This is a genomic window from Pedobacter sp. GW460-11-11-14-TSB4 (assembly GCF_059423705.1).
Genome location: NZ_JBWKYI010000008.1, coordinates 57,672 through 115,342, shown reverse-complemented (window position 1 = coordinate 115,342; position 57,671 = coordinate 57,672). Strand labels below are relative to the sequence as shown.

Genomic DNA, 57,671 nt, shown 5'->3' with positions numbered 1-57,671 from the left:
AGTTACCACGCCAGTAGCCGTACAACTGGGAACGGCTACCATTACCAACTGGGTAGATGTACCTGGTGGCAGCACAAACCTGAATCCGGATGTGACCACCCCAACGCCTACCGAGAAGCAAATTTTTATGGAAACTTTTGGAACCAAAGATTTAAGCGGATTTCCAAGTTCCCGCCAGGCTGTTACAGCATATGACAATTATGACAATCCTACCTTTGCCTATGCAGGAAATACCACAATCATTGTGGCCGGTAACGGATTTACCACCAATAATGCCAGATTTGTCGGCACTGAAAATAATATTAAAATGAACAATATTAATACCGATGGCTTTACTAATCTGAAGTTGCAATTCAGGGCGACCTTAATCAATGCACCTGCAACTGGTACTACACTTGATTTTGCCAACATCATCACCGTAAGGTATAACGGAGTTGACTATACTGTGCCAGCCGCACCAAGCAATAATAGCACGACGCCGGTAAGTATCGAGGTCAACTTAAGTACCGCAGCAGCCAATGCGACCAGTACTTTGGAATTTATAGGTAATAAAGGAATAGTTGCCCCGGCGACAGGTTCTTTTTTCCGTATAGATGATGTAAAACTACTGGGCACAAAATAATATCAATAAAATATAAGGGGAGCAGTCTTAAAAGGGCTAGCTCCTCTTTCTTATTTTCGGTAACCATGGAACGCTTTTATATTCAACAAATAACATTCAAAAAGTTCATATTTTATATGGGCATCCTTGTGTTTTTATTCTCCTGTAAGCGGTCGGAAGAAGACATTTTTGTTATCAAAAAAGAAGAATTAAAAAAAGTAGTTATCGTGTACATGTCGGCCAATAACAGCCTTGCTTTCAGTGCTTATACCAATATCAATCAGATGGAAGAAGCATTTGACCAAACAAACGGCAAATTGATTGTATATGCTAAAATATTTGGACAACAGCCTACGATATATGAAATTTCAAAGGATAGCAGTCCACAAATTGTAAGCCGTAAAGTAAAAGTATATAACGACCACGATGCCTCGAACCCCGATATCATGAAAATGATATTCAGCGATATACAGGCTTTATACCCCGCCAAAACCTATGCTGCCATTCTTTGGTCGCATGCAACCAACTGGTTACCCAAAAGTGCGACGATTAGCCTGCGTTCTTTTAGTGATGACAATGGCAGTAAAATGGATGTGCAGGACCTGAAGTATGCCTTACCCAACAACCTTGAGTATCTTATTTTTGATGCCTGCTCTATGGCCTCTACAGAAGTATTATACGAGCTTAAAGACAAAACCCGCTACATCCTGGCTTCGCCAACCGAAGTGTTAAGCGTAGGCCTTCCATACAACCGCATTGAAAAAAATCTATTTGAAGACCCCGAGGTGGGATTACCTGCGATTTGTGACAACTATTATCGTTATTATATGACGCAAAGTGGCAATAACCAATCTGCCACATTCTCGCTCATCAAAACAGAAAAACTGGAACAACTGGCACAAACGACACGCAATTTCCTGTACCAGCATTCTTTTACTTATCCTGATTTTAGACGGGCTGAAGTACAACGCCTTGATTTTGATCCCGCTTCACCTATGTCAGGATTTGATTTTATGGATTTTTTTGAAAAAAACTTCCCAGGTATTTCCCTGCAGGGATTACAAGATGCAGTGAATGATGTAGTGTTATACCAAGTGCATACGCCGAATTTTTTGGGGAAACCGATCAATCGGTTTTCCGGTCTGTCCTGCTATATACCCCACCCGGATAATGAATGGGCACATCCTTTTTACCGGAGTTTAGGCTGGTATCGCGCAGCAGGATTTGATAAAATGTTGTAATGCAGTATTACACGTAAATAAGAAGGAGCAGCGATAAGCAGCATGATCGTTTTAGGCTTTCTTCATCAAAATTGATATTCTTTTGATCCATATCGAAAGTACCCGCAACATTATATCTATAATTTTAACAAATGAATAAAAGATCACCTGCCTTTCTAAATCAAAAAGCAATAGCTACTTTATTCGCATTATTGTTTTTTGCTTATTCGTGCCGAAAAGATAATACAGGTCCATTGTCAGGCCCCGTATCTGATAACAGTCTGCGGTTTACCTCCTCTGTGGAAGGTGAAACCGGAACCAAAGCCACGGGCAATACCTGGCAGGTAAATGATAGCATTGGCCTGTTTATGAAAAAAGCAGCTGATGCAGCAGTAATTGCTGCCAATAAAAAATACATCACCACTGGCGATGGCAATTTTTCAGCACAAGGAGACCATGGTTTGAATTATCCTGATGGTTCTGCTGTAAATTTTGTGGCTTATTATCCATATCAACCCGGCATCTCTGGCAATATTTATCCGGTCGATTTATCTTCACAAACCAGCCTTCCGGCCATTGACCTGATGTACGCCAACAATGCCACTGGCTTTAGCAATAAAAGCACCACTAGTCCAAATTTAAGCTTCACGCGCCAGTTGGTGCAGGTAGATCTTACCATTATGGCCGGCAGCAACATCGACCTGAATGGCATTACCGCCAGTTTTCAAAATATGAACACAAGAGCCAATTTTGACCTCAATACAGGTACGCTAACGGCGGGGTCTACGCTGGCTAATGTAAATGCGAATATTAAGTCTATTGCAGGTACCCCCTATTTAATGGCCTCCGTTATTTTATTGCCCCTGGCGGATGCAGCCGGGAAAAAAGTTATTTTCACCCTGGCCTCTGGCAGCACTTACACCTGGACCCTACCTTCAGGTGCTACATTTGAAAAAGGAAAAAAATACCGATACAACGTTACATTGGGTAACGGACAACCCTGGTTACAGCCTTTTACACGTCGCGTATTTCCGGAAAGGGATAGTGCCCAGTTTGCCAACATTGTAGATAAACAATGGGTGGTTATTGGCAATAACAATCCTTATGCTTTTCAAAAAGATTATGGTATTCTTTTTAATGGCGAACCTTCTTATCGTTTTGAGCTAAAAAGTGATGGAACGACAAGAGACAGGGTTGAACTACAATATGCATACGCCACTAACCAGGATTATGCAGGTATTTCTGCTGCTGATTATATTAAAGACCAAAAAACGTTCAGCACCTACCTCCGTGGTAAAGGTATTACACCACAGGCCAGCAAATGGCGATATCAATATGCGATCTATGTGCCTTCTACTACCGATCCAGCTTCATCGGCAATTTTTTCACAAATTCATGGCATGAACGATCGTACGCTGGTCGTATCACCAAATGGCGAACAAACCATGCTTACAAAAGACCAGTTTTTGGAACTGACACAGACCATGATATTTGATGATGGCCTAGGGTATTCCATCGTAAACGGGGCAAAGGGACCAGCCAACGGATGGAAAATGGATGCTGGTGGTTATCCGCCAATGGAAATGGGCTTTGGCAGAGGACAGTTTTATATTTCCGTAACCTCAGACAGCAAATGGGCAACCGATATTGAAGACCGCAATGGCGCCAATATTGATCGTGTCGGGGTATTACAACCAGTAACCTCAGCCGGGGGATATAAAATAGCGACCAATGTGTACCGCATGCCTTTTGCCAATTATCCCAAAGATACCTGGGTTACCTTTGTTATGGATATTGATTATTCCGCTTACAATGGACCAGGCAACCAAATGATCGCACCCGGCAAAATAGACGTCACCATGAGTTACCATCAAAACGGAACAGCTGTAAGCACAAAAATTGTAAATAATGCCACTGTGGCTATTGGCCGAAACGATGCACCAGGCTATTACTTTAAATTTGGCATCTACCAACCTGGAGATGTCCAATCTTTTGTTGTGAACTGTGCAGGATATTCACAAACACCACGTTAATTAAAATATGTTTAAAAACGACTGCCTAACCGCTATAAATATTTTTAACAAATGAATAAAAGATTAACAAGCTTTCTCTATCAAAAAACAATGGCTGTTGTTTTGTTTGCCTTACTGATTATTGTCTATTCCTGCCGAAAAGATGATAAGGGCTCCAACTCGTCTCCGGAGCCAACACCCGGCAGGCAGGTGCAGTTTACCTCATCCGTTGAAGGCGAAACCGGAACCAAGGCCACAGGCAATACCTGGGAGACTAACGACAATATTGGCGTGTTTATGAAAAAAGCCTCCGATGCTTCGGTGCTTGCGGTCAATAAAAAATATACCACCACTACCGGAAACGGGAATTTTACCGCACAGACCAGCGATGCCTTCAGTTATCCAGGTGATGGCTCTGCCATTAATTTTGTTGCTTATTATCCCTACAAATCAACAATAGCTGGCAATATCTACAAAGTAGATGTGTCTTCACAAAGCAACCTGCCTGCTATCGACCTGATGTATGCCAATAATGCCACCGGTTTTAGCCAGGGCAGCACTACGGTTCCCAATCTAAATTTTGCACATCAGTTAGCACGGGTAAACCTGATCGTACAGGCTGGCGGGGGTATTGCCAGTTTAAACGGCATTACGGTCAGCTTTCAAGACTTCTCCACGCAGGCCGATTTTGACCTGAATACGGGTACATTCGCTGCCGGCACTAATCCTGCCAATATCAGCGCCAACATCAGTGGCACTGCGGCTGCCGAACGGGTAGCATCTGCTGTTTTACTACCCATTACTGGCGCTACCAATAAAAAAGTGGTTATTACCTTGCCCTCGGGAGAATCTTTTACCTGGTTACTACCCAATGGCACTAATCTCGAAAGAGGTAAAAACTACACCTATACCGTGGTGCTGCAAAAGAGCATTCCTGTTTCTATCCTTAATGTAGATTATGAAAGCGGAACCCTCAATTCGGGCATTACGGGTATAAGCTCTTCTCATGCCACAGCAGCTGACGCCAATTATATGGTACAAGCAGGCGCTACAGGAAACTATGCCATTGCCCATAAAGTAGTATATGGCGATAATGCATATTATTCTGATGGCGCTTACCGGAGCGAATCGGATGCGATAGCCCTCACCGCCGCCCGCTACGCGCCGGGAGACGAACGTCGGTATGAGTTTAGTGTTCTGCTGAAAGACTGGACGCCCTGGCTTTCCGACCCTATTTATGAAACCAATATTTTTCAGCTAAAAGTATCTGGCAACTCCACTACCGATTCGGGCGTTCCTTTACAACTGCGTGCTTCGAGAAACGCACTGCGGCTGCGCTACAGGGATAATATTCGGGTAGTTAATTTCCTGTCTGATGTTAGGCCTTATGTAAACCAATGGATACATTTTAGAATAGATGCAAAATGGACTAAAGATGCAACGGGATATATCAGAACTTTTATGAAACTGCCCGGACAAAATGATTTTAAGCTGGTGGATGAAAAAACAAATTACGACACTTTTGCCGGCGATCCAGCTGTCGGAAATATTGGATATATCAAATGGGGCGTTTATGGGATCCAGGAAGGGCTTACCCGAATTACCTATCACGACGATATCAGGATTTATAAATTAAACTAATAATTCCGCTAAAAGCTAATACAAGACCTTGAATAAATATTACAGCATATGATGCGTTTAAAAATAATATTACTGGCCATTACCATAATTTCATCGGCATTCAGCTCCACAAAAGCACAAGAAACAGCGGTTAGCAAAAGCAGTTTCGATGTGGTTAACCTGGATGCCAAAGGATTGGAAAAGGTTAAACATCTGGTAGCTGCTGCAAAGTACGAAGAGGGGGCAAAAGAATTGCTTAAATATTACCGCAGCCGCACCAATGTGCGTCACCTTGATTTTGATACGGATGAGATTAAAAAATTAGCAGGCAAAAAGGTAAATGAAAATACACTTGAGCTGGCCAATAATATTTTGCAGCACAAATTTAAACCACATAAAGGTTATCCTACTTTCGATTATGGCAAAGAGATTAACTGGCAATACCGCCCGGTGCAAGATCAATTACTGACCACTTTTTTACACCGCACTGCTTTTTGGGAGCCTTTGGGCATCGTGTACCAAAGTACCGGCGATGAGCAATATGCAAAAGAATGGATATTTGAACTGCGCGATTGGGTTAAAAAAAACAAACAGGGTGCTTACGCCGATGATAAAGATTACGCCTGGAAGGCTTTCGTGGTATCGTTCAGGTTAAATCACTGGTCAGGTTATTTTAATCTTTTTCTTAACTCGCCAAATTTTACCCCTGCATTTTTAATGGAGTTTTTAAACTCGTACAGCGCACAGGCCGATTATGTAATGGCCAATTATACGGATATAGGCAACCATAGACTATACGAAGCGCTGCACATGATGTACGCCGGTAGCACATTCCCCGAAATGAAACAGGCGGCTAACTGGCGTAAAAGTGGCATAACCGTTTTAAATGAAGAAATTAAAAAACAGATACTGCCTGATGGCGTTCAGTTCGAGCTATCGCCCTCCTACCATATTGGCAGCATTAAAATATTTTTGGATGCGCTGCAAATTGCCCAGTTAAATGGAGCAGCAGCGGAATTTCCTGAAAGCTACCGGAACCTTGCCGAAAAAATGGTGCTTGCAGTAGGTAAATATTCATTCCCCGATTATACCTTTCCGCTTTATGGCAATGCATTTTTAACCACCAAAGCGGCTATGCTTAAAAGTTATGCCTTATGGACAAAGGTTTTCCCTAAAAACAAAGTAATTGAATATTATGCTACTGATGGTAAAACGGGCACAGCCCCAGATTATCGTTCCGGCAGTCTTCCTAATGCCGGCTTTTATGCTTTCAGGAGCGGATGGGACATGAAAGCCACCGTAATGCAGATAAAAGCAGGTCCACCTGCAGCGTTCCACTCCCACCCCGATAATGGCAATTTTGTGCTTTGGGTAAAAGGTCGCGATTTTACACCCGATGCCGGGAGTTTCGTGTATGCCAATGTGGGCGACCAGGCAAATACCAAAAGAGATTGGTACCGCTCTACCAAAGCACACCAAACCCTGACCATTGATGATAAAACCATAGAAAACGATGCGAAACTGCAAAAATGGGAAACAGGAAATAATTTAGATATCCTTAGCTATTCCAATCCCAGTTATAAAGATTTAAACCACCAGCGCACGTTTTTATTTATTGATAAAACATATTTCGTCATTATTGACAGGGCAATTGGCGCGGCAACTGGAAAATTAGCCATCCGTTATCATTTAAAAGAAGATAGCCAGGCCACCCTGAATGCCAGCAATAACCGTATTACCACTAATTATGCCGATGGCAATAACCTTTTGATACAGGTATTAAATAAAGATAAAGTAAGTGTAAAAGAAGAGCCAAGTTTTGTATCGTATGTATACCAAAAAGAAACACCAAGGCCAGCTTTTGCTTTCGAAAAAGCAAAGGCTGATGGTAAAACACAGGCTTTTATTTCGGTATTGTATCCTTATAATGGCAGCACCCCACCAGTGGTCAACTTTACTGAAAATCCTGGCCATGATTTTGCAAATGGCAAAATAGACATTACGCTCAATATTAATGGTAAAACGACAATTGTGAAGCAGGATTTAGGTACGAATTAAGATAATGAACTACAAAGACAAAAAAGACCAAAGAGTAGCTTTGGGCAAAATAAATTGAATGAATAATCATATAAATAACTGATCAGACCCGATAACAATGAATATCAGAAAAAAAATATCGCTTTGCTTCTTACTGACCGCTGGCCTATTTGCAAACGCACAAGATGCACCGCTTACCAAACAAAGTTTTGACAACATCAACCTCGCCTACCCCGGCTTAGAAAAAGTAAACAAACAATTTTTGTTGGGCCAATACGATAATGCAGGTAAAGAATTATTGAGCTATTACCGCAACAAGGCAAACAAGAGCGAAATCATTAAAAACAAAACACTAAACAGTGGCGATAAGGAAAGCGCAGACAATGCTTTAGTGCACAAATTTAAGCCACAGAAAGGTTATGGATTTTTCGATTATGGTAAAGATATTAACTGGCAGTTTTGGCCGGTAAAAGATAACGAGGTCCGCTGGCAGTTACACCGCGTAAAGTGGTGGCAATCGCTAGGTAAAGCCTTTAATAGCACTGGAGATGAAAAATACGCCAAAGAATTTATCTTCGAGTTTGGCGATTGGGCTAAAAAAAATCCGCTGGGTTTATCAAAAGACAATGACAGTTTTGCCTGGCGCCCTTTAGAGGTATCAGAAAGGGTAAACATATTTCCGGCTATTTTTGATCTGACGGTAAATGCACAAAGTTTTACACCCGCATTTTTATTGGAATTTCTAAACAGTTTCAGTTTCCAGGCAGATTATGTTCCTAAAAATTACAGCGAGCTGGGAAACCATTTATTATTCGAAGCCCAGCGTGTTGTGGGTGCAGGTTCGCAATTCCCTGAGCTAAAAAATGCACCGGCCTGGAGAAAAAGTGGCATTACCGTGCTAAATAAGGAAATTGAAAAACAAGTATTTAATGATGGTATGCAGTGGGAAATGTCGCCATCGTACCATATCGCTTCAATTGGTATTTTTTTAAATGCATATCGCGCTGCACAGGTAAGCGGACAAGAAAAGGAATTTCCGTCGAGTTATATTGCTAAAATAGAGAAAATGGTATTGGCTACGGCTAACTTTTCCTTCCCGGATTATACTGCCCCCATGTTTGGCGATAGCTGGCCGGGAGATAAAAATGGGATGATGAAAAACTATGCTGACTGGGGCAAAAACTTTCCTGATAACCAAAGTATTGCTTACTTCGCAACTGATGGCAAAAAAGGTACCGCGCCTGATTATTTGTCGAAAGGTTTGCCAAATGCAGGCTTTTATACATTTAGAAACGGATGGAAAAGCGATGCAACGGTAATGACTTTAAAAGCAGGTCCTCCGGGAGAATTTCATGCCCAGCCTGATAACGGAACCTTCGAACTTTGGGTAAAAGGCCGCAATTTTACGCCCGATGCCGGTTGTTACCTCTACAGCGGTGATGCCGAGATCATGAAAAAAAGAGACTGGTTCCGCCAAACCCGTGTACACAGCACACTTACACTGGACAATAAAAACATGGTGATTACCAAAGCCACCCAGAACAAATGGGAAGCCAGTAAACCAATGGATGTATTAACCTACACCAATCCAAGTTATACCGGTTTAAACCACCAGCGCAGTGTGCTATTCATCAACCAAAAATATTTCCTGATTATCGATCAGGCCATTGGCAAAGCAACAGGTACTTTAGGCACACATTTTCAATTAAAAGAAGATAGTAAACCTGTGTTTGATAAAGCAAAAAACAGCGTATACACCACTTATGCTGATGGCAATAACCTTTTAATTCAAAATTTAAATTCAGATCAGGTTTCGCTCAGCGAAGAAGAAGGAAAAGTTTCTTATGTATACATGAAAGAAATCAGCAGGCCTGCCTTTGTTTTCGAAAAAGCGAAAAGTGATGCCAAAACCCAAAACTTTGTGAGTATCCTTTATCCATTTGATGGCGATAAAGCGCCTGTAATTACGGTAAAAGAAAATGAGGGGAACGATTTTGAAAAAGGAAACCTAAACCTTACCCTAAGCATTGATGGTAAAAAAAGCGAAGTAAAAGTAGCGCTGATGAAGTAAAAAAGCCTACCAGGTTTGGAACTTTGCCAGCGTAAGAGATAGCAACGGAAAGCCCACAGCGATTGAAACGAAGCAAGGACTTAGCATGATGAAATGAGCCTGGCTGGTGAGGACACCAGCCAATAGAGAAAGGTTTGGCGCTTTGCCAGCGTGAGGGATAGCAGCGGAAAGCCCACAGCGGAGTAAAACGAAGCGAGGACTTGCAGCGAATAGCCCGACCCCTTGCGCAGCTTGGGGGCACGCCAAAATAAAAAGCCTGGCAAATAAACTTACAATTCTGAAAATGAATTGAGATGAACCTGGCTGATTAGGACACGAGCGAATAGAGAAAGGTTTGGCGCTTTGCCAGCGTGAGGGATAGCAGCGGAGTAAAACGAGGCGAGGACTTGCAGCGAATAGCCCGACCCCTTGCACAGCTTGGGGGCACGCCCAAATAAAAAGCCTGGCAAATAAACTTACAATTCTGAAAATGAATTGAAATGAACCTGGCTGATTAGGACACGAGCGAATAGAGAAAAGTTTGGCGCTTTGCCAGCGTGAGGGATAGTAGCGGAAAGCCCACAGCGGAGTAAAACGAAGCGAGGACTTGCAGCGAATAGCCCGACCCCTTGCGCAGCTTGGGGGCACGCCAAAAAATGAGAGCAGGACAGACTGATTGAATGCCAAAAACATGGAATGACCGGTTCCCAATAGAGATGATAGATTGAATTAATGACCTTAAAAAAAATACCATGATATAAGAAAAACAATTAACCATTTACTAACCAAAACCACATGAAAAAAAAATCATTTTACCCGCAAAAGTATATGGCTATGGCCATACTATTTTTAGCAAGTGCCTGCAGTAAAATTGAAAATGGCCTGACCAGCCAAACCGAGACAGCGAAATTCTCCATTTCAAAAATGGCTACCGGACCACAAGCCAACCTGAACTATGGCGATAGCATTTTAAACGTAACTTACGAAGATGGCACACTCAACTCTGGTATAACAGGCATAAACCCGACCAATGCCACTGCATCGGATGCTGCTTACATGGTATCGCCGGGTGCTACCACACTAAACCATGCAATTGCGCACAAAGTGGTATATGGTGATTCGGGATATAATTCTGATGGCAACTGGAGAAGTGAAAGCGATGCGCAACAGTTTATTCCTGCCCGTTATTTCCCCGGCGATGAACGGCGCTACGAGTTTAGTGTACTGCTTAAAGACTGGCCGGTATGGAATCAGGGCGATGCCACCAATGAAAGCAATCTTTTTCAGTTAAAAGTATCGGGTGGTGAAAATGTTCCGCTGATGATCCGTGCACAAAGAAATGCGATACGCATCAGGTATCAGGATGTATCGGTGAAAGATATCGTAAGCAACCTCCAACCCTATGTAAACCAATGGATCCAATTTAGGATAGATGTGCTTTGGGCGACGAGCACTACAGGTTATATGCGAACCTATATGAAATTACCCGGACAAAGCGATTTTGTTTTGGTTGACGAAAAAACAAACTATTCTACCTTTACAGGCAATGTTAGCGATGGAAACATAGGCTACATTAAATGGGGATTATACGTGGTGCCACCCAACAGCACCCGTACTGTTTATCACGACGATATCAGGATTATCAACCTTAACCAGGCACCTACTACAACAGGCCTCATCTGGGGCAATAGTATTCCTGACGCTAATCCGGCCTATCTGGATGGCCCGTATACAATCGTTTCAAATATTACAAGCCCTACCGCTTACAACAATACCAGCCACGTATATATTCACCCCAATATTAAATACCAGCCTGCACAAAACATTGTATATGTGAACAGTACCAGTCCTGCGCCAAACCCGGCTGATAATGTTGTGGGTACCCCACGGTCTGATTTTTCCCGTTCAACGCTGTCGGCAGCAGGTATATCAGGCGGCGCTCCTGGCCCAGGCGGACGATACCTGGTCAGTGGATGGGTAAATGCAGTATCATCAACTACACCATCAGCTTTTGATCCGACAGAATATTACGAGTTCAATTTGGAACCCCTAAGTGGCTACCATTTTAACTTTAGCGATGTTAAATTTACCGTGTTAAGGGGCGGCGCCACACACCCCAATACATTTGTGCTCCGCTCTAGTATTGATAATTTTGCCAGCAATATCTCTGCCCCTGTTACAATCAGTGGCACTACTACACCAACATCGATACAATTCAATGCCTCGGCACTTACCAATATTAGTACCGCCGTTACCTTTAGGTTATATGCTTATGGAGCTACCGCAACCAGTGGCAGTACTTCCGTTGGACTTAACGATTTCCAGGTGAATGGCCAGGTATTGCCAAATCCTTAGATCAATAAGCCTGAACAAAGCAGTGGTATAATTTGCTGCTGCTTTGTTCTGAAAACAATACAAGATTAGAAACCAATAATTTGGTGATTAACCTGTCCCCGTTATCAAAAGGCAAAATTCCTATGCACGTATTTAAAATAACCACCAATAGTTTTGATCAAAAAACACCTCTACTTTAAATTAAAAATTAATTCATCTATTTAAAACCTAACCAAAATTAACCTATGAAAACAAAAGAATTTAACCCAAAAACAGCAGGTAAACTGTTGGCAGCAATCGGTATACTGGGCCTATTGTTTGCCTGTACTAAAGAAAGCGTTGGCACATCGGATACTGCCCTAACAAAAGGCAAGGGTCCGATAGAAAAATCGAATAGCCTGAATACCCTAACCGCGGGCGATACGATTTTGAATGTAACTTATGAAAACGGCCAATACGACTCAGGAATTACTGGTGTACGCGGAACAGTAGCAACAGGAGCAGATGCCGTTGGTATAATTAGTCCCGGGCAAAGCAGTTTAAAAGGTATCCTTCACAAAGTTACATTGGGCAAAGAAGGACATTACTCTGCAGAGGCCTGGCGGAGTGAAGCCGATGCTTTAAATTATGAGCCGGCCTTGTTTTTTCCTGGAATGGAGCGCAGGTACGAAGTGAGCATTTATTTAAAAGATTGGGGACAATGGAACAGTGCTAATCCACCGTATGGTGACAATATTTTTCAGTTAAAGGTAAGTGGTGGCGACCCGGTTCCTTTAAGGCTGCTTACCAAGCGCAATAGCATCACAGCACGGTACGATGCGACCGGAAACGGCACGGTGATTTCGGATTTTAGGTCGCAGATAAATAAATGGATAGACTTTCGTATAGATGTGAAATGGACTACAGACAATACTGGTTATTTTAAAATTTACACCCGATATGAGGGCGAACAAGATTATACCTTACGCTTGCAGAATTTAAATGCAAAAACATTTACAGGTACCCAGTTAGCCAACGGGCAGAAGGGCTATATTAAATGGGGTGTATACCGCGAAGCTGGAAGAGATGCGAGTGGCAACGTCATTACCAACGACAATGTTTTAACCCGGATTGCTTATCATGACAATATCCGCATTATCGCATTGAACTAATATTAAATGAGGTTGACTCAAAACTAATTTACGCTAATTTAATCGTCCCATCATCTTTCTAAGGTCGTTGTTCCACCAGCTGGATATAACGACCTTTTTTTTACCATTTGTTAAAAGACTTATACAGGATATTTTAAAGATTTAGATCATATTATTTCAGAAAAAACTATCTTCGTTATCTATCATCCAGACATCTTTTAAGCCTCATTTAAAAAACGCTAAAATGATGGAATGGTTAAAACTTCAACCGAAGAAATTAAATATCCTGAAAGAAAGCTATGCTGTTTACCCATTTTAACGAAGCAGAAAAGAATGTACATTACCCTCCAGACAGGAGGATGTACCTGGGCCTAAAGCCTTATGTTTTCGTTATTATAGCACTGCTGCTGTTAGCCAGCGTTGGTGCAGCCTGGCTACAGTATTTAGTATATGGTTTACCTGACGATCCATCACGCCTGCTTCCTGCTGTGACGGCAGATACGGTTAAAGGATTTCCGGTCTGGGTAATTTTATGCCATTGGGTTAACTTTTTCTTTTTGGTAATTTTAATCAGAAGTGGCCTCTCCATATTGATGGATCATCCCCGGCTTTACTGGCAGAATGGCTGTACCCCGGGATCGGAATGGTTGAAGTTAACCCCTATCCAAATACCAAAAGACAAACTTTGGACCGCCAAGGATGATGCACGTTATATCAGTCCGTTATTGGCACTACCTGGTTATCGGCATACGGTCGGCATAGCAAGAGGATGGCACTTTATCCATGTTCCATTTTTTGTATTAAATGGGGTTATTTTTGTTGCGCTGTTATTTGCTGGCGATCAGTGGCAGCGGATTGTACCTACCTCATGGCAGATTTTTCCTGATGCATGGTCTGTTTTTGTGCATTATGCTACCTTTAATATGCCATTGGAGCCCAATGGTTTTTATTACTATAATGCTTTACAAAAACTATCTTATTTTGGTGCGGTATTCGTGCTCGCGCCATTATCCATGTTGAGCGGTTTATGTATGTCGCCAGCTATAGAAAATAGATTTCACTGGCTGCCAAAAATTTTTGGCAACAGACAAGGCGCAAGGTCAGTCCATTTTTTGGTCATGCTTGCTTACCTGGCGTTTATAATTATCCATGTGGCAATGGTTGTGGCTACGGGCCTTGTTAGGAATTTAAACCACATCACCCTGGGTACCGATCATCCGTCTGACCGGAGTGGCTTGTATATTGGCATCGCCATTCTTCTTTTCACCATTATATTTTGCTTTTATGCGCACTGGGTTTCGTGGAAAAGGCCACGCTGGGTGCAACAGGCAAGTGCTTTTATAAACGGTAATTTGTGGCTCCGCACCATTAATAAGTTAAAGCCAAAAGCTTATTTTAAGAAAGAAGATATTACGCCTTTTTTCTGGGCAAATGGCAAATTACCAGTCTCAGACAAATGGAATGATTTAGCCGCCAACGATTTTAAAAACTATAAACTCAAAATAGACGGATTGGTAGAAAACCCCATCGAGCTATCCATCGATGAAATGAAAGCTTTAGGCAAAGAACAAAACATTACCATGCACCATTGCATACAAGGCTGGTCGGGCATTGCAGAATGGGGCGGCTTACCCCTTAAAACCCTTGTCGATTTGGTTAAACCCAAAGCAAATGTAAAAACAGTTGTATTTTACTCATTTGGAGAAAGCTTATACGGTGGGCCTTATTACGATACCCATACCTTAGATAACTGCCTTAAACCTGGCGCCATACTGGCCTGGGAAATGAATTATGAACCGTTAAGCCATGTTTACGGTGCTCCGTTAAGACTCCGGGTAGAAAACCAGCTGGGTTATAAAATGGTGAAATGGATTGAACGCATTGAATTTATAGAAAATCACGAAAGTGTTGGTAAAGGCTATGGCGGCAAAAATGAAGATGATGAATACTTTGATCTGATAGCCAATACTTAAGTTGAAATCATTTTATTCTTGATGAACATGCGAATGAACTGATTGGATTAAAAAAGGGTAACTCAATCACCTTAATCTGGTTTTTAGTTACCCTTAAAATCTGTAAAAAAATGAGAGCCGTTAATACAGATCAGTGCCGGTTAATTTGATCTGGTAAGGCCATTCGCTGATCAAATCGGGTTTTCTTGGCAATTTAACATGTACTGTTGGCGCAGCACTAACCACAAGCCATAAATAGGCAGTTTTAGCTGGCACTTTAAAGCGGTAAGATCCTTCATTCGAACGATATACTTTTCCGTAAACCCTTTCACCATTTTCTTTAACAGCTAAAAAACAGTATCTCCAGCCGGCATTTTCGGGGATAATATTTTGGTAGCCAGTTGCACCGGCCATTCCTTTAAATTCAAGTTTAACGGAAGTAACCGTAGGTACTTTAAGCCTTATGCCATTATACCCATAACTTTGGAGACAGTCTTTTTTGCTGATTTGGTACCAGCCATCTGCTGATGGATTAAATACGGTTTTGTGTTTGTTGGCATATTTACTCGTTACCTCGCGCACACGGTCTAAATCCCAGGTAATAAACCTGCTTGATGCATCAAAAACCTCATCATTAAACTGTTCCTGATCTATTTTGGTAATGCGTTTGTAAGTCATTACAGGATCTTCTCCCGGGTTTACGCTATTTAATAGTTTTCCATAAAAATCCAGTCCATGTTTTTCCGACCAATATTCTAACAAGAAAGGCGAATGGTACTGATTCTCCGGATGAAGAAAAGCCAGGTTAGTTTGTTTTAAAAATGCAGCTAAATGGAAGTGTTCAAAATCTACCCAATCCGGATAGACCTGCCATAAGAGGTATTGGCTTCCCATTTCGTTTATCGCCCCGTTAAAAGCGCTTCCATGATCGCAGCTGGCCATAAATTGAAAAGAGTGCCCAAGTTCGTGCGCCAATACCCCATAAGGATAACGGTGTACGCGTACAGCAGGTGTCCATAAAATGGCTACACTATCTTTTCCCCATCCGTAGGCAGTAGCGTCATTGCCGCCATAGATAAAAACCAGTGCCTTATAGCGATCAGAAACCGATTTTCCCTTTTTTAATACTTTCAGCTGATCAATGTAATAATTGTAAAAACGCTCCGTTTCTAGCAGCGATTTTTTGACATCGAATGTTTTTGTCGTATCCTTATTCTGCATCGGATCATCTCCAAATTCCTTTGACCAAAAGATTACAACGTTATCTGACTCTACTTTTCTTTTATTGCTAAAAGTGCTGTTATCGTCATTAAAATCGTTGTTATCAGGTACCCTCGATACATTTTTCGGAATAAAAACCTTCTTAGCTGTTTTTAAGCCGGAAACGTTGTTTTGAGCACTTCCAATGAGTGGAAGCGCTACTATTGCCAATACAGTGTATACTCGTTTAAGTGGATTGATCATCTATTTCAACAATGAACTTTATTTAAATACATTTTTGGGTATTGTTCCTGTCCAGGATTCAGGCAGTTTGGTTACGCCAAAAATTTTAGCAAGTACTACCCCGGTATTTTTATTGCTGTTAAAAGAAGTAATTAAACCACCTTTTTTAATCTGTGGCCCAGTGATGCCCCAAGGCACCTGCATTTCGGCCATGGAGATGCCACCATGACCTTTATTTATACCGCCGTGATCGGTAATCAATAAAAAGTGTGTGTCTTTGTAAATTCCGTCAGCTTTTAATTTCTCAAGTAAAGCCCCTATTGCCACATCTGCCTGCTCTATAGCCGTAATATATTCAGGTGTCATCCAGCCAAAACCATGGCCCGCGTGATCGGTGTGTACGCTATATAAAAAGGTAAGTGTAGGGTTTTGTTTGTTTTTTACCATGAAATCGTAAGCTTTCTGGTAGTTGTCTTTATATTGATCTTTTTCTTCAAAAGATACCTCATCCAGGTATTTTTGATTGATTGGATTAATTAATTCTTTCCAGTTGTAGTAATAACTGGTTTTAACATTGGGTACAGCATCTTTCAGTACTTTAAATATCGATGGGTAGTAACCATCCTGATCAGTTTCTATTGACTGTAAGGTGTGTTTTTGCAAGGTCCAGTCGTTTGCGGTAATTCCGTGCTCTTCAGGACCTGAGCCGGTCATGTGGCTGGTCCAGTTTGGTAGTGTAACCGATGGCATTACTGGTCGGGTGGTTAAAGAAAGTACACCATCAGCAAACAGTTTATCCAGGTTGGGGTGTTTGGCTGTTTTAAATCCTTCAGCACTGAAACCGTCAAGGCCAATAATTAAAACGTGTGTAGCTTTACGCTGTGCCATAGCTGAAAGTGATAGTAAGGACAACACCATCACTGTTAAAAAAACTTTTCTCATAAATTAATCTCTTGGTATAAAATTGATATGGTAAATATAAATTATAGAAAATCAAAATGCGGTTTGCATGGAAACACAAAACCTGGCCAAAAGTAAGTATTGCTAAATAAGCTATTAATCAAGCCATTACTTAACAACATTTGATCTAAATGGATATAACGATGATATTCTACATTAAATTATAGCGCATAATTACTAAACAAATGTTTAATAATATTAAACATCAGGTAAAATAATTGTTATATCTTTCTAAAATATACGAATGAAGAGAAAATAGTAATTATGCTGATCAACAAACAGGCTTAAATTATCCTTAAAAACTTACAAATATCTTTTTCGCCAAACCTGCATCATGTATACATTTATTGCCCATTGATCGGCAACCGGAAGGTTGGTAAACGGAATGGTTGGCATATAACTGGGCGGTCCAAATTCAGTTAACATGGTCAGGATTTTGCCCTGTTGCTTTTTTATGGCGACTACTTTATCCCACCAGGCGAAATGGGCTTCAACGGCTTGCTTCCATTCCGGCGCTCGTGGATCGCTTACCTGCGGCCCTTCTGCATGGCCTACCCTGGAGTGAACATGATCGGTACGTGAAATGGCAAGTGCCACAGTTTCGGGTTGATCTTCGAGTAAACTCTCGCTCACATTACACCAGTGAGAAATATCGAGCGTTAGCCTTAAATCAGGATTTTCTGCAAATATGGCAAGGATGCCGGAGCCGAATAAAGCATACGGGAACGATGGGTTTCATGATAAATCGGAACACCCGTTTCTTTAGCATACTGAACGGTAAAATCAATGAATTTTTTGTTGTCCTGGTATTGAAAAAAATCCTTTCCGGAGTGAACATTGATATACAAGGGTTTTTGATATTGATGCTCAATCGCTTCTTTAAGTACTTTTTTAAAAGTTGCAAAGTGTGGTGCCGGAAGGGCTTCGTCGCCACGGCAAAGAAAACCAACTGCTAATTGATATTTTTTTAACGCTTTAAATAATTCTTCAGCAATTTCCGGCGACCAGAGGATTTCGATTCCATCATAACCAGAATCTTTTGCCTTTTTACAAAAATCAGTTACCGGGCCATTAAAGCCCCAATATGGCGCCATTATTTTTAGGGCGAAACCATTCGCCCATTTTTCAGATCCGGGAGAAGGTGAACTAAAAGTTTCCGTTGGCGTTAAAAATAAAGCAGATGTGAGTGCCATGCTACCACCAATAAAATCGCGTCGGTTATACTTCATTTGATATAGGTTTTACGGATTCAAGTTACACATTTTTAGTTTTTAAAGCATTTAGTTCATATCAAAAGGTGGTTAATGGCCGTGGAGATACACTTCTGAAGCCTGCTTTTTTTGCACATATTCTAAAACAAAAAAATATTTATCCCTTACTTCGACCTCGCCCAACACTAACTGGCTACCATTGACAGCATGCATAGAATGATCGTCATTGCGGGGAACGAAGCAATCTTAAAGCGCCCGCTAATAACTATTTTGTTTCTCCTTCCTTTAATGACATTGGTAAGAACACAAAAAAGCCTTTCAGAATGTACTGAAAGGCAAATTTTATAATTACAATAAGGATATTTTTACGGATTGATGAACTTACGCTTTAAAATAATTTAAACCCAACAGAGAGATTAAATAAACCACTTTTTTCCCCTAATCCCTTATTAATTTTGGTAAGGCCCCTGCTGTATCTGGCATCGATGCTGATGTTGCCTATATCTACCCCAGCATTAAGCACGCCGCCGAAATTGAGTTTTTTATAATCAAAGCCAACTGGACCTTTTGCTTCATTAAGGGTGTAATTAACATCAGGACCTGCAGAAACCCTAAAATTTAAAGCTTCGGTATCAATAAGCTTGTAACCCACCATAAGCGGCAAATTTAGTTGGTTAAATTTGGGCGTGTAAGTGTTAGCGGCATAAACATATGAACTCTTAAAGCTAACATAATTCAATTCGGGTTGAAAATATAACGATTTCCCAACCCGGGCGAATACCCCGAAATTATAACCTACCTTACCTTTTTTATCTGTTATGGCCTTTACACTTGTTGGCAATGTGGCATAGTTTACACCACCTTTTACACCAAATACCAGGTCAGAATCTTGTGCTTTTGCCGCTCCTGCTGTAATAACCATAACAGCAACTAATAAATAAAACTTGTTCATTTTCATACTTTTTGTTTTTAAATAATTGAATATTTATTGTGTTTTGAAAGTATGACAACGACATTTGGATTTACCCCTACGTCATGATAAAAAAATGAATAGCTTTATTAAAACAGTTAAGCCCTTTTTAGTTTAACTGAGCCTCCTGGTTTTACCCAAACCGCTTTTTTTACAATGATTTTTCCCTGATCATTTAAAAATTTAGGCAGCCAAAGAATTTTCTTTTGGCCGTTATTGGTTAACATGGTAGCCATATTCCCCTCATGTTTTACTGTGATTGAAGTCATTAATACAGGTAAATCTTTTAATTCGGAATTTGTTGTTTTATGACCACGGTATAAAGTGCTGATCTGATTAAGTCGTGCATCGGCCTCTATCCCCATTAATCCTTCTGTAAAACCTTTAATTACCCCGAAAGAAACTTCAGGATATTCCCTCCTGGCTGTTGCAAGATCGGTTAGGTGCAACAAATAGCCATAAGCCTTTTCGGCCTGTCCGTTCTGGTACATGATTAAAGGGAAATACGACAGGTTTTCTACATTCCAGTCTTTTGACAATAAATGTTGTATGGTTTTTTCTTTACGCTCACCCGCTTTTAAGGCATCGAACCAAAGTAAAAAGGTTTCTCCTTCATCCATACCGAACTTATTGTCGTTCGAATAAAAAGTATGGTACCGAGAAACACGATCATTCCACCACAAAGCATCGATACTTTTCTGATAAGCTGCAGCCTTTTCTTTAAACTGTTTGGCTTGATCATGTTGCCCTTTTAAATCAAGCATGGCTGCATACGACATTAAACCCCTGTAGATGGCACCAACAAGATCGACTCCCATTTTAATATTGGGTACACCTTCGGAATAGGAAGGTAAACCACGGCACCGATGAAAAGCATCCTGATCATTGAAAGGTACCGGGGCATTTGGATGTGTAGGCCTTTTCAGCAATGAATCTGCCTGCAATACCCAGCGGTTAATATATTCGGTTACCGATTTTTCATGAAAGTTTTTAAACCCCGCACCATTGATGTATTCAAGGTCGCCTGTCCATAAATATAACTTCCAGCTGGCATTTAAAATATCAAAATTCGCATTCAGGTTATACCAGAACGCTGTATCATTGCGGTAATCCTCTACGGCTGGCTTTCCTAAATGGTTAATTTCCCAATAAGAACACCAATCTTTAGATTCGGATATATTATTGACAAATAGCCTGAACATATTTTTATTTTCCTTAGCCAGGCCCAGTATCTCCCCTCCAATGCTCTGATGAGCGACATCGCGCATACAGAATGCCGATCTTGGCGGCAATGCAGATTCGTACCAGGGGCCAACCGGATCGGTGGCTTTACCTTTGTAACTCAATGCCATTTCTTTCGCCCGAATAAATGCGGTTTGTAAAGCGGCATCAGTTGATTTAAAAGTTACTCCGCCCTGAGCATAAACGCCACAGCATAGGCAAAGAAAAAAGTGTACAAAAAGAAGTCTTTTCATGTGTTTAATATAAGTTAATTTCTACAGCCTGTTTTCCGTCCCAGTTGATTTCCTGTTTTTTGCCCGTTTCCTGCTCCACCAAAATCCTGATTTTTCCTCCAATTTTGGAAACCGTAATGCCAAAATCGCTGTTAAATGCCCTGATGTGTTTAAGCGACATTTGCTTCCAGTCTGAAGGAAGATAAGGGCACAACCGGAATGATTTAAAGCCCGTAGGTTGTATACCAAACAATCCTTCGGTTATGGCCCGGCAATATAATCCACTCTCTGCCGAAAGATGGCGCTGATCTCCCTCTGGCCAGGCTTCAACAGCATAAGGCACATGTTCGCCCAGCAAACGTTTGGCGGTATAGTATTTCAGGTATTTCATGGTTGTATCGGTTATTCCGGCGTTAAACAAACCGCGTACCGCATATAAAAGCGAACGGTCCCAGAATACTTTTGATCCCGATTCGCTTAACATCCCGTCTTTCGTCCACAGATAATCAGACAATAGTGCCTTGGCGGTCTGTGCTTTTCGGTCGTAAATTCCCATCACCAGGGGCATTCCTATCCATGACCGAAGCTTATCGTTTCCTTCATAATAGCGGTAGGTATCGAATCCCTGCACTTTGGCACCAAAATATTTCTCTATGGCTGTTTTTAATGCAGAAGCTTCTTTACGCAATTTTGCTGAAGTGGTTTTATCGCCAAGACTTGCTGACAGATCAGCTGCACTGATCAATGCGCCATAAGCCAGTGTATTGGTTGACAGGTTAATTTTACCAGCCGGGAACCTGCCTTCCAGCTCATCCGAATCGGAAGCAATTACCCCGTCTGCACTTTTTTTCCTTCTTGAAAATTCCAGGCACCATTCTATCAGCGGCCACAACTGTCGCGCTTCAGCGGTATCCGCGTAAGCCAGTGCAAACCTCGATGCCCCATAAGCAATCATAGCCATATCACCGCGATCGCCAGCACCGTTCCATTGATCTGTTCCTTCGGCAATGATCGAACTTGGAATTGGCTTGTACTCGGGATTCATGTATTTGGCAAACAGGCGGAAACTGTTTTTAGCACTTTCATTCCCCGCAGCATTACCTAAAAAAGGAAAAAACGGATCCATATATTCTGCCTGATCATTTGCCCAGATTGCAGCGTAATAAGATCCACCACCGGGACCATGCATTAAACCATTTTTTGTATCAAAAATACTTTCAGACGCCCTGATTTTAGCAAAAGCAAACATCTGGTTCAAGGTATCATTTGGCGTTTTCAGCACCAGTTGTTGCGTCATTTCGCTTACAAAATTCCTTCGCTTTAACAATTCGTATGCTGATGAAAAAGTATAAGGTTGATCGGCTGTTTTCCTTGCAGAATAAACAATGGCATAACTTTGTTCTTCTCCCGCTTTTAAAATAAACCTGCCAGCACCAAATATTTTTGTATGGAGCAGATAGGTGCCATAAACACCTTTATTTCGTGCGGTGCTATCTGTTTGGTCAAACTCAGGAACAACAATTTCGACTGGTTTCAATCCCTTATTTTTAAATACCGTGTGTTCAATAAATGCCGGTTTATCAGTTGATGGAAAGAGCTCACGTAATACACTTACATTTCCGATCTCAGATTTAACCTTTACCGAACCATTGATTGAGAAAGCCAAAGGTTGCTCGCTTAAAGGTGTTCCGTCGATCAAAACAGGAGGTGTTACCTGATCGAAATCCCTGATTAGGCTCCCACGGGTATCGTTCGGGATCGTCCGCAGCATCGGGAACACGAGTTTTCTTTTTAAGATCAGATTATTTTTATCGTTTACACCATAGGTAATTATTGCGGAAATTTGTTTCCCGCTCATTTCTATCTGATCGGTATGTTTGGCATTTTTTTTAACGGTCCATTCAATGCCCCCGTTCTTTTGCAGGTGCCAGCGTAAATCCTGGGCGTTTACATCAAAACCATACAGCAAAAACAGGATGAACGGTACAAATTTTATCAGGAAAGATTTCATATCAAAAAGGGAAAAATGGAGGTCTGTTCATCAATACAATTTTTCTTCAAATCTGTCACGTTGAGCCTGTCGAAACGCCTTAAATCTTTTAATAATGCCTTCGACAGGCTCAGGATGACAAATTCTATTATTTATGAGACAACCTTCATTAAAAATAGCATTTAATTAATAATTTGGATTTTGCACAATGGCAGGGTTCTTTTGTATTTCACTTCTGGGTATAGGATAGAAATAAAAACTTGGCACCCAGGTACGCTCCTGAACAGTCATTAATGCATAGGTAAAAGTACCATTTGCTTGTTTGGTAATCGTTACCCCTTTAGCATCTTCCGAACCTGTTTCTGCTATCCCCCATCTTCTGATATCAAAATAACGGTGTCCTTCAAAACAAAGTTCTATCCTGCGCTCATGTCTAATCTTATCCATTAATACCGCTCCCGATCCACTTACGGCTGGCATACCCGCCTTTTCGGTTCTTATTTTATTGAGGTAGTTTAAAGCCTCGCCATCTTCACCAATTGCAGCACAGGCTTCAGCATAATTCAAATAGATTTCTGATAACCTGAAAACCACCCACTGGCTGGCATCGTAATCCTGAACATTCCAGTCGAAGGCCTCGTTTACCATTTTTTTCACGCAATACCTGGTTTTAGATGCATTCCATGGTGAATAAGGACTTTGGGGAGAATCATCACCACCTTCGTAAAAGCTGGTTAAACGCCCTTTAAACTGCTGGTTATTGGCCAAAATCGTTGCATAAAATCTGGGCTCTCTGTTCAGATATGGCTCTTTTGCCTGTGCCGGATTGCTCCAGCTAAATTTGGTACCATCGGCCATTTCAAAATCATCAACCATTTGTTGCACCACATTGTAAGCGCTGTAACCATTATAACCATTTGGACTCAGATCCCGGCTCACGGTATTGTAGCGATCGGCTCTCACCAGGCCGCTGTATACCCTCGAAAAGATAATTTCTGAATTGAAAAAATCGAGATAAGTTTTGTTATAGGTACCATTGGCCGCATTGCCGTATAAAGCATATTTAGGTGTAGCGAAATCAATTACGGCTTTGGCGGCTAATTTTGCATCTTCCCACAACTTCTTATCGTTCGTTTTGTTAAAATACGGGCTCGCAGCATACAGTAAAAGTCTCGATTTTAAGGCCAGAGCTGCTCCTGCGGTGGCGCGACCTTTATCATTGCTATTTGCATAAACGGTTGGCAGGGTTTTTAGTGCCTCCGTTATGTCGGCAAGGATGAAATCCTTTGTTTCGTTCCAGGTGGCTCTTTTTTCGTTAAAGCTTTTATCGTTCACATCGTAAACCTTAACAATAAGTGGTACACCACCAAATCTTTTTAGCAGTTCGAAATAGGCCAAAGCACGTAAAAAATATACTTCGCCCTTCATGGTTTTAACCGCATCGCCCCCTCCTGTTACCTGATTAATATTTGCAAAGAATATATTGCTGTAACGGATAGAAGCATACATTTTGTTCCAGTGGTTCAGCGATCCTGAGCTTTGGTTATCTGGCGTGGCTTCCCCACGAACATACAGGTTTTCATTGGTCCAGTTAAAGTTTCCGTAAAGCTCATCGGTTTGCGCGCCCCAGCCTAGTCCGCTATCCTGGTAAGCCAGCACGGTTTGATCGTAAATACTGTTTACAAAAACCTGAACCAATTTTGGATCGGTCCACACATCCTTTTCTGAGTAAGCATTTAAAGGCTGCAGCTCAAGCGCCTTTTTACATCCTCCGGTTAACAGCAGGGTACAAATGAGTAAAACCGCGCTGTTGATTTTATAATTATTGATGTTCAATTTCATGATATAATTTTTTAAAAGGTAATGTTTGCGCCAATATTGATCACACGCTGTTGTGGATAATACTGTCCTGAATTACTTGGGGTTTCGGGATCAAACGATGGCCCGAAGCGATCGATAGAAAAAAGGTTGGTTCCGCTGATGTAAAGTCTTATATTTTGCATTTTTATCTTTTCAATCCATGTTTTTGAGAAGGTATAACCCAGCTCAATATTCTTTAGCCTTACAAAAGCCGCATTTCTTAACCACAAATCCGATTCAAGGGTATTTACGCCGAATGTCCTGCCTGTTGGGCCGCTAAAGTTTCTTGGATATTGATTATCGCCGGGGTTTTGCCATCTTTCTTCAAAAAATTCCTGAACCATATTTAAACCCGCCGGTGCCAGGTAAGATTTGGCCCTTGCCTGCCCCTGAAAGAAAACCGTAAAATCTATGTTTTTCCAGCTGGCACCAACCGAAGTACCAAACATAATTTCTGGTGTGCGGGTAAGTGGTGTTCTCACTTTATCCAGGTCGTTAATTGCACCATCATTGTTGATATCCTTATACCTGATATCGCCTACACCAGTACCTGCCGGATGCGGTGTACTGTTAATTTCCTGTTGATTTTGATAAATACCATCACTCTGGTACAAAAACCACGAATCAATCGGAATATTGGTTTTGCGCTGATAATCGGGAATATTCGCAGCTTCATCCATAAAAATCACCTTGTTCCGGGCGAAAGTGATATTGCCCCTCACGTTGTATTTAAAAGAATCGCCAATGTTGTTGTGGTATAAAACCTCCATCTCTATCCCCCGGTTTAATACTTTCCCCAGGTTTTCACTTGGTAATGTCAAGCCTGTATAACCTGGAACAGATTCACTTCTGGTGATTAGAATGTTAGAACGCAGCGATCTAAATACATCGATATTAACCCCTAACTTTCCCTTAAAAAACTGTGTTTCCAAACCGATATCGGTGGTATTGGCCAGCTCCCAGGTAATGTTCGGATTTGGGGTTGGTCCTAAAATAAGTGAAGAAACCTGCGAAGCGCCAGCGCCCAAAGAATAACCGTAACCACTGCCTAGCAGGTAGGTTTGCAGGTAATTGAATGCAGAAACCGCATCATTACCGGTCTTGCCCCACGAAGCCCTCAATTTCAGTTCATTAATCACTTCAGACTTGAAAAAATCTTCTTGTGAAATACGCCACCCTGCCGATACGCCCGGGAAAAAACCATAACGTTTTCCTTGCGGGAAATTCTGAGAACCATCATAACGCATGGTATAATCTAACAGGTATTTACCTTTATAATTGTAAGAGAAACGGCTAATGTAATTCACACGTGCAGCCTTTGCAGCACTCGAATTGTTCTGCTGACCGATAAGGCTACCTGCAAAAAGCTGATCTAAACTATTGCTCAGGAAATTAGACCGGTTAGCGTTAATGATGTCGGTATTTCCTTTAAAGCTTTCGAAGGCAACAAAGGCATCAAAAGTATGATCGCTGATCGTTTTTGAATAACCTAACTTTAAGTTTAATAAACCCTGGTTAATATCGCCCCGCTGTTCAAATAAAGATGGCGTAATCGAAGAAATCACCTGGGTATAACCTTTCGTAGCCGAATTATAGCGGTATGCAGGTGGCGGTGTTTTGGTAAACGATTTGGTTTTCGATATCGTTTTATCAAACGCATAGTACCCATCCACAAAAAGTCCTTTGGTTACTTTATCCAGCTTCCAGCTAAAAGATGCTTTGGTTTGCAGGTAATCAGTAGTGAATTTTTGATATCCGGCCTCTCCCGAAGTAATGTAAACCATACTGTTATCCGGACCGCCGCCAATACCCACACCAACAAGCTCATTGTCGTATATTGGGGTAAGGTAAGGATAAGCTAACCATAACTCCCTGAAAATTCCCCCTGCATCATAACCACGTTTAGCTGCATTGCGGAATTCGTTACGGTAACTCACATCCACGCCCATTTTAAAATTATCGGTCACATTCACATCTATATTTGCCCTCGCCTGGTCTTGTGTGTAATAAGCGGCATCGCGTTTATAAATACCGTCCTGTTTCTGGTGCTGACCGGAAAAGAAATAACTCACCTTATCTGTTCCGCCACTAAGCGAAAGAATGTGATTTTGCTGTAAGGCACGTTTTTTCATTACGGCATCCCACCAATTGCTGTTGGGATAAGCCAGCGGATCAGATCCGTTTCGGAATTTTTCAATATCTTCTGCTTTCCATGTTAATTGCTGACCAACCAGCGCATCATATTCATTGGTCGCCTGTGCATATTGGTAAGCATTCAGCATTTCCGGCACACGTGTAGGTTCTGTTGTAGCCCAATTGGTTCCAAGTGAAAACACTGGCCGACCCGATTTACCTCTTTTTGTGGTGATGAGGATTACCCCATTTGCCGAGCGGGCACCATAAATAGCCGCACTTGCATCTTTGATCACCGTAAAAGATTCGATATCAGCCGGGTTCAGCCTGGCAAAACCGCCCGATCGGTCGGGAATTCCGTCAATTACCACCAATGCACCTGTACTGCCTAAAGTACTTTTTCCACGGACAAATACATCAGCATTATCGTTACCCGGCTCACCGCTTCTGGTATTTACAATAAGGCCCGGAACCTGACCGGCAATAGAATTGGTCAGGTTGGTTGAAGGCGATTTTGCCAGTTCAGCTCCACTAATAGTGGCCACCGCACCCGTTAAATTTGCCCGCTTCTTGGTACCATAACCCACCACTACCACATCATTAAGGCCAGCGCCCGAGGTTTCGACCAACTGCACCTCTATGTTGGTTTTATCACCTACCGTAATTTCCTGATCGGTGTAACCCACATAACTGAATATTAAAATGGCATTAGCTGGAACGCTTAATTTGAATCTTCCATCGGTATCCGTTTTTGTGCCCTGCTGGCTTCCCTTTACCCTAACCGAAGCCCCTGGTAAGCCCAGGCCATTATCTGTTACCCTGCCCGAAACCTGTTGCTGGGCAAACGAGGGGAGACAAATAGCAAAAAAGAGCAGTAATAAAATAAGCTTTTTCCAGAGCAAATCGGGATAGCCTAACTTTTGAAAAGTAAGTTTTAAGTTCATATTTGGTTTATTTTGGTTGGAATAAAAAGATAGTCTAGTTAATCTAGTCTATTCTGTTCTATTATTATGTAAATATAAACGATCTTTTATTAGAATTGCAAAACTTATTTTTCGTCTTTTGAAAAAAAACCGGATTCAGCAGAAGGCTGCCTTAACAAAACCAGGCCATTTTGTGCCTTTATTGTTACATAATCTATCTTTACAGATCAATATGCTGAAAATGAGATGTGGAATATTTTTTTTCGATTGTTGATTAACTGAATTTTATTACCTTGTAAATTAAAAGGCGAACAAGAATTACAAACCTATAGACTAGTGTAGCCCAATCTACTTTATGATCACTATTTTTGAAAAAATACAGGAGCTCGAAGAAATCCCCTCTTATTCAAAACATGAACAGTTTGTTCAGGGTTTTATTAATGCCATTGATGAAAGGATTATTTCTAAAGGAGAAGCGCTGCCTTCTATCAATGTGCTGATTAAAGAACTTGGTTTTGCCCGCGAGACAGTCATGAAAGGTTATCGCGAATTGATTAGCCGGGGTATAGTGGAATCGAAAAAGCGTTTAGGTTATTTTGTAGCTAACGACGATACCGAACAAACCTTAAAGGTAGCCCTGCTCATGTACCTGATCGACTCTTTCCAGGAGCAGTTTTACCGTAATTTCAGAAACGAACTGGGGCCAAATGTGCACATCGATGTTTTTTTTCACCATGGAAATATTACCATGTTCGAAACGATGCTGGATATGATCAAAGGAAAATATGGTGTTTATGTAATTTCGCCAATTCCACATCCTAAAACCAAACATTTGTTAGATAGCCTGCCGAGCAATAAACTCATTATGTTCGACCGTTACGAAGCTTTAAAAGGTGAATTTAATTATGTTACGCAGGAATTTGAGCATTCTACTTACCAGGTTTTAGCCGAACTTGCTGATACCATCAAAAAGTTCGACGAAATGATTTTCTTCCATGTGCCCGGTTCATTGGATCCTGTCGAAATTATCAGGGCCTTTAAAAAGTTCACCAAAGATTTTGCCGTAAATACACGGATAATAAATGAATATGAGCCTGGAAGTGTAGAAAAAGGCAAGGTTTATTTTACACTGAACAACTCAGAAATCTGGAAAATCCTGAAAGATTGCGAAGCAAAACAGCTTCAGGTGGGCAAAGATATCGGTATTCTTTCGCACAATGATGAGGTTGTAAAAGAGCTTATCGGTGGGGGCATTACCACTTATTCGGCCGATTTTTCGTTAATGGGCAAAAAAGTTGCACAGGCAGTGCTCAAAAAAGAAAAAATCCAGGAAGTCATTCCAACGGTACTCATCAGAAGAAATTCTTTATAAGCCAGAGCAGATGAACACTACAGCCTTTGTTACTTTTATTGTGGTCACCTTTCTGGTTGCCTTAATTTCCTGGATCAAAACCCGAAAGCATAAAATCACCACTTCTGCAGGGCTTTTTCTGGCCAACCGTACCTTAAGTTTTACGGCCGTAGGGAGTGCTTTATTTTTCACCAACATCAGCGCGGCCGAATTTGTAGGCAGCAGCGAATCGGTATACATCAACAACATGACGGTAATGGCCTGGGGGGTAAGTTCTGTATTTGCCATGTTACTGGTTTCAGAATTTGTAATTCCGGTTTATTTAAAAGGCGCCATGTCTACAACCCCCGATTTTCTGGAAAGCCGCTACGATCCGCAAACGAAGAAACTCGTATCCTTACTTTTTCTGATCGGATATCTCATTAACCTGTTGCCTATTGTACTCTACAGCGGTGCCATAGCACTAAATGGCCTGTTTCATTTTTCCGATATCTGGAACATCAGTTATGGCAGCAGCATCTGGATTTTGGTTTGGTGCATCGGACTTGTGGGCAGTTTATATTCTATACTGGGTGGTTTAAAGGCCATCGTTATTTCTGATCTGGTATTAGGTGCCTGTATGTTTACCGGTGCTTTATTGCTGGCCTATTTTGGGGTGCAACATGTTGGAAACGGAGACCTGCAACAGGGCATACACACCATTCTCACCTCAAAAACCGAACATTTTAATTCCATAGGAAAAGCGGGCGATGCCATTCCTTTCTCGACCATTTTTACCGGTATGATTTTGATGAACCTCTTTTACTGGGGTACCGAACAGGTAATTGTGCAGCAGGCCCTGGCTTCTTCAGATCTTAAAACCAGCCAGAAAGGAATTGCACTGGCCTGTGCGGGTAAACTCCTTGGCCCTCTATTATTTATGCTGCCAGGAATTATTGCTGTTCATATGTACAGCAATATGCAGAATACCACTGAAGTTTTTTCGAGGGTGGTAAGCGATGTATCGCCTCCTGTGCTCAGTGGTTTTATTGCTGCCGTTATTTTTGGCGCAGCTATTACCTCATTTTCTCCCGGATTGAACAGCGCAAGCACATTGTTTATCCTTAATATTTATAAACCTGCCAAAGAAAAGAAAGGCATAGTGGTTACTGAAGCGAATATGTTAAAAAGTTCGAAAAGATTTGAAATGTTTGCCTCCTTACTGGCCATGTTCATTGCACCATTATTCATCTTTTCTAATGACAGCTTTTATACCTTTATGCAGAAGATAAACGCAGCGTTTAGTATCCCCATCTTTACCATTATGTTTGTAGGATTTGCAACCAAAAAAGTTCCGCCAATTGCTGCAAAAATAGGTTTGGGATTTTGCTTCGTCGCCTATATTCTTACACAAATGGTTTTTGATACCGGTATTCACTTCCTCCATGTACTGGCCATTCTATTTGTGGTTACCACAGCCATTATGCTCATCATAGGAAGACTATACCCCTTGAAGACTCCCTATGTAGCCCAGAACAAACAGGTTGTTGATTTAAAGCCATGGAAAAACCGTTATTGGGTAAACGGACTCTTACTGCTTATTATGGTTTTAATGTTTTTATTGTTCTCGCCTGCATATCTCGCTGATTGAGGATTTAAGTCCTTGCATATTTTCGTTTATATTCTATCGGCGATAAACCTGTAATGCGTTTAAAGATTTTCCTGAATGCTTTTAAATCGTTGTAGCCGGTATCTTCCATAATAAATGGCAGATCTTTATGGTTCATTTCGATGGCTTTTTTGGCTGATTCTATCCTTACCCTTTGCAGGTATTCGAAAGGCGTATTATTGGTGGCAGCTTTAAACCGGCGGATAAAATTACGTTTTCCCATATTCACCAGGCTGGATACCTCCTCCATGGCGATATCGTTCGGGTAATTTTCTTCAATGTACTGCTGGGCTTTTAAAATATCTTTATCATCATGCTGATGCTGCCCTGTAAATACCTTAAAGTGTGCCTGGCTGGTTCTGTCCATTTCAATGGCAAACATCTTGCTAATCCATAAAGCAGCTTCGCGGCCACAAAATTTCTCGATCAGGTAGAGGATCAGTTTAAGTGAAGAGAATGCCCCGCCGCTGGTATAAACCCCATCCTGGTCGGTAGTTACCAAATCGCTTTTCATGCTGATTTTGGGGTAACGTTTCTGCATATCGGCTGCTACCGCCCAGTGCGAGGTTACTTCTTTGCCGTCAAGCAAACCCGCTTCAGCCAAAAAGTAACTGCCTACGCATAAACTGGCCACTTCGGTTTTGCTGGCGTACATTTCTTTAATCCATTTCACAGCAGCCTGATTTCTGCCTAATACACCATCATTACCTACACTGAAGGAGGGGATAATAATCAGGTCAGCTTGTTGTACATCTTCATCATTCAACTGCCGGATATTGACGTTGTTAAAATGAAAAGGGATTTCGTGGCCTTTCTCTGCAACCAAACTTAGTGCAAATACAGGCTTTTTACCCGCACGTTCCATATAACGGTTGGCACCACTCAATAAATCCACCACACCTGTAACCGAGGAAGGTACAGCTTCATCGAAAATATAAAGGCAAACATTTAACATGCTTAAATAGTTATTTTTATGATTACTAAATTAGGCATTTTACTTGTCACTTTTACGCCCTCAAGTTGTCATTTATGCCACCTAAATGATATCAATAATCTACAGAGATTTGTAAACAGATCAAGAAACATCAACTATGGGCAAATTAAATGTATTCAATTTTATCAGTCTGGATGGCTATTATAAAGATGCCAGCAATGGGATCGACTGGCACCAGCATGGGCAGGAAGAGGGCGAATTCAGCGCAAAAAACCTGGAACACGATAGCATGCTGCTCTTTGGCAGGATAACCTACGAAATGATGGCATCGTGGTGGCCATCACAAAATGCCATTGATGCGATGCCTGAGGTAGCCAGGGGCATGAACCAGGCCGAAAAGGTTGTGTGTAGCAATACCCTGCAACACGCCGACTGGCAAAATACGCGGATCATAAGTGGAGATATATTAACTCAAATAGTAGCCTTGAAGAAAACATCGCCAAAAGACATTACCATTTTAGGCAGTGGTAACCTGAGCGCACAACTGGCGGAAGCAGGATTGATTGATACCTATCAAATCATGATTGATCCTGTAGCCATTGGTCAGGGTACGCCTATTTTCAGTGGGATGCAACAGCAATTGAATTTAAAACTAACTGATACCCGCAGCTTTAAAAGCGGCACCGTATTATTAAGTTATGAAGCGCTATAATTAAGAATCTATACCTAAATATATAATTATGAAAGCAAAAATCTGGGCCAATTTAGGCGTTAAAAATGTAGAGAAAAGCAGGACTTTTTACACCAAACTCGGTTTTGAAAAAAATGCAGGTCCCGAGAGTGATGAGTTAGCCAGCTTTTTATTTGGAGAAGATAATTTTGTGATCCACTTTTTTAAGGAAGATAGTTTAAAAAAGGGCATGAAAGGCGAACTCGCCGATTTGAGCAAGGGAAACGAGGTCATGTTTACCATTTCGGCAGAAACCAAGGAAGAAGTAGATGAATGGGCGGTAAAAGTAAAAGATGCCGGCGGTGCAGTATTCTCACCTCCAGAGGAATTTCAGGGCATGTATGGCTGCGCTTTTGCGGATCCAGACGGCCATAAGTTTAATATATTAAAATGGAAATAAGTATATACCAGCGGCCTGTAATGCAGGCCGCTTGCTTCACATCAATTTTTCATTCTATTTCTCAACGTATCTTCCTTTACTTTATTCCAGTAGGCACAATCCAGTTGCAAAAACACAGAAGTATAAGGAATTACTTCATTTGTTTTGATTACGAGTACTTTGAACAATTTCGATTCAGTATCTAATTTCTTAAAAACAGAATCATGCAGCATCGTTTGTACAGGCAGGTTACCCAGCGTAGTTTCGATGCTGGTTTTAAATTGAGTTAACCCTTTGGCCTGCTGCTCAGTAATAAAACCGAGCTCCTTATCGCGGTAAACAATCGGTTTTACATGGCCCGAGAGATTGATCTGCGCAAGCACCTGTTTCAAAACCGCATTGAGGTCTTCATTTGCATAAATATATTCCATTCCTGCAGCATTTTGTTCCGGGAAAGCCTTATCTACAATTAAAATCCAATTTCGGTGCCCCAGCATAGGCAATTTTGCATTAAATGCCTGTTCCCAGCTCTTAGAAGCACCATTTAAGGGTTCTTTTTCCTTTGTCGGTGCAGTACAAGCTGATAGAAATAGTCCACCTGCAATCAATGAGCGGGCAGCGGACTTCGTTATCAAACGGAATGGGTTCATATATTTCATTTAAGCAATGTTGACAGTTAAAATCTGATTCTTTTGAATGTTTAAGGTTTCTTTTATCAGGATTTCCACCACATTATTTTCCTGTTTAAAAGTTAAAGGGATTTGTTTTCCGCCCAATTCAACCGAAACTGCAGTTAGTTTTCCTCCGCCAAGTTTTTCCAGAGCGATTTTATTCAAAGCCAGTGTACCATATTTCAGTTCGAAATGGTGGATTTGTTTAAGTCCGGCTTTTTGCTGGCTATAAGTTCCCCAGCCCATTGCGGTAGTAAAAGGTGCTTTAAAGTTCTCTTTGTTCCATTTCGGGGCAAAAGCCATATATCCTTTTGGACCATGGTACTCAAAACCACAGGCGGTAATAAAAGTCCCGTAACTTGCCATTGCCCTTGCATAATGGTCGCTACATTCTATTTCATTGAACGGGTTTCGCTTTGCCGCGTGGTGCCTGTCATGAATAACACGGGTTAAGATCAGACTTTCCTGTACCATGCCTTCAGCCATAAAATGTGCGGCTACCTGATGTTCAAAGCCGCTCATGCACTCATGAAAATAACCCAGCTGCCAGCCTACATTTTCTCCAAATGGTTTAGGTTCGTTATGGGGATTGGTATTCATCACCATTCCCCCCTCACCTGGAAGTGCATACGGGCGGCCACCGGTATGGGTCTTGATATAAGGCCCCACATCCATGGTAAAATTATATTTCCATAAGGCTTTTAGTGCAGACAATGCTTTTTCCTTATCCAATACGCGCGGCAAACCCACCTGAAAAGCCCAGCTTTGTCCGTAAACCTGATCAATATGGCAGGTATTATAAGAACCCAGTTTTTCACGGCCCTGAACGGCATCCGGACGGTGGATAAAATACTCTCCATTAAACAGTTCTTTTTCCATATTCCTGCGTCCGTTGTTTACATAATTTTCGCAGATTTTGGCGAATGAAGTATCCTTTACTTCTTCTGCCATGGCCTGTGCTGCTCTTGCCGCAGCAATACAAAGTCCTACTATCCAGGCAATTTCTCCTTCCCATACTGCATCCAGGGTATTCTCCATTGGCGTATCGGTCATGCCATCTCCGTTCTTGTCCTGATCGAGCATAAATTGCACAGCTTTTTTGATCTTTGGCCAGTTGGCCTGTAGGAAAGCATTATCCTTGCTCATTTGATGTTCGCGATAGAACCTGAGCACCGTACCGGCCTGACCATCAATAGCCGGCCTGCTTTCATTTTCTGCCCGGAAAATAATGGCGCCGGTATCTGCTTTAAATCCAACGCCCAGGTCAACATGCTCACGCAGGCCTTTCTCTAGTTCTGGAAAAATCCTGGCTACAGCCTGTGCGTATTGCCAAACGTGGGTACAGGTACCTGCGCAGGCCCCCACACCTTCCCAGCCCCAGAACCTGCCATCGGCAAAGCGGTAGGTATTGGCAGTAGCCAAGGTACCTATGTTTACAAAAGTCCTTTCTAAAAACCAATGCGGCAAGGTCGAATTGTTCCAGGTGCTGCTCCACAGCTCAGTGGTCGCAGATAGTTCCTCGAAATTGGCATCTATAAATGCCGAAACTGCGCCGGCATCTTTAAACTTCGTTCCGTAATGATAGCCATCTTCGGCATCTTTAACCAGTTTTTTAAGCTTTGGATTAGGGTTATTAAAATGCCAGCTTATCGAATAATCTGCTTTCAGTGATTTTCCCGGCAATAATTCACCAGAAAGGCCAATACTACCCACGAGTTTTTCTGGCGCCGCTATGGTTGCGGTAGCTGTTCGTGCCTGATCAAAATCCTTGCTTCCTATAGGCCATGGACTAAATGATGCCTGGGCTTTGCCTCCCGGGCTATGCAACATAAAACTTATGGTTCCACCATCACCAGCGGCCTTTACTTCTTCGTTTGTAGATTCAAAAGATGAAAATATACCCGTAGATTTTTCAAGTGTAATGACCTGGTTTTTTCGCTGTCCGGTATTTAGTTTCCCCGTGAGCTTATTTACCCCATTTTCCATCCAGCCCAAAACAGAAACTTTTAAAGGGTTTTTACCTTTGTTTACGACTGCCAGGCGCAAAATGGTGGCTGGTAAAGCCGATCGTTCCGCATCAAGCGGAATAAAAGGCGAATAAACCTTTAGGTTTACTTCAAGCGGAAATGCTTTGCTGCTGTATTTAATATTGGCTACAGGATAAGATGCGGTAAAACTAACCTCATCCCAATCACTTTCATTGAGTTCTTTTATCACATTTTTTCCATCGATCACCGTTTTAACAGCGAAACCCTGATCGAGTACGCGTTTGTTATCGGCAATGGCAGGTTCTACATATGCCGCACCGTCTCTCACACGTATTTTACGTACCGTAGTCCCATCGTTCCAGTTCACCACTTTCGGGTCTATCCCTTCCTGTGGTCCTTCAAAGGTTTCGTTATAAATCTGCCAGAGCCAAAGCCGTCCATCTCCACCTACATAAACAGTTCCGGCATGCAAGCCTCCTGCAGGCATACCAATATATTTTAATTCATTTTTACTTTTCAGGTAAGTGCTTGCCTCTCCCCTGTTAAAAAGCGAACGTGCCCAAAACGGATCGATTCCTTTATCTTCCGGAATATTGTGTAAGGGATAATCTTGCGCAAAAATGCTCCGGGCCCAAACCGGAAACCATAATGTAGCCAGGCCTGCTGTTAACAAACCTGTCTTTTTAAGAAAATCTCTTCGACCAACTGTATGATTATGCATAAGAATTCTGTGTAGTGATTAATGTGTGTTTAATTGAGCTGATGTTATCCGTTCCTCCACGCTTTTTTATAAGTTCAGCTGAAGATAATGATCGCGAAAGCGGCGTATCTTTAATAAAAATGGAAATAGCTGCGCTATCGATAGCCATCCATTTGCGCCCGGAAAAATCAGATAGTTGGATCATTATTGGTTAGGGATAATACCAATTTAAATATATGTTTATTCAGCCGATATCGCCCCGCTTCTACAAAAAGACTTAATCATTTGGCAAAATCGCTTAATATCAGCTATAAACACAAAAAACCCCCTGAAAGATAATCTTACAGGGGTTTTCAAGCCATGGGTTGGCCAGTGATTAGGTATTAATTCCTTTAATTAATTAAGCATCCGGTATTTCAGGTTCCACCAGTTTGGCTAACTTTTCGAGCGATTCCTGCCAACCGAGGTAACACATCTCTACAGGTATAACAGCGGGAATCCCTTCTTGTGTAATTTTAATTTCAGTACCCACTAGAGTCTTTTTGAACGAAACGGAAGTGATCATCTCACCAGGCAGATTTGGATCATCAAACTGATCGGTATACTTAAGAAATTCGTTTGGTGTAACTTCAAGATATTTCCCCCCGAAGGAATGACTATTTGAGGTGGAAAAATTTTGAAACGACATTTTAAAAGAACCGCCTAGTGTGACTGTCATTTCGTGAACAGTACAAAGAAAACCATAAGGAGGTAACCATGAAGCAATGGCCAGAGGTTCGGTGAATGCACGGTATATTTTTTCTGGCGACGCTTTTAAAACCCTGTGCAATGAAACGCTGTTGTTCGACATAAAATCATTTTTTAATTTCCTACTCTTTAGGCTTTTCGGTTTCGCCCGTTTTTTGGGGTGGTCGCTGCTCCACCAGCTTATCGGTTTTTCATATTAATCCCGACTATACAAAGATGGCATGTAAATCCGGGTTTGCCGGTGGCAATATGCGACAATGTTAGAGGGGCTTTACGGCCAGGCTAATACCCGGGCTTTAGCGTTTATTTTTTTTCATCCAAAAGATACAGTCCAAATTCGGCAAGTGTAGGGTTCAATCTTGACGATAAAATCTTAAATCTTACTTTCTTCGCCGTAACCGCATCAAATTTTAATAAACGTTTATAACCTACAGTGGTTCCCGATGCAAAATCTTTCCATTCAGCACCATCAAAGTATGCTGCTGCAAACTTTTCTATGCGCTGCCCTACTGCAATATTTTCCTGTAATGAAAGTACATTGAAGGTCACTTTTTCAGGCCAGTTTAACTCGAAGGTTACCGTTGTATCTTTATCATTGGGGGTAAAATAAGTATTCAGTTTACCATCGAACATCGCTTTTACTGCTTTTGATGAAATCGAATTGATGGCAGCCGATTTAGCGATATTGTTTGAAAATGTCTTTTTCATTTCCTGACCAAAGGCCTCAAGGTTTTGAACATCGCGATCAGCGATCAATCCTTTAGTATTAGGCGGGATATTTAAAAGCAAAACACCATTTCTTCCAACCGATGTAAAGTAAACCTCCATCAAACGTTTAGGTGTTTTTACTTTTGCATCTTCGTTGCTGTGGTAAAACCATCCCGGACGGATACTGACATCAGTTTCTGCCGGGTACCAAACCAAGCCTGTCGCATTGGCTAGTTTAGCCCTGCTCCCACGGTCCTGATCTTTGTAAGAACCCGATAAAGTTGGGATTACATTTACTTCCTTCTGCGATAAAGCCGCAATCTTTTCCTGGCTTTGTTCGGCCATTGGCAAAACACTCCATTCTGTTTCGCGGCCAACACCAGTTTCGGTACCTACCCAGCGTACATCCGGTCCCTGAACAGCGATAACCGCCTGGGGTTGCAGCTTTCTAATCAGGCTGTACCAGGCATCAAAATCGTAAACCTGCTTTTTGCCGTTCGGTCCTTCACCATTTGCGCCATCAAACCACACCTCATCTACCTTACCATATTGGGTCAATAATTCGGTAAGCTGATTTACAAAATAGGTATTGTAAGCATCCGATCCGTAGGAAGGATTGTTGCGGTCCCATGGCGATAAATACACGCCAAAACCAATATTATATTTTCTGCAGGCATCTGCAACTTCTTTTACGATATCGCCTTTGCCGTTTTTGTAAGGTGTATTTTTGATGCTGTGCTCTGTAAACTTACTTGGCCATAAACAAAAACCATCGTGGTGTTTAGCGGTAATGATGGCCTGTTTAAAACCTGCTGCCTTTATGGCTTTAACCCATTGCTCTGCATCGAGCAATTCGGGATTGAATTTAGAGATGTCTTCTTTCCCATCGCCCCACTCGCGGTCGGTAAAGGTATTGATGCCAAAATGAAAAAAGGCGGTTAACTCCAAACCTTGCCAGCGCAACTGCCTGGCAGAAGGTACAACATTGGCTGCTTTAGTTATTATGGTGCTTTGATTATCTGTTTTAGAGATGCTTACATAACTTTTTTGCTGTCCATAAGCCTTGGCCGTTAATAATAAGGACAGTACAATGAGGGTATTCTTCATTTGATTATTTATCGTTTGTGTGTTTAATAATGTTCTAAAATATATAAAAAGCAGCAACCAACAAGGGCTACTGCTTTCGAGCGCTTATTATGTATGCTTAAAGAAATGTTAAAAACAAGCCATATCCATTACCAGCCTGGATTTTGAACAAGCTTTCTGCTCTTTTGGATTTCGGCTAATGGAATTGGCCATAAGTAGTAAGCCCTTGTAAATACCCTTGTTTCATATTGGGTACGCTTTAGGAAATCAGCATCGGTAGCGCCGCCTACATTCATTCCATAAAAAGGTCCGCCCTGAGCCCCCTGACCAGAAGGTTTCTCTGCAATCATCCATCTGCGCACATCAAAATAACGTTGCCCTTCAAAACAAAGTTCTACCCTACTTTCGGCCCTGATGGCATCGCGTTGTAAGGACTGATTGCCCAGAATAGCCGGATGACTAACGCTCCATTTAGGGATCCCGGCTCTTTCGCGTACCAAATCTACATATTGTGCAATTTTAGGATCAGCAGCATTTACTTCATTTAGCGCTTCGGCATATAACAAATAAAACTCAGCCAAACGGAATATAAATGAAGGGTGATAAAATGATTTGGGTGCGGTGGTAACCGATTGGCTTACTGTCCTGTTTAATCGTTTGTACATATTATATCCGGTAATCGAATAATTAGAAGCAATATCATTTCCATTGCCAACCGTAAACTTAATCAGGGCATTGGTTACCGGCCATTTTTTACCATGATAAACAATAGATGCATAAAAACGAGGTTCTCGGTTCACATACATATTAAAAGTTCCGGCTTCCGATCTGCCCGCCGGCACTTCCGTAACCGTTGAAAAACCAGTTTCACTATAACCGGACCCAGGATCGTTAATAGACTTACCATTTTTCATAAAAAAAGCATCAACCAACTCCTGCGTTGGACCTACATTTCCATATCCGCCCTGGCTTCTAGGAGTAGCCCTACGTACCGTACCATCGCCCGATGAAATACTGCCATAAGCCTCGTTACCACTCGCCCAGATTACTTCTGAGTTCATGGCCTGAAACAACTGGTAAATAGATTTATCGGGATCCAGCACCCCGGCAGTATATTCTCTATACAAATCGTATTTCCCTACCGAGAAACTGATAAAATCCTGTAATGCGTTAACTGCTTTCTGCCATTTCGAATCATCTTTTGCAGGAAACAATCGCTTACCATCTTTATTGGTTAAGGCTAAACCTTCGGTAAAACCGCCGTTATACAATGGGCTTGCTGCCAGTACAAGTGTTTTGGCCTTTACAGCCAATGCAACCCCTTTTGTAGGTAATCCCAGGTTATTAATATCTGTTAATGTTATATACTCATCCAAATCTGGCGCAACGGCATCCATTTCTCTGGTGATATAGTTTACTACTTCATCTACACTATTGCGTTCGAAATCCAAATCTGCATCATCAGGATTAACCGTTTTATCCATAATGGGTACCGGCCCGTAAAGTTCAAACAACAAGTAATGATAATAGGCCCTTAAAAAACGTGCCTGTGCCATTAATTTTTTAAACTCAGGTTCCTCAATGGCATCAGCTACTGTTCCGCCTGAAGATGTTCCGCCTACCCTTGGGATAATTTTGGCATTGGCCATAAATACATTGGCCTGGCGGATATACAGATATAGATCCCAGCGGCTAAAGGGTGCGTTTGAAGCATTAAAACCTGCCGGAGGTTCTACCCTAAATGCGCCCTGTTGATTTCTATTTTCATCAGTAAAAGCCGGCCAAGGATTATCTACCCCCCTAACGGCAACGGTAGACAAACCAAAAACCATTGCCGAAGAAGTACCAATACCGGCAAAAATATTTCGGTGAAAAGAACGCGCATTGGCCGGACTGGAAAAAATCTGATCCAGCGTTAACTGGCCCGCAAGTTCGTCGGATACATTTAAATAATTTTTACTGCATGATCCCAGGCTCAGGATAAAACAGCAAAGCAATATGATTTTATATAATTTTGATTTCATGATTCTCACTTTATAACACTATAAATTAAACTCAAGCCCAATGGTATACGAACGTGGTATTGGATAATTTAACCCTTCGTTGGCATTTCCAAGTTCAGGATCCCACATCTTAATGCTGTCCCAAACGGCAATATTATTCCCCATAACATAGATTCTTCCGGTTTCAAACCCAATTTTCTGAAGCATTTTTTTAGGGAAACGATAGCCCAGTTCTATGTTTTTTAAACGGATAAAACTGGCATCACGCAACCACCAGGTACTGGCCACCTGATTGTTGGCAAAACTGATGGAATGTAACCTTGGGAACATCACATCCTGACTTGGATTGGATTCGCTCCACCTGTTAGACGCTTCGGTTCTTAAATTTGATTCTTCGACACCAAATGCAAAAGGAAAAAAGTTACCTGCTGCATTTTGGCCAAATACAGTTGACGTTTTTGCCACCCCCTGGAAAAATATACTGCCGTAAAAACCTTTGAACTCGGCATTAAGTCCGAAACCATATACTACTCCAGGATTAGCCGGATCCCCGCCCGCATAATAACTTCTGTCGAAGTTATCGATCTTGCCATCGCCATTTAAATCCTTGTACTTAATATCTCCTGGTCTTACGGCTCCACCTAAGGTGCTTACAGGAAGACCATTTTTTAAAGTGTAAGTTCTTTTACCAGCGGCATCGGTAGTGAGTGTAAAATCATTATCGGCGTATAATCCATCGGCTGTATACAAATTCCATTGGCCAATGCTGGTACCGGTTTGGTTCATCCAGGGATAAGGTTGAGCGAGCTCATCAATTTCCAGTATTTTATTTTTAGCAATGGTTAAATTACCTCGGGCCGTTAATTTTACCTGACCAATGTTCTGTCTGATATTGATCGACCCGTCCATTCCTTTGTTTGATACCGAACCAAAGTTTTGCCATGGCGACTGCCTGAAACCAGTTACTCCCGAAACCGTTCTGCGCTGTAATAAAATACTCGAACGGATGTTATTGAAATAATCAACAGATATATCAACCGCTCCCCTGAACAATTCCATATCAACGCCATAATTCTTTTTATTTTCAATTTCCCAGGTTAAATCTGGTGCCTCAAAACGACCTTCAATAATACTTGTCAGGGAATTTAAAGAACCTGTACCGCCAATACCGATGGGATAACCGGTGGTCCCAGTTGTATAGGTTCCTCTATAAAGAAATCTTGCGCCACCTGTATTGTCATTACCTGTTTTACCTACAGAGGCCCTAAACTTTAAGGAGGATACGATATTTTTTAAAGCTTCAGGATAAAAAGGCTCATTACTGGCAAACCATGCCCCACCTACTGCCGGAAAAAAACCAAAGCGGTTTTCCGGTGAAAAAGCTTCACTTCCGGTAATACCAAAATTCCCTTCTATGGAATAACGGTTGGCATAATTATAGGTTATCCTCCCCACATAGGCCTGCTTTTTAAAAGCTAAAGCTTCGCCTTGTTGCTGTGCTTCTTTCTGATAAGTTAACAGCATGGCCCCAACGGTATGGTCGTTGGCAAAAACCCTGTTATAATTTAATGAACTCTCTAAATAGATGTTTTTTTGGCCATTGCTTGATTCTACAGGCTCACCCAGGGCGGTTTCCGCATTCCCAACCTGAGCAAATATCAGTTTACCATTGGCATCTCTGGAGGATGCATAAAACTGTTTAGGCGATTTTAGCCTGTTCATGAGGTAATTCATGGTAGCATCAAAACTAACCACGCCTCTAAAACTCAATCCTTTGGTGATAAAATCTAACTTTTGGTCTAATGATAATTTTGATTGTAAGGTGGTTCTCCATTCTTTTGCATAACCCGATTCCATTAATAAGTTATATGGATTCACCCTGTTCGAACTTGGAATACCTGGATGGCCAGCTATTGTTCCATCAGAATATATGGTTGGAAAAAGGTATCCCGGTACGCCCATCATTCTGGAAAAAATAGTCGCAGTACCGGTACCGGGGTAATTGGTTAAAAGATACTGACCGCTTAAATCTACGCCCAGGATGGTGGTTTTGGTTACATTTAGATCGATATTGCTGCGTAAATTATAACGTTTTAAACCCAGGTTATTATCGTAGATATTATTGGGATTGGATTTAAAAATGCCATTTTCCTGGTAATAAGCACCAGAAACGAAGAATTTCGCCACATCGCCTCCGCCTCTAAAATTTAGCGTATGCCTGGTGTTGTAACTGGTATTGCGGAGCATTTCATCTAAAAACTTAGTATTGGGATATAAATCCCGATCGGATCCGTTTTTATATAAGGCTAACTGTGCATCCGTTTTAAAAACCGGACTATCTTCATTACGCAAGGCTTCATTGTAGGCAAAAAGATAATCGTAAGAGTCCATAAATTCTGGCAGCTTCGTGGGTTCATTTTGACTATACTCTCCGCGGTAGGTAATTTTAGTTTTTTGCACAATTCCCCTTTTCGAGGTAATTAAAATTACGCCATTCGCTCCTTCTGCACCATAAACCGCAGTTGCAGCGGCATCTTTAAGCACGTTGAAAGTTTCAATTTCATCTGGCTCAATATCGCTCATGGCCCTTGGTATACCATCGACTAAAATTAACGGGTTGGTACCGCCGGCAAAGGAGCTGACACCACGGATCCAGAATTCGGCATTATCATAGCCGGGTTCGCCCGATCGCTGAATAGCAATGATACCCGGAACCTGACCTGCAATGGCATTGGTTAAACTCCTGGTCGGGAAACGTAAAGCTTCGCCCTTCACAGAAGAAACCGAACTCACTATGCTTGATTTTTTCTGTTTACCAAAGCCAACCACCACAACATCGTTAAGGTTCGAATTATCCTGCTTTAAAATAACATTTACGATAGTTTTCCCATTCAAAGGAACTTCTTTGGTAACAAATCCCACCAAACGAAATTCCAGTATCGATCCTTCAGGAACATTTTTTATTTTAAATTCTCCATCCAGATCGGTCGCAGCGCCTAAATTGGGTTTGCCTTTAACCTGTACCGTTACACCGGGAAGAGGCATTCCCAATGAATCTTTTACCGTACCTCTTACTTCTACCGTTACTTCGGTAGCTTTGGTTCTCAACTCGATAATGGTAATGGTTTCTCCATGGATATTAAAACCTAATCCCGAATTTTTCAGGGCCCTGGTAAGCGCAACATTTATGTCGGCATTACTGATATTAAAGGTAACAGGAGCTACTTTTTGAATACTTTCTTCTTTATACAAAAAGCGGTATTTGGTTTGTTTGTTCAATTCAGTAAAAACTTCTTTGAGTGGGAGATTTTTTACAGAAATATTAACCTGTTGCGCTTTACTATTGGCGAATACCCCCAATTGGAGCACAAAGGTTAAAAGGATCACAAGTTTCATAATTTTGAAAACTATTGGTATACTCGGAATTGCTTCCCGATTGGCAATATTTTGTCCGTGACAAAAGAAATTCATACTTTCGTTTGATTTAGGTGATAGAAATAAGTTCGGTTTTTATACTGTTTTTTTGAGCCTGAATTACTTACCGGGAGTGGTGGTACACTTCCGGTATTCATTTTTCGGCCAATTTTCACTGGTCTGTTTAAATCATATTTGCTTGGTTAGTTGATGGATATTTGGTTAATTAATTGATTATTAAATTTCTATTTTCGATACTAAACGACAGATCACTTACCTCCTTAAGCATATTGACCACTTCGCTAAGTTTTGCTTTCCTGCTGATGTGTCCGCTGATGTGGATGTTTGGCAATGTTTTTTTATAAACAAGTTTTAAATCATACCACCGGCTGATTTCGGTTAAAGCAGGACCAATTTCATCATTGCTGAAATAAAAATCATCCTTACACCAGGCTACTGCTTTTTCTGTATTGCCTTTGGAAACGGTTAGGCTTGTTAAATCAGCCAATGCTTGTTTTCCCGGAACCAGAATGCCTGAGCTTTTACCGTTACTAACTTTAACTGAACCTTCTAAAAGGGTAGTTTTTGCCGCCTGATCATATGATGAAATGTTAAAATGGGTACCTAAAACCTCCACTTCTGATTCGTCGAGTTTCACTTTAAAAGGGTGTGCTGCATCTTTTGCTACTTCAAAATAAGCTTCACCCTTTAACTCGACCTTTCTTTCTTTTTCTGTAAAACTTACTGGGAATTTAAGCTGCGACATGGCATTTAGCATAACTTTTGAACCATCTGGTAAGGTTACGGTATACGTTCCTGCTTTCGGTACCACTAAGGTATTATACCGGCTTGTTAAAGATGCTGTTGTTGCCAAGGGTTCATAACTGATTTCACCATTTTTGCTGATAATAGTGAGTCCGTTTTCATCCGTAATCGACTGTTTCTCTTTATCCAGGGCTATTTCTGTTCCGTCTGAAAGAATAAGTTTAGCAGTTTGTGTGCCTGGTAAAACATCATTTTTATAGGTTTTGGTCAGATCAGGCACAATACGGGGATCTGATTGATTGATGTTAAAATACAAAAGGAAAGCACCCACAATAGCCAGGAAAATGGCTGCATATTTGAAAAAGGAATATCGGTTTTGATGTGGTACTTTATTCGAATGAAAACGCTTATCTAATTTGAGCCAGGCCTGATCAACATCAAGGTTATTCATGTTGGCTAACCTTGGTTCTATTGGGCCAGCCGTTCTGAAGGCTTCCAAAAGTTTATACCTTTCTTTATCTTCTTCCAAAAGAAACATTAACCTTTGCTCCTGTTCTTTGGTTAAAGTACAAAGCAGATATCCAGAAATTAATTCTGCTAATTCGAAAGCCTCTTCATTCATAGTTTTATACTGGTTATATCACTAAGAAACCTGAAGCTTAAAAAAGGATGGAAAATATTTTAAAAAAAATTAATTATTTAGATACATCACCGTGAAAAGTGCCATAGCTGCTTTTCCAAGATGCATTTTCAGTAAAACAAGGGCTCTCTTTTTTTGACTTTTAACCGTGTTGATGCTAATATTCATCCGGTCAGCAATTTCACTGTTGCTCAATCCTTCCAAATAGCCATACCTGATTACCATGGCACATCCCGGAGGCAGGGCATTAATTTTATCATAAATTTCTGCAATTACTTCCGCATGGATGATGCCTTCCAGTATTTCAGGATCAGTGTAAATATTAAGCGGATTTTTCTTGTTGTAAAGATCAACCACATTGTTGTGCCGGATCTTATTTAAGCAGGCATTTTTTATTGCTGTATATAAAAATGATTTTACCGCATTGAAATTTGTAGAAACGTTTTCCCGCTGCTCCAGATAAACCATAAAAGCATCCTGAACCATATCTTCTGCCAGTTCCTTATCTTTCAAAAGATAACAGGCAAAATCACAGAGTCGGGGATAAAGCTTTTTAAATAGCTGTTCCGGCGGCAACATCTCCATAACACCCTCACTCTTTCTACTGAACATGCTTTGTATTTTAATATCCGGAAGTTACGATAATTTGTAATTTTCTCTTGGTAGAGCTATGCAAATTAAATGGGATTTCCGGGAAGTTTAGGCCTTAATTGTTTATTTGGTAAGCACAAATTTATAAGAATTGCATTAAGATCAAAATTAATTTCAGCCACTCACCAAACGTTTATCTTGTTATTATAAAATTTCGACTCACTGAACAGCAGTTTATTAACATTAAAATCAGCTACGATCGTTAACTTTGCTTATAGGCCAAATACCAATGACAAAATGGATCACCCGTGAACACCCGAAAATTGACCGGATTGCCTGCCCATGGCTGATCAGGCGTTTTATCGATCCTGATGCAGAAATTATTTATGTACCTTCAGATCAGGTGATGATGAAGGCTGAAGCCTTAGGAGCCACACCATTCGACATGCCAGATGTTGAATATACGCATTACGACGATCAGTGCACTTTCGATTATTTCATCAAAAAACACCAGCTAAAAGATACAGCGCTTAATCGCATAGCGGCCATCGTGCGTGGGGCAGATACCGATCGCCATGACTTTGCTCCACAGGCAGCCGGCCTCGAAGCTGTATTTTCGGGATTAGCCTACCACAGTTCAAACGACCAGGAATTATTGGCACTGGGTATACAGATTTATGATGGCCTGTACAGCTGGGCAAAACACCTTTACCACAAAAAGCATACACAGGCGGGACCAGTTGAACAAATGTTACTGGAGATTTATACCAGATACCTTCGGGAAAATAAAGGAAAGAAAGCGCCGGCCTGGGCAAATGAATTACGGGAAATGATACAGGACCAGATGGATACCAATATGTCATTGAGCCTTCAGCAAGCTTCGGATGAACTGGAGATTAACCCGGCCTATTTATCAAGGGAATTTTCCAAATATTTTGATAACTTGTCTTTTGGAGATTATATACGGAAGATGCGGATTGAAAAGGCCATGCTCTTAATAGAAAGCACCTCTTACTCCTTAACCGAAATTGCCTACCTCACAGGTTTTTCAGACCAGAGCCACTTTAACCGGATTTTTAAAAAGCAGACCGGGGAAAATCCATCATTTTACAGGAAAAAACACCAAAAAGGTAAAACGGATACAAATAGTTAAATCTGTACAATTATAAGGTTTTGCGAATCAGCAATATTGTAATGAAATACAATTTGCCTGATGAAAGAACAAACAGATAAAGTCAAACCACTATACTCACTAGCCGAAATCACAAAATATTTCCTGAAACTGGGCACCTGGGGATTTGGTGGTCCGGTTGCGCTGGTTGGTTATATGCAGCGCGATCTGGTGGTGCAGAAAGGCTGGCTCACAGAGGAAGAATACAAAGAGGGACTGGCACTTGCCCAGCTGGCACCGGGACCGCTGGCCGCGCAACTAGGCATTTATATTGGCTTTGTACACTATGGTTTAATTGGCGCTACGCTAACCGGATTAGCCTTTGTATTGCCATCCTTCATCATGGTGGTTTTGCTTGGTATGGCTTACCAGCTTTATGGCGGACTGGCCTGGATGCAAGCGGTATTTTATGGTGTAGGTGCTGCCGTAATCGGCATCATCACCATCAGTGCTTATAAACTAACCATCAAATCAATCAGCAAATTCGAACCAGCTGCCATTAAATCCAAATGGCTTTTATGGCTGTTCTATATCATCGGAATCGTGATCACCGTGATTACCGAAAAAGAGGAAGTTTTACTTTTTCTAGGCTGTGGCATCCTGTACATGCTGATTAAAGCCCCACCACAATGGATTAAAAAACCTTCCCATCTCCCTGTCGGAATCTTATTTAGTACTGGTTTCTGGAACTATGACAGCAAAACCTTACAAGAGATCGGCTGGTTTTTCGCGAAGGCGGGCGCCTTTGTATTTGGCAGCGGACTGGCCATTGTACCTTTCCTGCATGGTGGTGTAGTAAAGGAATTTGGCTGGCTCACCGAGGCACAGTTTGTAGATTCGGTTGCAGTTGCCATGATCACCCCCGGACCGGTAGTGATTACGGTCGGCTTTATCGGTTATCTTGTGGCAGGTTTTCCGGGGGGCTGCGTTGCAGCACTTGCTACTTTTCTACCCTGTTACATCTTTACAGTAGCTTTAGCCCCTTCTTTCAAAAAGATTGCAAAAAACAACAGCGTGAAAACATTCGTAGAAGGAATTACCGCCGCTGTAATTGGCGCCCTGGTGGGTTCGGTCATGGTGATCGGCATGCGCTCAATAAAAGATATTCCAACCGCATTGATCGCCGTAGCCACTATACTGGCACTCCTCTACATCAAAAAATTACAGGAGCCTTATATCATTGGTATAGCGGCCATTATCGGACTACTCATTAAATTCATTTAGCTTTCAATGATGCATAAAACTTTTACCAGATCAATGATCCTGCACTGTGCATTTTCACTGGTTTTCGCTGCTACACTAAGTTTGCCCGCAACAGCGCAACAAACCGTTCAAAGCCCAGTCTATCCAAAAGTAACCGGTTATTTCAGCTTGCTCCACCCCATCGGATCCTGGGACAAAAATGGATTTCATGATAACTTTTCGGAGGTATACACGCTCGCCTTTCCGTTTGGAATAAACATTTTAAAGAACGACAAATTCGGGATCAGTTTCGAAATTGCACCCAGTATCCGCACCGAACAACACATTTCGAAAGTAAGTTCAGTCTTGTTTCATCCGGGGGCGATGTTCCGGTTCAAACACGGCTTTACTTTTATCGGTCGTGTAGCATTTGAAACCAGCGGCCGTTACGGCTTTACACCGGTGTTGAACCAGGTGATCAAAAAAGGAAAAAACGCGAGTGTATACCTGGCCATACCTTTCCCGGTGAGATTTGGGAACAACCTCCCTGCCGCACTTTCAACAGGTTTACAGCTAGGCCTGGGTTTTTAATTTGGATCAAACTCTACCACCCATTCAATGCCATATTTATCCCTGAACATGCCGGCATAGGTGCCCCATGGACTATCGTCAATTGGCCCTTCCACTTCCCCTCCTGCCGACAATCCCTTAAAGATTTGATCGGCTTCTTCGCGGCTTTCGGCATTCACGTGTATTTTAGACCGGTTTTCATTTTCGCTTACCCGCCCCATAAATGCAGGAACATCGTTGCCTATTAATACATTGTTTTGGCCAAGCGGCAAGCCGATGTACATGATTTTATTTGCCTCCTCTTCGGCTACCTGAAAATCGGGACCTGATAAGTCTTTAAAACGGGTGATTTTTGTAAACTCGCCGCCAAAAACGGATTGGTAAAAGGTGAATGCTTCTTCCGCATTTCCATTGAAGTTGATCCAGGGATTAATTGCTCTCATGGTTTTTATTTTTAATTGATGTTGTTGCTTAGCCCAATTGCACGCTTCATAGCTAAGCCCACTTTGTAGTGTGATGCTTTGTACAGCTAAAATAATTAATTGAATCCCAGGTTTTATGAAAAATCAGACAAATGTTTAGGATTTGCTTCGCTATATTCTGGAAAAGATAGTCAGGTTCCACTTTTCAGCTCACCTTTGCAATCGAAATAATGTATTGTGCTTGTGTTAAAACATAAATCGAATCCCGTTATTCCACAGCGAGTAATTCTCACACATCATCTCAGTTCGCGGGCGGTGAGCTATTTAAATGCCAACTGCAATATCTATATTTGAGATAATATTAACGCCTTTATATATGTTAAACTCAAAGACTCTCATTCCTAGTTTCGTATTTCTTATACTATTTAATTTTGCAAGTGCACAGTCTGTCAATTGTAGAAAAATGAGAGAGGGTGTATTTAAGATGGTTACACGAGGTATTCCCACAACAATTAAACGGTATAAAAACTATCAGCTTGAGTATTTCAATAACGCTACTAAGCCAATAACTTTTAAAATTCAATGGATAGATGACTGTACTTATACACTCAAACCCGATGCAAGCGCGTTCCTTAAGTATCCTCAAATTCCTAGGAATGCTTTAATAACTGTTAGAATTACTAAAACCTATGAAAACGGTTATACAATGAAAACCACTGCCAACTTCAATAATAAAACGATGGTTGGGGAAGTAATCAAAGTGAAATAGAATCCGAATACAATTACACAAAATAGATGTATACTGCTTCTTCCAAGCTATTTCAACGACCGTCGAAACATTCATAACGTCTATTCGCCCATATCAAGTTGGATTTATATATTTACTATTCTTAATTAATCTCATATGAAGTATATTGAACCTAAAGTTTTCGCGAAGTCATTTACATGTCCTAATTGTTCAGCTATTGCACAGCAAACTTGGTGGACGAGATCATGGGCTGATGGTATATATGCTAACGAATCCTCAAATCACATTCGTGTGGGCACCTGTGCACACTGTTATAAAAACACACTGTGGATTATTGACAGAATGTATTATCCAGACAATGGCAATGCTCCTACTGCAAACGAAGACATGCCAGAAAACGTCAAACAGATTTACCTTGAGGCAGCTTCTATATACCAAAAATCGCCAAGAGGAGCCGCTGCCTTATTAAGGTTAGGTATTCAGATCCTTTGCAAGGAGCTCGGAGAATCAGGAACAAATATCAATTCTGACATTAAGCACCTAGTTGCAAAGGGACTGCCTATTATTGTTCAACAATCACTGGATATTGTAAGAGTAACCGGTAACGAGGCAGTACATCCGGGGCAGATTGACACAGATGATCCCAAGGTTGTAGGTAGCTTATTCGAACTAACTAATATCGTTGTACAATACATGATATCACTTCCTAAGCAAGTCGGGGATCTTTACAATGCATTGCCTGAAGACAAAGTTTCAGCTATTGGCGTAAGAGATTCTAAGTAATATGGGCGCAGCTGCAAATGATGATTTAATGGAGGTACGAATAGAATCTTTTAATCCCTATGAGTCTAGATTTCCCAATAGAAGGGTTATCACTAGAGATGCTCTGATGCTTGCTAAAACCTTGAGGGCTGAAGGTTATAAGGTAGTGATAGAACCAGATAATGGTCTTCCTGTTTATTACCTTTATAGCAAAGGCCTCAGAGAATGGTTTGCCGACCCGGTAAATCTTCTGTTATTTAATATACCAATCACAGTTATAACAAACCTGATAACTAACCAAGTTCAGAAACTCTTAGATTGGAATGATAAGCAGCCCTCTCATAATCTGAATATACAAACAGATGGTTCATCTATTTCATATAACTATCTAGGTTTAGAACAACCAGTAGGAAATAAACAACGAATAACCACCATAAGAAAAGAGCTTAAAGACGGGTTTGACCGTTGTTTTAACACAATTCCCCCGAACATAAAATTTCCGACACCTATATATTTGGAGCATAAGCCTAAAATCGTTGGTTGGTGTAGATTATGGGAGGATGAACGCGGTTTAGCATCCGAGGGTTATATAACAGATAAATTAGTTAAAAGAAGAATTGCTCAAAATCGGCTAAATGGTGCTAGTGTTACAGGTATGGCAAGTCGCACACTATGTTCTATTTGTAGTTCTAGCTATCTTAATTGCAACCATATAGCCGGAAATGAATACGAAGGGCAAAGCTGTAGCAATGTTATTATTGAGACAGACTTTGTTGAAACCAGCCTTGTCAAAACACCAATTAATCCACAATGTATACTAGGGTGGCAATAGCATAGTTCATAAAAATCTTTGACCAAACATTAACTTTTTACACGCATTAGCTACTAACAACTACAACACTCAATGGATGATAGAGCATTCAAAACCTTAATTGATTACCTAACCCGCATACCATCTGTTCAGACACCAATTTCATTTGGCTCAGATGATGAAGGCAATTGGTGGGTTAAGTTTTCAATAGATATACACCATAACCTTGCTTGGCATGCTGTTCAAGAACTTAGTTGTGTAATTAATTATCTTTCTATAAATGAAAGGCTTCCAAGTAAATTCTATCCAGTATCACCTGCACCGTACTTGAACGGTGGGCCAACAGATTATCTATCATGGGTAATAGAAAATGATGATAAAGACTTTAAACCAGGTACATTAATGAAATGGTTAGAAGGAAGATTGCCACAGCCAGTGGACGATGTTAGTCAATGGATTGATGAGTAAAGTCCATTATTAAGGCTGCACATTTTCTTATCATATCTGTTTTTATTAACCCCTTCAAAATAAGAACGTGCAGACCTACTGATTGTCAACCTTATAATCTTCCTCGATTCTTATATCTTTGTTTTCACTAAATTATAATGACCTCTATAAAAATTAACTCATTTGAGGACTACCTTATTGAAATTGATAAGGTTTGCCAAAAAGGAAAGGCCTATAATCTCTACCGAGGCCAGTCTGATAACAAACCCTTACTGCCATCAGTCTGTAGAGACAATCCAACATTTGACTCATCGAAAAAAGAGTTTGATATGATAAATGATCTTCGAAGAAGATCACCTATGATGTTAAATAAAGACCATAATGAATGGGATTTGTTAGTTATTGCGCAGCATTATGAAATGAAGACAAGACTTCTAGATTGGTCAAGCAATCCTTTAGTTGCCTTGTGGTTTGCATGCAGAAGTGAATACTATGCGAAACAAGATTCTTATGTGTACATCTTTCAAGCTGAAGAAAGTGCTTTAGTAGATATAACAAGTAAAAGTTGTCCTTTTTCGATTTCTAAGACCAAGATTCTACGTCCAACACTCAATAATGAAAGAATAGTTGCGCAGTCTGGTTGGTTTACAGTTCATGCTTACTCAAAGAAGCATAGTCGATTTGTCAAACTTGAAACTAATACTGAACATAAAGATGGTGTTAGCCAAATAATAATTTCAGCTGAATCAAAACCACAGATAATGAGAAAACTATCCCGATATGGTGTCAACAATAGAACAATATATCCAGATTTACAAGGCTTATGCAAACATTTAAACTGGAAATACCTAGATGGGGTTAAATAATATCAGATGGCATGAAAAGCTTTTATGATAAAGAGGATTATACAATTGATGATATTCAATCGTTGATTGAGAACCAAGTGGAAGAGTCTATCTACTTGGATTTTAAAAGCGCTGGTTCATTAGAGAAAAGCGATAAAAAGCGTATTGAAATCTCAAAAGATGTTGCGTCATTTGCCAATTCCGATGGTGGCATAATAGTCTATGGCATCAAAGAAGTTGATCATGTTGCATCGGAGTTTTCTTTTATAGATGGCAATGAATTCACTAAAGAATGGATTGAAACAATCATCAACTCCTATGTACAACGTCGCATATCTGACATTAAAATCTATCCAATTAGGATAGACGGAGACATAAAGAAGAGTATTTATGTTGTCAAGATTCCTTATAGTTATGACGCTCCACACTTAAGTAAGGATAATAGGTATTACAAACGGTATAATTTTATGTCTGTTCCAATGGAGGAATATGAGATACGCCAATCATATAATAGAAAAGATAACACTGAGCTAGTTATTGATAATCTAATTCTTCAGATTGGTTCATCATCCATTGTAGGCTCAAGCTATTTAAAAACCTTACACATGGCTCTCATTTTTCAAGTTTCAAATATCAGTAATAGCATTGAGAACATGTATAAAGTCGAAGTACACATTAACCGCAAGATATTAGCAAGCGGAAACCCTCCAAACTTTATGAGGAATGAAGAAGAAACTGCAATCTTTAGTTTTCCTAACACAAGCCCCTTATTCCAAGACGAGGTAACCTCTATTGCTACAGTACCACTGTTATTTAACGGTAGTAATCATCACCTACTTTGGGAACCAGTTAATGTGCATCTATATTATACTAATGGAAGTAAAGGCAAGACTTTCTATATCAATGAAATGATGGATCTGAAGGGTAAGCCCCTTAAAGATTGGCAATGGCAATAGATCACAAGCAATCGATGCCAGATAATACTACAAGGATTTTAGCTTATAAAGCATTAGATCGTGACTTTGACAGGACTTGGTCTGATTGGGCAGTTGAAATGCTAGTGAGTGGTTTTGAAACTGAACATCTTGTTATTCTGGCAGGTATGGGTGAGCCATTCGATTACTTTGAAATGCAAACCTTGACTACAAAAGCACTTAATGAATTGGGCTTGTCCTTCTCTGACAAACTCCAAACTGTATGGAATTACGTCAGTTATCTTATACAGATGTGCCTTGATGGTACGCTAGAATCAGTAAAAGTTCTTACTGAGCTTAGAGATCTTTACCTTGAACTTGATTATGAGAAATCACTTCAGCAGTTCTACTTTCTGTATTATGCCAAGAGTGATTTAATAAGTGATGAAGTACAATGGTATATTGATGGAGTGGACAGAAGCAATATTGATGAGACAGTAATTAGGTACTTTAACGAGTGGTTAAAACTAAAATCACATACAAATGAACAATAGGAAGTTAATTGTACTGATCTTTTTAATGGTAGGATGCAGGTCACCATTTGTAGATTCATTTAAACAGATTCAGTCATCGATAGAGAAGTCAAATGCTGTCTTACAAGTCTCAAACCGGAAGATATTAAAAGAGATTAAGGTTAAGGAAATTAACACAATTTCAAACGAGGCTGATTCTATACAGTTTGCTAATCAAAATCTCAATGGCTTGATTGACGAATACAAAAAGCAAATCGAGAACCTTGATCTAATTGGATCCGATGTAGATATCGCCTATAAAGTCCTTGCTACTCCAGATTTTATTAAAGGTGCTTTAATGTCTGCAACCTCCACACTTGTTGAGCGAGTTTCAAAAGTTGAAGTTGAGCAGTCAATGAAGAACCATCTTGATAGTCTTATACTCGAAGTTGCTCAGGCTCATACAAATTCATTATATTTTGAACAGCGTTTCAAAGGCATCCCTTCTGCTAACGCCTTGGTAGAACTTGCCAATCTGCAGTTACAAAGCTCGGAAATGACAAATATCAGTTTAGCGGCTCTTGATAAAAAGAGTTTGCTTATAAAGCATGGAGTTGGCGGCTCACCTTTAAAATCCAAAGACGGATATCCTAAACTAAAACTTTCCCCTTAAAAGAAAGAAATAGATTGAAAGATGGATATTGAGAAGTAGGGATAGGTAGTATCTATCTAACTACTGCACCAATTTAAGCTTGTCCCCTCAACACCTTTCAAGAAATTCCGGCATAAACGCTCATATAGCCATTATACAGCCTACCAACACAAAAGCCCTTAAACGGTCTAAAGCATAGTTTTTTGATCAACAAAAAACCCCTTCAAGTTATCCTTAAAGGGGTTTAAAGCAGTGGGCCCACCTGGGCTCGAACCAGGGACCAAAAGATTATGAGTCTTCTACTCTAACCAGCTGAGCTATAGGCCCGGAAAAAAGGTTATTCTTTTTTGCGAGTGCAATGTTACAAATTTGAATTGAATTTTCGAAAATGTTTTCGGCATTTTTTCATAAAAAGGAAGAATATAAACTCATTTTCAAGTGCTTAATTTTACTTTTCATTTTACCTTCCATCTTTTTTAATCTCAAATTGTGGATAAAACGCTCGTTCATCTGTCCTCAAATCCATTTCGAATAGGTTAATTTTGTAATTGATATGAATACGCCCGATCCGGACAACCAGCTTCTTTTAGATTTTTTAGCCACCACCAACCAGCCTGTTTTTTTAACCGGTAAAGCCGGAACGGGTAAAACCACCCTCCTGCGCAAGATTAGAGATACCACGAAAAAGAATTTCGCCGTTGTTGCCCCCACTGCGGTGGCCGCCATCAATGCCGGAGGCGTAACGCTTCACTCCTTTTTTCAGATTCCTTTCGGTCCTTTGGTTCCGGTTGGGGATGAACATGCGGAAACTAATTTTAAATACTCGGATGAAAAAACAAGGTTATTACGCTGCCTTGATTTATTAATTATTGATGAGATTAGTATGGTTAGGGTTGATCTGATTGATTTCATCGACCGTACTTTAAAGCGTGTTAAAGGCTCAAACCGTCCCTTTGGTGGCGTTCAGGTATTGATGATTGGCGATCTTTACCAGCTCTCTCCTATTTTTCATGATGCCTGGCATATCCTGGGCAGTTATTATTCCAGTCCCTACTTTTTTGATAGCCTGGTTTTCAGGTCGACACCCATGCTTACTTTTGCCCTGGATAAAGTTTACCGCCAGTCAGATCCCGTATTTCTGGATATTTTGAACGGCATGCGCGAAAACAGCCTCGATGCTGGTCTTCTTGCAAAACTGAATGAACGTTACGATCCCTCTTTAAATCAGGAATGGAAAGACGATTACATTACGTTAACCACACATAACCAGCTGGTAAACGAAATTAACCAGGGCTGTTTGGAAAAATTACCCGGAGAAATTTTCGAATTCAATGCGGAGGTAAGTGGCGATTTCCCGAAGGATGCCTATCCTACTGATGAAAAACTCCAGTTAAAACTGGGTGCGCAGGTCATCTTTATCAAAAATGATTCGTCGGGCAAAAGGCAGTATTACAATGGAAAAGCGGCAAAAATAACGGCAATTAGTCAGGATTCGATAAAAGTAACTTTCACTAACGGTGGCCGGGAAATCGAAGTGGAAAAAGAAATCTGGCAAAATGTTAAATATAGCCTGAGTGCCGAAGAAAATAAAATCGACGAAACCAGCACCGGATCATTCTCGCAATATCCTTTTAAACTGGCCTGGGCCATTACCGTACATAAAAGCCAGGGATTAACCTTCGATCAGGCGATTGTGGATGTAAGCACCGCATTTACCCACGGACAGGCTTACGTAGCACTCAGTCGCTGCAGAAGTTTAGAAGGACTTATTTTAAAATCACCTGTGGTTGCCGAAAACATCATTACCGATGCCAAAGTAATCAGTTTTACAAAGGTCACGCACCAGGACAAACCTACGCCTGAGCTGCTGGCACGTTATAGTCAGCAATATGCCTGGGGATTGATCCATGAATTGCTGGATTTCTCGCTGGTAGCCAAAGACTGGGAAAAGCTGGGGCGTTCCAAACTGATCGACAAAGATGAGAAGAATGCCTTTTTATCTATTTACGAACAGGGCAACCAGATCCTTCAGCAGGAAATCTTTAAAGTAGCCAGGAATTTTATCGCAAAGGAATTTTCGAAAATCAGCACCGATGAAAATCCGGCCAATGAAAGTGCTTTTATGGAACGTTTGCAGAAAGCCTCTGCTTATTTCGTTCCAAAACTCGAACAGCTCATTAGCTTAATGGCAAGAATTGTGGCCATCAACTTTTATAATGATACCCACTCTGATAAACTGCTTACGGTATTAAACGACTGTAAAGATGCATTGCAGATCAAGCTGGCTTTATTTAAAATTTCGTGGAATCCTTTTTCGATCAAAGATTATATCCACACCTTGCATGCAGCAGGGAATAAACAACCCGAGAAAAAACCGGTT

The 57,671-nt window shown here is 41.0% G+C and carries 45 protein-coding genes and 1 tRNA gene (2 of these 46 cut by a window edge); 25 read left to right on the top strand and 21 right to left on the bottom strand.

Translation table 11 applies throughout. From position 1 onward, the window contains the following. From AC07YT_RS10500 to AC07YT_RS10460, 9 genes are all read left to right on the top strand, one after another. Nucleotides 1-622 carry the final stretch of a fimbrillin family protein gene (locus AC07YT_RS10500; RefSeq protein ID WP_086546765.1) on the top strand. The gene continues 821 nt to the left of window position 1, outside the view, so only the last 622 of its 1,443 coding nucleotides appear in the window; the start codon falls outside the window, past its left edge; it ends in the stop codon at nt 620-622. A gap of 116 nt (nt 623-738) precedes the next feature. Continuing rightward, nucleotides 739-1,842, top strand: a complete 1,104-nt coding sequence (locus AC07YT_RS10495) for a clostripain-related cysteine peptidase (protein ID WP_086546766.1) — start codon at nt 739-741, stop codon at nt 1,840-1,842. Between the two features lie 131 nt (nt 1,843-1,973). Continuing rightward, on the top strand, nt 1,974-3,854 hold the full coding sequence (locus AC07YT_RS10490; protein ID WP_086546767.1) for a fimbrillin family protein: 1,881 nt from the start codon (nt 1,974-1,976) through the stop codon (nt 3,852-3,854). A 51-nt stretch (nt 3,855-3,905) separates the two neighbouring features. Further along, nucleotides 3,906-5,474, top strand: a complete 1,569-nt coding sequence (locus AC07YT_RS10485) for a fimbrillin family protein (RefSeq protein WP_086546768.1) — start codon at nt 3,906-3,908, stop codon at nt 5,472-5,474. A gap of 48 nt (nt 5,475-5,522) precedes the next feature. Then, nucleotides 5,523-7,511 carry a heparin-sulfate lyase HepC gene (hepC, locus tag AC07YT_RS10480; protein ID WP_086546769.1) on the top strand — a complete coding sequence of 663 codons (1,989 nt, stop codon included), beginning with the start codon at nt 5,523-5,525 and terminating at the stop codon, nt 7,509-7,511. Nucleotides 7,512-7,608: 97 nt separating this feature from the next. Beyond that, entirely contained in the window at nt 7,609-9,561 is a 1,953-nt protein-coding gene (hepC, locus tag AC07YT_RS10475) for a heparin-sulfate lyase HepC (protein ID WP_086546770.1), read from the top strand. A gap of 774 nt (nt 9,562-10,335) precedes the next feature. After that, a complete protein-coding gene (locus tag AC07YT_RS10470) occupies nt 10,336-11,895 on the top strand; it encodes a heparin lyase I family protein (protein WP_086546771.1) in 1,560 nt (519 codons plus the stop codon). Between the two features lie 224 nt (nt 11,896-12,119). Continuing rightward, complete coding sequence (locus AC07YT_RS10465) at nt 12,120-13,025, top strand: heparin lyase I family protein (RefSeq protein ID WP_086546772.1); 906 nt, start codon at nt 12,120-12,122, stop codon at nt 13,023-13,025. Nucleotides 13,026-13,303: 278 nt separating this feature from the next. Next, nucleotides 13,304-14,977 (top strand): molybdopterin-dependent oxidoreductase, encoded by a 1,674-nt coding sequence (locus AC07YT_RS10460; protein WP_494945306.1) that lies wholly within the window; start codon nt 13,304-13,306, stop codon nt 14,975-14,977. 120 nt (nt 14,978-15,097) lie between these two features. On the opposite strand, the gene AC07YT_RS10455 is transcribed toward AC07YT_RS10460, so the two are convergent. The 9 genes from AC07YT_RS10455 to AC07YT_RS10415 form a co-directional block, all read right to left on the bottom strand. Next, nucleotides 15,098-16,420 (bottom strand): DUF6055 domain-containing protein, encoded by a 1,323-nt coding sequence (locus tag AC07YT_RS10455; RefSeq protein ID WP_086546773.1) that lies wholly within the window; start codon nt 16,418-16,420, stop codon nt 15,098-15,100. A gap of 18 nt (nt 16,421-16,438) precedes the next feature. Next, nucleotides 16,439-17,341 carry an alkaline phosphatase family protein gene (locus AC07YT_RS10450; RefSeq protein WP_086546774.1) on the bottom strand — a complete coding sequence of 301 codons (903 nt, stop codon included), beginning with the start codon at nt 17,339-17,341 and terminating at the stop codon, nt 16,439-16,441. 321 nt (nt 17,342-17,662) lie between these two features. After that, nucleotides 17,663-17,992, bottom strand: coding sequence for a hypothetical protein (locus AC07YT_RS10445; protein WP_494945305.1), 330 nt, complete (start codon nt 17,990-17,992; stop codon nt 17,663-17,665). A 32-nt stretch (nt 17,993-18,024) separates the two neighbouring features. After that, nucleotides 18,025-18,588 (bottom strand): sugar phosphate isomerase/epimerase family protein, encoded by a 564-nt coding sequence (locus AC07YT_RS10440; protein ID WP_494945304.1) that lies wholly within the window; start codon nt 18,586-18,588, stop codon nt 18,025-18,027. Between the two features lie 370 nt (nt 18,589-18,958). Next, complete coding sequence (locus AC07YT_RS10435) at nt 18,959-19,522, bottom strand: porin family protein (protein ID WP_478356940.1); 564 nt, start codon at nt 19,520-19,522, stop codon at nt 18,959-18,961. Between the two features lie 116 nt (nt 19,523-19,638). Continuing rightward, on the bottom strand, nt 19,639-21,015 hold the full coding sequence (locus AC07YT_RS10430; protein WP_086546776.1) for a hypothetical protein: 1,377 nt from the start codon (nt 21,013-21,015) through the stop codon (nt 19,639-19,641). A 4-nt stretch (nt 21,016-21,019) separates the two neighbouring features. Then, nucleotides 21,020-23,005, bottom strand: a complete 1,986-nt coding sequence (locus tag AC07YT_RS10425; RefSeq protein ID WP_086546777.1) for a glucosidase family protein — start codon at nt 23,003-23,005, stop codon at nt 21,020-21,022. 165 nt (nt 23,006-23,170) lie between these two features. Then, the gene (locus AC07YT_RS10420; protein WP_086546778.1) at nt 23,171-24,826 is read right to left on the bottom strand and encodes a RagB/SusD family nutrient uptake outer membrane protein; all 1,656 of its coding nucleotides are present in this window, start codon (nt 24,824-24,826) and stop codon (nt 23,171-23,173) included. Between the two features lie 11 nt (nt 24,827-24,837). Next, the gene (locus AC07YT_RS10415; protein WP_086546779.1) at nt 24,838-27,921 is read right to left on the bottom strand and encodes a SusC/RagA family TonB-linked outer membrane protein; all 3,084 of its coding nucleotides are present in this window, start codon (nt 27,919-27,921) and stop codon (nt 24,838-24,840) included. Between the two features lie 334 nt (nt 27,922-28,255). Between AC07YT_RS10415 and AC07YT_RS10410 the strand changes: the two genes are divergently transcribed. Both AC07YT_RS10410 and AC07YT_RS10405 read left to right on the top strand, forming a co-directional pair. Next, nucleotides 28,256-29,272, top strand: a complete 1,017-nt coding sequence (locus AC07YT_RS10410; RefSeq protein ID WP_086546780.1) for a GntR family transcriptional regulator — start codon at nt 28,256-28,258, stop codon at nt 29,270-29,272. Nucleotides 29,273-29,282: 10 nt separating this feature from the next. Next, nucleotides 29,283-30,881: a solute:sodium symporter family transporter gene (locus AC07YT_RS10405; RefSeq protein WP_086546781.1), complete on the top strand. Its 1,599-nt coding sequence runs from the start codon at nt 29,283-29,285 to the stop codon at nt 30,879-30,881. 4 nt (nt 30,882-30,885) lie between these two features. Here AC07YT_RS10405 and AC07YT_RS10400 read toward each other — a convergent pair whose 3' ends face one another. Further along, nucleotides 30,886-31,854: a GlxA family transcriptional regulator gene (locus AC07YT_RS10400; protein WP_086546782.1), complete on the bottom strand. Its 969-nt coding sequence runs from the start codon at nt 31,852-31,854 to the stop codon at nt 30,886-30,888. A gap of 136 nt (nt 31,855-31,990) precedes the next feature. Here AC07YT_RS10400 and AC07YT_RS10395 point away from each other — a divergent pair, with 136 nt between their 5' ends. Together AC07YT_RS10395 and AC07YT_RS10390 are read left to right on the top strand one after the other, a co-directional pair. Beyond that, complete coding sequence (locus AC07YT_RS10395) at nt 31,991-32,545, top strand: dihydrofolate reductase family protein (RefSeq protein ID WP_086546783.1); 555 nt, start codon at nt 31,991-31,993, stop codon at nt 32,543-32,545. A gap of 28 nt (nt 32,546-32,573) precedes the next feature. Beyond that, on the top strand, nt 32,574-32,963 hold the full coding sequence (locus AC07YT_RS10390; RefSeq protein ID WP_086546784.1) for a VOC family protein: 390 nt from the start codon (nt 32,574-32,576) through the stop codon (nt 32,961-32,963). A 41-nt stretch (nt 32,964-33,004) separates the two neighbouring features. Here the strand turns inward: AC07YT_RS10390 and AC07YT_RS10385 are convergent, their stop codons facing one another. The 9 genes from AC07YT_RS10385 to AC07YT_RS10345 form a co-directional block, all read right to left on the bottom strand. Next, the gene (locus tag AC07YT_RS10385; protein WP_086546785.1) at nt 33,005-33,601 is read right to left on the bottom strand and encodes an RbsD/FucU domain-containing protein; all 597 of its coding nucleotides are present in this window, start codon (nt 33,599-33,601) and stop codon (nt 33,005-33,007) included. Next, the gene (locus AC07YT_RS10380) at nt 33,602-36,322 is read right to left on the bottom strand and encodes a GH116 family glycosyl hydrolase (protein WP_086546786.1); all 2,721 of its coding nucleotides are present in this window, start codon (nt 36,320-36,322) and stop codon (nt 33,602-33,604) included. Continuing rightward, complete coding sequence (locus AC07YT_RS10375; RefSeq protein ID WP_086546787.1) at nt 36,315-36,506, bottom strand: hypothetical protein; 192 nt, start codon at nt 36,504-36,506, stop codon at nt 36,315-36,317. The genes AC07YT_RS10380 and AC07YT_RS10375 overlap by 8 nt, the downstream gene beginning before the upstream one ends. 195 nt (nt 36,507-36,701) lie before the next feature. Then, the gene (locus tag AC07YT_RS10370) at nt 36,702-37,151 is read right to left on the bottom strand and encodes an SRPBCC family protein (RefSeq protein ID WP_086546788.1); all 450 of its coding nucleotides are present in this window, start codon (nt 37,149-37,151) and stop codon (nt 36,702-36,704) included. 200 nt (nt 37,152-37,351) lie between these two features. Next, nucleotides 37,352-38,863: an alpha-L-fucosidase gene (locus AC07YT_RS10365; RefSeq protein ID WP_086546789.1), complete on the bottom strand. Its 1,512-nt coding sequence runs from the start codon at nt 38,861-38,863 to the stop codon at nt 37,352-37,354. Between the two features lie 128 nt (nt 38,864-38,991). Further along, nucleotides 38,992-40,866: a RagB/SusD family nutrient uptake outer membrane protein gene (locus AC07YT_RS10360; RefSeq protein ID WP_086546790.1), complete on the bottom strand. Its 1,875-nt coding sequence runs from the start codon at nt 40,864-40,866 to the stop codon at nt 38,992-38,994. A gap of 18 nt (nt 40,867-40,884) precedes the next feature. Then, the gene (locus AC07YT_RS10355) at nt 40,885-44,316 is read right to left on the bottom strand and encodes a TonB-dependent receptor (protein ID WP_494945303.1); all 3,432 of its coding nucleotides are present in this window, start codon (nt 44,314-44,316) and stop codon (nt 40,885-40,887) included. 169 nt (nt 44,317-44,485) lie between these two features. After that, nucleotides 44,486-45,646 carry a FecR family protein gene (locus AC07YT_RS10350; RefSeq protein WP_086546792.1) on the bottom strand — a complete coding sequence of 387 codons (1,161 nt, stop codon included), beginning with the start codon at nt 45,644-45,646 and terminating at the stop codon, nt 44,486-44,488. 69 nt (nt 45,647-45,715) lie between these two features. Further along, nucleotides 45,716-46,276, bottom strand: a complete 561-nt coding sequence (locus tag AC07YT_RS10345; RefSeq protein WP_086546793.1) for an RNA polymerase sigma-70 factor — start codon at nt 46,274-46,276, stop codon at nt 45,716-45,718. A 268-nt stretch (nt 46,277-46,544) separates the two neighbouring features. Between AC07YT_RS10345 and AC07YT_RS10340 the strand changes: the two genes are divergently transcribed. The 3 genes from AC07YT_RS10340 to AC07YT_RS10330 are packed head-to-tail and all read left to right on the top strand — an operon-like array spanning nt 46,545 to nt 49,199. Next, the gene (locus tag AC07YT_RS10340; protein ID WP_086546794.1) at nt 46,545-47,408 is read left to right on the top strand and encodes a chromate resistance protein ChrB domain-containing protein; all 864 of its coding nucleotides are present in this window, start codon (nt 46,545-46,547) and stop codon (nt 47,406-47,408) included. 60 nt (nt 47,409-47,468) lie between these two features. Beyond that, on the top strand, nt 47,469-48,650 hold the full coding sequence (locus tag AC07YT_RS10335) for a chromate transporter (protein ID WP_086546795.1): 1,182 nt from the start codon (nt 47,469-47,471) through the stop codon (nt 48,648-48,650). A 6-nt stretch (nt 48,651-48,656) separates the two neighbouring features. Further along, nucleotides 48,657-49,199, top strand: a complete 543-nt coding sequence (locus AC07YT_RS10330; RefSeq protein ID WP_086546796.1) for a hypothetical protein — start codon at nt 48,657-48,659, stop codon at nt 49,197-49,199. Here AC07YT_RS10330 and AC07YT_RS10325 read toward each other — a convergent pair. Next, entirely contained in the window at nt 49,196-49,621 is a 426-nt protein-coding gene (locus AC07YT_RS10325; protein WP_086546797.1) for a VOC family protein, read from the bottom strand. The genes AC07YT_RS10330 and AC07YT_RS10325 overlap by 4 nt on opposite strands. A 442-nt stretch (nt 49,622-50,063) precedes the next feature. On the opposite strand from AC07YT_RS10325, the gene AC07YT_RS10320 reads away from it, so the two are divergent. The 8 genes from AC07YT_RS10320 to AC07YT_RS10285 all read left to right on the top strand — a co-directional run bounded on the left by AC07YT_RS10320 (nt 50,064) and on the right by AC07YT_RS10285 (nt 55,312). Beyond that, nucleotides 50,064-50,369: a hypothetical protein gene (locus tag AC07YT_RS10320; RefSeq protein WP_494945302.1), complete on the top strand. Its 306-nt coding sequence runs from the start codon at nt 50,064-50,066 to the stop codon at nt 50,367-50,369. A 135-nt stretch (nt 50,370-50,504) separates the two neighbouring features. Then, the gene (locus AC07YT_RS10315; RefSeq protein ID WP_086546799.1) at nt 50,505-51,131 is read left to right on the top strand and encodes a DUF4145 domain-containing protein; all 627 of its coding nucleotides are present in this window, start codon (nt 50,505-50,507) and stop codon (nt 51,129-51,131) included. Between the two features lies 1 nt (nt 51,132). Continuing rightward, entirely contained in the window at nt 51,133-51,942 is an 810-nt protein-coding gene (locus tag AC07YT_RS10310; protein WP_086546800.1) for a hypothetical protein, read from the top strand. Nucleotides 51,943-52,014: 72 nt separating this feature from the next. Further along, the gene (locus tag AC07YT_RS10305) at nt 52,015-52,389 is read left to right on the top strand and encodes a hypothetical protein (protein WP_086546801.1); all 375 of its coding nucleotides are present in this window, start codon (nt 52,015-52,017) and stop codon (nt 52,387-52,389) included. Nucleotides 52,390-52,526: 137 nt separating this feature from the next. Then, nucleotides 52,527-53,234: an FRG domain-containing protein gene (locus tag AC07YT_RS10300; RefSeq protein WP_086546802.1), complete on the top strand. Its 708-nt coding sequence runs from the start codon at nt 52,527-52,529 to the stop codon at nt 53,232-53,234. 11 nt (nt 53,235-53,245) lie between these two features. Beyond that, the gene (locus tag AC07YT_RS10295; protein WP_086546803.1) at nt 53,246-54,169 is read left to right on the top strand and encodes an AlbA family DNA-binding domain-containing protein; all 924 of its coding nucleotides are present in this window, start codon (nt 53,246-53,248) and stop codon (nt 54,167-54,169) included. After that, complete coding sequence (locus tag AC07YT_RS10290) at nt 54,160-54,681, top strand: hypothetical protein (RefSeq protein ID WP_086546804.1); 522 nt, start codon at nt 54,160-54,162, stop codon at nt 54,679-54,681. Before AC07YT_RS10295 ends, AC07YT_RS10290 begins: the two co-directional genes overlap by 10 nt. After that, nucleotides 54,671-55,312 carry a hypothetical protein gene (locus AC07YT_RS10285; RefSeq protein ID WP_086546805.1) on the top strand — a complete coding sequence of 214 codons (642 nt, stop codon included), beginning with the start codon at nt 54,671-54,673 and terminating at the stop codon, nt 55,310-55,312. The genes AC07YT_RS10290 and AC07YT_RS10285 overlap by 11 nt, the downstream gene beginning before the upstream one ends. A 232-nt stretch (nt 55,313-55,544) precedes the next feature. On the opposite strand, the gene AC07YT_RS10280 is transcribed toward AC07YT_RS10285, so the two are convergent. Next, nucleotides 55,545-55,618: transfer RNA gene (locus AC07YT_RS10280), tRNA-Ile, on the bottom strand. 226 nt (nt 55,619-55,844) lie between these two features. On the opposite strand from AC07YT_RS10280, the gene AC07YT_RS10275 reads away from it, so the two are divergent. After that, nucleotides 55,845-57,671, top strand: the 5' portion of a protein-coding gene (locus AC07YT_RS10275; RefSeq protein ID WP_086546806.1) for an HRDC domain-containing protein. Its footprint extends 267 nt past the window's final position; the window shows 1,827 of its 2,094 coding nt (coding positions 1-1,827); its start codon is at nt 55,845-55,847; the stop codon falls past the right edge of the window.

What these genes read in the sequence shown, in the direction of transcription:
- AC07YT_RS10495 (WP_086546766.1), top strand. Translation starts at nt 739, where the DNA reads ATGGGCATCCTTGTGTTTTTATTCTCCTGTAAGCGGTCGGAAGAAGAC.
- AC07YT_RS10490 (WP_086546767.1), top strand. Translation starts at nt 1,974, where the DNA reads ATGAATAAAAGATCACCTGCCTTTCTAAATCAAAAAGCAATAGCTACT.
- AC07YT_RS10485 (WP_086546768.1), top strand. Translation starts at nt 3,906, where the DNA reads ATGAATAAAAGATTAACAAGCTTTCTCTATCAAAAAACAATGGCTGTT.
- hepC (WP_086546769.1), top strand. Translation starts at nt 5,523, where the DNA reads ATGATGCGTTTAAAAATAATATTACTGGCCATTACCATAATTTCATCG.
- hepC (WP_086546770.1), top strand. Translation starts at nt 7,609, where the DNA reads ATGAATATCAGAAAAAAAATATCGCTTTGCTTCTTACTGACCGCTGGC.
- AC07YT_RS10470 (WP_086546771.1), top strand. Translation starts at nt 10,336, where the DNA reads ATGAAAAAAAAATCATTTTACCCGCAAAAGTATATGGCTATGGCCATA.
- AC07YT_RS10465 (WP_086546772.1), top strand. Translation starts at nt 12,120, where the DNA reads ATGAAAACAAAAGAATTTAACCCAAAAACAGCAGGTAAACTGTTGGCA.
- AC07YT_RS10460 (WP_494945306.1), top strand. Translation starts at nt 13,304, where the DNA reads ATGCTGTTTACCCATTTTAACGAAGCAGAAAAGAATGTACATTACCCT.
- AC07YT_RS10455 (WP_086546773.1), bottom strand. Translation starts at nt 16,420, where the DNA reads ATGATCAATCCACTTAAACGAGTATACACTGTATTGGCAATAGTAGCG.
- AC07YT_RS10450 (WP_086546774.1), bottom strand. Translation starts at nt 17,341, where the DNA reads ATGAGAAAAGTTTTTTTAACAGTGATGGTGTTGTCCTTACTATCACTT.
- AC07YT_RS10440 (WP_494945304.1), bottom strand. Translation starts at nt 18,588, where the DNA reads ATGAAGTATAACCGACGCGATTTTATTGGTGGTAGCATGGCACTCACA.
- AC07YT_RS10435 (WP_478356940.1), bottom strand. Translation starts at nt 19,522, where the DNA reads ATGAACAAGTTTTATTTATTAGTTGCTGTTATGGTTATTACAGCAGGA.
- AC07YT_RS10430 (WP_086546776.1), bottom strand. Translation starts at nt 21,015, where the DNA reads ATGAAAAGACTTCTTTTTGTACACTTTTTTCTTTGCCTATGCTGTGGC.
- AC07YT_RS10425 (WP_086546777.1), bottom strand. Translation starts at nt 23,005, where the DNA reads ATGAAATCTTTCCTGATAAAATTTGTACCGTTCATCCTGTTTTTGCTG.
- AC07YT_RS10420 (WP_086546778.1), bottom strand. Translation starts at nt 24,826, where the DNA reads ATGAAATTGAACATCAATAATTATAAAATCAACAGCGCGGTTTTACTC.
- AC07YT_RS10415 (WP_086546779.1), bottom strand. Translation starts at nt 27,921, where the DNA reads ATGAACTTAAAACTTACTTTTCAAAAGTTAGGCTATCCCGATTTGCTC.
- AC07YT_RS10410 (WP_086546780.1), top strand. Translation starts at nt 28,256, where the DNA reads ATGATCACTATTTTTGAAAAAATACAGGAGCTCGAAGAAATCCCCTCT.
- AC07YT_RS10405 (WP_086546781.1), top strand. Translation starts at nt 29,283, where the DNA reads ATGAACACTACAGCCTTTGTTACTTTTATTGTGGTCACCTTTCTGGTT.
- AC07YT_RS10400 (WP_086546782.1), bottom strand. Translation starts at nt 31,854, where the DNA reads ATGTTAAATGTTTGCCTTTATATTTTCGATGAAGCTGTACCTTCCTCG.
- AC07YT_RS10395 (WP_086546783.1), top strand. Translation starts at nt 31,991, where the DNA reads ATGGGCAAATTAAATGTATTCAATTTTATCAGTCTGGATGGCTATTAT.
- AC07YT_RS10390 (WP_086546784.1), top strand. Translation starts at nt 32,574, where the DNA reads ATGAAAGCAAAAATCTGGGCCAATTTAGGCGTTAAAAATGTAGAGAAA.
- AC07YT_RS10385 (WP_086546785.1), bottom strand. Translation starts at nt 33,601, where the DNA reads ATGAAATATATGAACCCATTCCGTTTGATAACGAAGTCCGCTGCCCGC.
- AC07YT_RS10380 (WP_086546786.1), bottom strand. Translation starts at nt 36,322, where the DNA reads ATGCATAATCATACAGTTGGTCGAAGAGATTTTCTTAAAAAGACAGGT.
- AC07YT_RS10375 (WP_086546787.1), bottom strand. Translation starts at nt 36,506, where the DNA reads ATGATCCAACTATCTGATTTTTCCGGGCGCAAATGGATGGCTATCGAT.
- AC07YT_RS10370 (WP_086546788.1), bottom strand. Translation starts at nt 37,151, where the DNA reads ATGTCGAACAACAGCGTTTCATTGCACAGGGTTTTAAAAGCGTCGCCA.
- AC07YT_RS10365 (WP_086546789.1), bottom strand. Translation starts at nt 38,863, where the DNA reads ATGAAGAATACCCTCATTGTACTGTCCTTATTATTAACGGCCAAGGCT.
- AC07YT_RS10360 (WP_086546790.1), bottom strand. Translation starts at nt 40,866, where the DNA reads ATGAAATCAAAATTATATAAAATCATATTGCTTTGCTGTTTTATCCTG.
- AC07YT_RS10355 (WP_494945303.1), bottom strand. Translation starts at nt 44,316, where the DNA reads ATGAATTTCTTTTGTCACGGACAAAATATTGCCAATCGGGAAGCAATT.
- AC07YT_RS10350 (WP_086546792.1), bottom strand. Translation starts at nt 45,646, where the DNA reads ATGAATGAAGAGGCTTTCGAATTAGCAGAATTAATTTCTGGATATCTG.
- AC07YT_RS10345 (WP_086546793.1), bottom strand. Translation starts at nt 46,276, where the DNA reads ATGTTCAGTAGAAAGAGTGAGGGTGTTATGGAGATGTTGCCGCCGGAA.
- AC07YT_RS10340 (WP_086546794.1), top strand. Translation starts at nt 46,545, where the DNA reads ATGACAAAATGGATCACCCGTGAACACCCGAAAATTGACCGGATTGCC.
- AC07YT_RS10335 (WP_086546795.1), top strand. Translation starts at nt 47,469, where the DNA reads ATGAAAGAACAAACAGATAAAGTCAAACCACTATACTCACTAGCCGAA.
- AC07YT_RS10330 (WP_086546796.1), top strand. Translation starts at nt 48,657, where the DNA reads ATGATGCATAAAACTTTTACCAGATCAATGATCCTGCACTGTGCATTT.
- AC07YT_RS10325 (WP_086546797.1), bottom strand. Translation starts at nt 49,621, where the DNA reads ATGAGAGCAATTAATCCCTGGATCAACTTCAATGGAAATGCGGAAGAA.
- AC07YT_RS10320 (WP_494945302.1), top strand. Translation starts at nt 50,064, where the DNA reads ATGAGAGAGGGTGTATTTAAGATGGTTACACGAGGTATTCCCACAACA.
- AC07YT_RS10315 (WP_086546799.1), top strand. Translation starts at nt 50,505, where the DNA reads ATGAAGTATATTGAACCTAAAGTTTTCGCGAAGTCATTTACATGTCCT.
- AC07YT_RS10310 (WP_086546800.1), top strand. Translation starts at nt 51,133, where the DNA reads ATGGGCGCAGCTGCAAATGATGATTTAATGGAGGTACGAATAGAATCT.
- AC07YT_RS10305 (WP_086546801.1), top strand. Translation starts at nt 52,015, where the DNA reads ATGGATGATAGAGCATTCAAAACCTTAATTGATTACCTAACCCGCATA.
- AC07YT_RS10300 (WP_086546802.1), top strand. Translation starts at nt 52,527, where the DNA reads ATGACCTCTATAAAAATTAACTCATTTGAGGACTACCTTATTGAAATT.
- AC07YT_RS10295 (WP_086546803.1), top strand. Translation starts at nt 53,246, where the DNA reads ATGAAAAGCTTTTATGATAAAGAGGATTATACAATTGATGATATTCAA.
- AC07YT_RS10290 (WP_086546804.1), top strand. Translation starts at nt 54,160, where the DNA reads ATGGCAATAGATCACAAGCAATCGATGCCAGATAATACTACAAGGATT.
- AC07YT_RS10285 (WP_086546805.1), top strand. Translation starts at nt 54,671, where the DNA reads ATGAACAATAGGAAGTTAATTGTACTGATCTTTTTAATGGTAGGATGC.